Source organism: Exiguobacterium sp. TNDT2 (assembly GCF_003331145.1).
Taxonomy (GTDB): domain Bacteria; phylum Bacillota; class Bacilli; order Exiguobacteriales; family Exiguobacteriaceae; genus Exiguobacterium.
The window spans coordinates 56757-113116 of the sequence record NZ_QLVE01000011.1; the positions used below are offsets into that span (position 1 = coordinate 56757).

60 protein-coding genes, 1 other RNA gene and 4 riboswitches (2 of these 65 cut by a window edge) are annotated in these 56360 nt (G+C 53.4%); of the genes, 22 read left to right on the forward strand and 39 right to left on the reverse strand.

All coding sequences use genetic code 11. The features are described 5' to 3' along the window. Positions 1-128: the beginning of a MalY/PatB family protein gene (locus DPV68_RS07800; RefSeq protein WP_114166203.1), read on the reverse strand. The gene continues 1045 nt to the left of window position 1, outside the view; 128 of the gene's 1173 nt are visible here — the first part of the coding sequence; it begins with the start codon at positions 126-128; the stop codon falls past the left edge of the window. Between the two features lie 116 nt (positions 129-244). Between DPV68_RS07800 and DPV68_RS07805 the strand changes: the two genes are divergently transcribed. Next, on the forward strand, positions 245-901 hold the full coding sequence (locus tag DPV68_RS07805) for a M48 family metallopeptidase (protein ID WP_114166204.1): 657 nt from the start codon (positions 245-247) through the stop codon (positions 899-901). A 37-nt stretch (positions 902-938) separates the two neighbouring features. On the opposite strand, the gene DPV68_RS07810 is transcribed toward DPV68_RS07805, so the two are convergent. The 4 genes from DPV68_RS07810 to DPV68_RS07825 all read right to left on the reverse strand — a co-directional run bounded on the left by DPV68_RS07810 (position 939) and on the right by DPV68_RS07825 (position 5351). Further along, on the reverse strand, positions 939-1844 hold the full coding sequence (locus DPV68_RS07810) for a methyl-accepting chemotaxis protein (RefSeq protein WP_114166205.1): 906 nt from the start codon (positions 1842-1844) through the stop codon (positions 939-941). A 455-nt stretch (positions 1845-2299) separates the two neighbouring features. Next, positions 2300-3508 (reverse strand): hypothetical protein, encoded by a 1209-nt coding sequence (locus DPV68_RS07815; RefSeq protein WP_114166206.1) that lies wholly within the window; start codon positions 3506-3508, stop codon positions 2300-2302. Positions 3509-3559: 51 nt separating this feature from the next. Continuing rightward, the gene (locus DPV68_RS07820) at positions 3560-4861 is read right to left on the reverse strand and encodes a hypothetical protein (protein WP_114166207.1); all 1302 of its coding nucleotides are present in this window, start codon (positions 4859-4861) and stop codon (positions 3560-3562) included. Positions 4862-4967: 106 nt separating this feature from the next. Beyond that, positions 4968-5351, reverse strand: a complete 384-nt coding sequence (locus tag DPV68_RS07825) for a DUF302 domain-containing protein (RefSeq protein ID WP_114166208.1) — start codon at positions 5349-5351, stop codon at positions 4968-4970. Positions 5352-5522: 171 nt separating this feature from the next. On the opposite strand from DPV68_RS07825, the gene DPV68_RS07830 reads away from it, so the two are divergent. After that, on the forward strand, positions 5523-5918 hold the full coding sequence (locus DPV68_RS07830) for a Spx/MgsR family RNA polymerase-binding regulatory protein (protein ID WP_021067479.1): 396 nt from the start codon (positions 5523-5525) through the stop codon (positions 5916-5918). 29 nt (positions 5919-5947) lie between these two features. On the opposite strand, the gene DPV68_RS07835 is transcribed toward DPV68_RS07830, so the two are convergent. The 5 genes from DPV68_RS07835 to DPV68_RS07855 all read right to left on the reverse strand — a co-directional run bounded on the left by DPV68_RS07835 (position 5948) and on the right by DPV68_RS07855 (position 10854). Next, entirely contained in the window at positions 5948-6610 is a 663-nt protein-coding gene (locus tag DPV68_RS07835; protein WP_114166209.1) for a methionine ABC transporter permease, read from the reverse strand. Further along, on the reverse strand, positions 6582-7616 hold the full coding sequence (locus DPV68_RS07840) for a methionine ABC transporter ATP-binding protein (protein WP_114166210.1): 1035 nt from the start codon (positions 7614-7616) through the stop codon (positions 6582-6584). The genes DPV68_RS07835 and DPV68_RS07840 overlap by 29 nt, the downstream gene beginning before the upstream one ends. 9 nt (positions 7617-7625) lie before the next feature. Next, positions 7626-8447, reverse strand: coding sequence for a MetQ/NlpA family ABC transporter substrate-binding protein (locus tag DPV68_RS07845; protein ID WP_114166211.1), 822 nt, complete (start codon positions 8445-8447; stop codon positions 7626-7628). Positions 8448-8520: 73 nt separating this feature from the next. After that, positions 8521-8625, reverse strand: a riboswitch (SAM riboswitch). Positions 8626-8665: 40 nt separating this feature from the next. Further along, on the reverse strand, positions 8666-9682 hold the full coding sequence (locus DPV68_RS07850) for an iron-containing alcohol dehydrogenase family protein (protein WP_114166212.1): 1017 nt from the start codon (positions 9680-9682) through the stop codon (positions 8666-8668). After that, positions 9679-10854 carry an aminotransferase class I/II-fold pyridoxal phosphate-dependent enzyme gene (locus tag DPV68_RS07855; RefSeq protein WP_114166213.1) on the reverse strand — a complete coding sequence of 392 codons (1176 nt, stop codon included), beginning with the start codon at positions 10852-10854 and terminating at the stop codon, positions 9679-9681. Before DPV68_RS07855 ends, DPV68_RS07850 begins: the two co-directional genes overlap by 4 nt. A 77-nt stretch (positions 10855-10931) precedes the next feature. After that, a riboswitch (SAM riboswitch) is annotated at positions 10932-11032 on the reverse strand. A 174-nt stretch (positions 11033-11206) separates the two neighbouring features. Here DPV68_RS07855 and DPV68_RS07860 point away from each other — a divergent pair. From DPV68_RS07860 to DPV68_RS07870, 3 genes are all read left to right on the forward strand, one after another. Next, positions 11207-12307 (forward strand): AI-2E family transporter, encoded by a 1101-nt coding sequence (locus DPV68_RS07860; RefSeq protein ID WP_114166214.1) that lies wholly within the window; start codon positions 11207-11209, stop codon positions 12305-12307. A 265-nt stretch (positions 12308-12572) separates the two neighbouring features. Next, positions 12573-13817 (forward strand): MDR family MFS transporter, encoded by a 1245-nt coding sequence (locus DPV68_RS07865; RefSeq protein ID WP_114166215.1) that lies wholly within the window; start codon positions 12573-12575, stop codon positions 13815-13817. A 143-nt stretch (positions 13818-13960) separates the two neighbouring features. Then, positions 13961-15454 carry a peptide MFS transporter gene (locus DPV68_RS07870; RefSeq protein ID WP_114166216.1) on the forward strand — a complete coding sequence of 498 codons (1494 nt, stop codon included), beginning with the start codon at positions 13961-13963 and terminating at the stop codon, positions 15452-15454. 49 nt (positions 15455-15503) lie between these two features. On the opposite strand, the gene DPV68_RS07875 is transcribed toward DPV68_RS07870, so the two are convergent. Further along, the gene (locus DPV68_RS07875) at positions 15504-16799 is read right to left on the reverse strand and encodes a glutamine synthetase family protein (RefSeq protein WP_114166217.1); all 1296 of its coding nucleotides are present in this window, start codon (positions 16797-16799) and stop codon (positions 15504-15506) included. 192 nt (positions 16800-16991) lie between these two features. Between DPV68_RS07875 and DPV68_RS07880 the strand changes: the two genes are divergently transcribed. Next, the gene (locus tag DPV68_RS07880) at positions 16992-18029 is read left to right on the forward strand and encodes an SDR family oxidoreductase (RefSeq protein ID WP_114166218.1); all 1038 of its coding nucleotides are present in this window, start codon (positions 16992-16994) and stop codon (positions 18027-18029) included. A 38-nt stretch (positions 18030-18067) separates the two neighbouring features. Here the strand turns inward: DPV68_RS07880 and DPV68_RS07885 are convergent, their stop codons facing one another. Then, positions 18068-18391 carry a YflT domain-containing protein gene (locus tag DPV68_RS07885; RefSeq protein WP_232819557.1) on the reverse strand — a complete coding sequence of 108 codons (324 nt, stop codon included), beginning with the start codon at positions 18389-18391 and terminating at the stop codon, positions 18068-18070. A gap of 104 nt (positions 18392-18495) precedes the next feature. After that, positions 18496-18723 (reverse strand): hypothetical protein, encoded by a 228-nt coding sequence (locus DPV68_RS07890; protein ID WP_157964157.1) that lies wholly within the window; start codon positions 18721-18723, stop codon positions 18496-18498. Between the two features lie 112 nt (positions 18724-18835). Here DPV68_RS07890 and DPV68_RS07895 point away from each other — a divergent pair, with 112 nt between their 5' ends. Further along, on the forward strand, positions 18836-19894 hold the full coding sequence (locus DPV68_RS07895; RefSeq protein WP_198662273.1) for a GTP pyrophosphokinase: 1059 nt from the start codon (positions 18836-18838) through the stop codon (positions 19892-19894). Positions 19895-19985: 91 nt separating this feature from the next. Further along, positions 19986-20423, forward strand: coding sequence for a MarR family winged helix-turn-helix transcriptional regulator (locus tag DPV68_RS07900; protein WP_114166220.1), 438 nt, complete (start codon positions 19986-19988; stop codon positions 20421-20423). Between the two features lie 105 nt (positions 20424-20528). Here the strand turns inward: DPV68_RS07900 and DPV68_RS07905 are convergent, their stop codons facing one another. The 4 genes from DPV68_RS07905 to DPV68_RS07920 all read right to left on the reverse strand — a co-directional run bounded on the left by DPV68_RS07905 (position 20529) and on the right by DPV68_RS07920 (position 24356). Then, positions 20529-21167: a class F sortase gene (locus DPV68_RS07905; protein WP_232819558.1), complete on the reverse strand. Its 639-nt coding sequence runs from the start codon at positions 21165-21167 to the stop codon at positions 20529-20531. Then, positions 21115-21912 carry a DUF4397 domain-containing protein gene (locus tag DPV68_RS07910; RefSeq protein WP_114166222.1) on the reverse strand — a complete coding sequence of 266 codons (798 nt, stop codon included), beginning with the start codon at positions 21910-21912 and terminating at the stop codon, positions 21115-21117. Before DPV68_RS07910 ends, DPV68_RS07905 begins: the two co-directional genes overlap by 53 nt. A gap of 252 nt (positions 21913-22164) precedes the next feature. Next, the gene (locus DPV68_RS07915) at positions 22165-22851 is read right to left on the reverse strand and encodes a glycerophosphodiester phosphodiesterase (protein WP_232819559.1); all 687 of its coding nucleotides are present in this window, start codon (positions 22849-22851) and stop codon (positions 22165-22167) included. Positions 22852-22889: 38 nt separating this feature from the next. Continuing rightward, positions 22890-24356: a carboxypeptidase M32 gene (locus DPV68_RS07920; protein ID WP_114166224.1), complete on the reverse strand. Its 1467-nt coding sequence runs from the start codon at positions 24354-24356 to the stop codon at positions 22890-22892. A 322-nt stretch (positions 24357-24678) separates the two neighbouring features. On the opposite strand from DPV68_RS07920, the gene DPV68_RS07925 reads away from it, so the two are divergent. Together DPV68_RS07925 and putP are read left to right on the forward strand one after the other, a co-directional pair. Continuing rightward, positions 24679-25710, forward strand: a complete 1032-nt coding sequence (locus DPV68_RS07925) for a D-alanyl-D-alanine carboxypeptidase family protein (protein ID WP_232819560.1) — start codon at positions 24679-24681, stop codon at positions 25708-25710. Positions 25711-26065: 355 nt separating this feature from the next. Then, positions 26066-27547 (forward strand): sodium/proline symporter PutP, encoded by a 1482-nt coding sequence (putP, locus tag DPV68_RS07930; protein ID WP_114166225.1) that lies wholly within the window; start codon positions 26066-26068, stop codon positions 27545-27547. A gap of 168 nt (positions 27548-27715) precedes the next feature. Here the strand turns inward: putP and DPV68_RS07935 are convergent, their stop codons facing one another. The 6 genes from DPV68_RS07935 to DPV68_RS07960 all read right to left on the reverse strand — a co-directional run bounded on the left by DPV68_RS07935 (position 27716) and on the right by DPV68_RS07960 (position 32221). Beyond that, positions 27716-28009, reverse strand: a complete 294-nt coding sequence (locus DPV68_RS07935; RefSeq protein WP_232819561.1) for a hypothetical protein — start codon at positions 28007-28009, stop codon at positions 27716-27718. Positions 28010-28023: 14 nt separating this feature from the next. After that, positions 28024-28578, reverse strand: a complete 555-nt coding sequence (locus DPV68_RS07940) for a hypothetical protein (RefSeq protein ID WP_114166226.1) — start codon at positions 28576-28578, stop codon at positions 28024-28026. A 79-nt stretch (positions 28579-28657) separates the two neighbouring features. Further along, complete coding sequence (locus DPV68_RS07945) at positions 28658-29479, reverse strand: YihY/virulence factor BrkB family protein (protein ID WP_114166227.1); 822 nt, start codon at positions 29477-29479, stop codon at positions 28658-28660. 107 nt (positions 29480-29586) lie between these two features. Continuing rightward, positions 29587-31005, reverse strand: a complete 1419-nt coding sequence (locus DPV68_RS07950; RefSeq protein WP_198662274.1) for an alanine/glycine:cation symporter family protein — start codon at positions 31003-31005, stop codon at positions 29587-29589. 59 nt (positions 31006-31064) lie between these two features. Continuing rightward, a complete protein-coding gene (locus DPV68_RS07955; protein WP_114166229.1) occupies positions 31065-31970 on the reverse strand; it encodes a Gfo/Idh/MocA family protein in 906 nt (301 codons plus the stop codon). Positions 31971-32038: 68 nt separating this feature from the next. After that, positions 32039-32221 (reverse strand): hypothetical protein, encoded by a 183-nt coding sequence (locus DPV68_RS07960; protein ID WP_114166230.1) that lies wholly within the window; start codon positions 32219-32221, stop codon positions 32039-32041. 290 nt (positions 32222-32511) lie between these two features. Between DPV68_RS07960 and DPV68_RS07965 the strand changes: the two genes are divergently transcribed. After that, positions 32512-33387 carry a DNA/RNA non-specific endonuclease gene (locus DPV68_RS07965; RefSeq protein WP_114166231.1) on the forward strand — a complete coding sequence of 292 codons (876 nt, stop codon included), beginning with the start codon at positions 32512-32514 and terminating at the stop codon, positions 33385-33387. A gap of 181 nt (positions 33388-33568) precedes the next feature. Here DPV68_RS07965 and DPV68_RS07970 read toward each other — a convergent pair whose 3' ends face one another. Further along, positions 33569-34732 (reverse strand): THUMP domain-containing class I SAM-dependent RNA methyltransferase, encoded by a 1164-nt coding sequence (locus DPV68_RS07970; protein WP_114166232.1) that lies wholly within the window; start codon positions 34730-34732, stop codon positions 33569-33571. Between the two features lie 106 nt (positions 34733-34838). Continuing rightward, positions 34839-35206: RNase P RNA component class B (gene rnpB, locus DPV68_RS07975), an RNA gene on the reverse strand. Between the two features lie 121 nt (positions 35207-35327). Here rnpB and DPV68_RS07980 point away from each other — a divergent pair. Next, positions 35328-35732 carry a hypothetical protein gene (locus DPV68_RS07980; RefSeq protein ID WP_114166233.1) on the forward strand — a complete coding sequence of 135 codons (405 nt, stop codon included), beginning with the start codon at positions 35328-35330 and terminating at the stop codon, positions 35730-35732. A gap of 38 nt (positions 35733-35770) precedes the next feature. Here the strand turns inward: DPV68_RS07980 and DPV68_RS07985 are convergent, their stop codons facing one another. Together DPV68_RS07985 and DPV68_RS07990 are read right to left on the reverse strand one after the other, a co-directional pair. Beyond that, positions 35771-37225, reverse strand: a complete 1455-nt coding sequence (locus DPV68_RS07985; protein WP_198662275.1) for a S8 family peptidase — start codon at positions 37223-37225, stop codon at positions 35771-35773. Between the two features lie 105 nt (positions 37226-37330). Then, positions 37331-37738: a hypothetical protein gene (locus DPV68_RS07990; protein WP_114166234.1), complete on the reverse strand. Its 408-nt coding sequence runs from the start codon at positions 37736-37738 to the stop codon at positions 37331-37333. A 168-nt stretch (positions 37739-37906) separates the two neighbouring features. On the opposite strand from DPV68_RS07990, the gene DPV68_RS07995 reads away from it, so the two are divergent. The 5 genes from DPV68_RS07995 (at position 37907) to DPV68_RS08015 (ending at position 42608) form a co-directional block, all read left to right on the forward strand. Next, positions 37907-38797, forward strand: coding sequence for a hypothetical protein (locus DPV68_RS07995; protein ID WP_114166235.1), 891 nt, complete (start codon positions 37907-37909; stop codon positions 38795-38797). Between the two features lie 61 nt (positions 38798-38858). Beyond that, positions 38859-39524 (forward strand): response regulator transcription factor, encoded by a 666-nt coding sequence (locus DPV68_RS08000; protein ID WP_114166236.1) that lies wholly within the window; start codon positions 38859-38861, stop codon positions 39522-39524. Then, positions 39521-40867, forward strand: a complete 1347-nt coding sequence (locus tag DPV68_RS08005; protein ID WP_114166237.1) for a sensor histidine kinase — start codon at positions 39521-39523, stop codon at positions 40865-40867. Before DPV68_RS08000 ends, DPV68_RS08005 begins: the two co-directional genes overlap by 4 nt. A 68-nt stretch (positions 40868-40935) precedes the next feature. After that, complete coding sequence (locus DPV68_RS08010) at positions 40936-41943, forward strand: ABC transporter permease (RefSeq protein ID WP_114166238.1); 1008 nt, start codon at positions 40936-40938, stop codon at positions 41941-41943. Further along, positions 41940-42608: an ABC transporter ATP-binding protein gene (locus DPV68_RS08015; RefSeq protein ID WP_114166239.1), complete on the forward strand. Its 669-nt coding sequence runs from the start codon at positions 41940-41942 to the stop codon at positions 42606-42608. The genes DPV68_RS08010 and DPV68_RS08015 overlap by 4 nt, the downstream gene beginning before the upstream one ends. Before the next feature lie 21 nt (positions 42609-42629). Here the strand turns inward: DPV68_RS08015 and DPV68_RS08020 are convergent, their stop codons facing one another. After that, positions 42630-43058 (reverse strand): hypothetical protein, encoded by a 429-nt coding sequence (locus DPV68_RS08020; protein WP_114166240.1) that lies wholly within the window; start codon positions 43056-43058, stop codon positions 42630-42632. Positions 43059-43247: 189 nt separating this feature from the next. Between DPV68_RS08020 and DPV68_RS08025 the strand changes: the two genes are divergently transcribed. Then, positions 43248-44147 (forward strand): alpha/beta hydrolase, encoded by a 900-nt coding sequence (locus tag DPV68_RS08025; protein ID WP_021067521.1) that lies wholly within the window; start codon positions 43248-43250, stop codon positions 44145-44147. On the opposite strand, the gene DPV68_RS08030 is transcribed toward DPV68_RS08025, so the two are convergent. Next, positions 44104-44802, reverse strand: a complete 699-nt coding sequence (locus DPV68_RS08030; RefSeq protein ID WP_114166241.1) for a CPBP family intramembrane glutamic endopeptidase — start codon at positions 44800-44802, stop codon at positions 44104-44106. The two genes, DPV68_RS08025 and DPV68_RS08030, sit on opposite strands and share 44 nt — an antisense overlap. A 78-nt stretch (positions 44803-44880) precedes the next feature. Here DPV68_RS08030 and DPV68_RS08035 point away from each other — a divergent pair, with 78 nt between their 5' ends. Both DPV68_RS08035 and DPV68_RS08040 read left to right on the forward strand, forming a co-directional pair. After that, the gene (locus DPV68_RS08035; protein ID WP_021067523.1) at positions 44881-45573 is read left to right on the forward strand and encodes a lytic transglycosylase domain-containing protein; all 693 of its coding nucleotides are present in this window, start codon (positions 44881-44883) and stop codon (positions 45571-45573) included. 34 nt (positions 45574-45607) lie between these two features. Further along, positions 45608-46195: a hypothetical protein gene (locus DPV68_RS08040; RefSeq protein WP_114166242.1), complete on the forward strand. Its 588-nt coding sequence runs from the start codon at positions 45608-45610 to the stop codon at positions 46193-46195. Between the two features lie 15 nt (positions 46196-46210). Here DPV68_RS08040 and DPV68_RS08045 read toward each other — a convergent pair whose 3' ends face one another. The 9 genes from DPV68_RS08045 to DPV68_RS08085 form a co-directional block, all read right to left on the reverse strand. Beyond that, a complete protein-coding gene (locus DPV68_RS08045; protein WP_114166243.1) occupies positions 46211-46945 on the reverse strand; it encodes an energy-coupling factor transporter transmembrane component T family protein in 735 nt (244 codons plus the stop codon). Continuing rightward, the gene (locus DPV68_RS08050; protein WP_198662276.1) at positions 46945-48273 is read right to left on the reverse strand and encodes an ABC transporter ATP-binding protein; all 1329 of its coding nucleotides are present in this window, start codon (positions 48271-48273) and stop codon (positions 46945-46947) included. The genes DPV68_RS08045 and DPV68_RS08050 overlap by 1 nt, the downstream gene beginning before the upstream one ends. Continuing rightward, a complete protein-coding gene (locus DPV68_RS08055) occupies positions 48266-48841 on the reverse strand; it encodes an ECF transporter S component (RefSeq protein WP_114166245.1) in 576 nt (191 codons plus the stop codon). The genes DPV68_RS08050 and DPV68_RS08055 overlap by 8 nt, the downstream gene beginning before the upstream one ends. Next, positions 48834-49427 (reverse strand): YkoF family thiamine/hydroxymethylpyrimidine-binding protein, encoded by a 594-nt coding sequence (locus DPV68_RS08060; RefSeq protein ID WP_114166246.1) that lies wholly within the window; start codon positions 49425-49427, stop codon positions 48834-48836. Before DPV68_RS08060 ends, DPV68_RS08055 begins: the two co-directional genes overlap by 8 nt. A gap of 81 nt (positions 49428-49508) precedes the next feature. Continuing rightward, positions 49509-49609, reverse strand: a riboswitch (TPP riboswitch). A 61-nt stretch (positions 49610-49670) separates the two neighbouring features. Then, positions 49671-50864 (reverse strand): GTP-binding protein, encoded by a 1194-nt coding sequence (locus DPV68_RS08065; protein ID WP_114166247.1) that lies wholly within the window; start codon positions 50862-50864, stop codon positions 49671-49673. Between the two features lie 104 nt (positions 50865-50968). Then, positions 50969-51232 carry a hypothetical protein gene (locus DPV68_RS08070; protein WP_114166248.1) on the reverse strand — a complete coding sequence of 88 codons (264 nt, stop codon included), beginning with the start codon at positions 51230-51232 and terminating at the stop codon, positions 50969-50971. A 12-nt stretch (positions 51233-51244) separates the two neighbouring features. Continuing rightward, positions 51245-52126 (reverse strand): SMP-30/gluconolactonase/LRE family protein, encoded by an 882-nt coding sequence (locus DPV68_RS08075; RefSeq protein ID WP_114166249.1) that lies wholly within the window; start codon positions 52124-52126, stop codon positions 51245-51247. 172 nt (positions 52127-52298) lie between these two features. Then, positions 52299-53360 carry a dual-specificity RNA methyltransferase RlmN gene (gene rlmN, locus DPV68_RS08080; protein WP_114166250.1) on the reverse strand — a complete coding sequence of 354 codons (1062 nt, stop codon included), beginning with the start codon at positions 53358-53360 and terminating at the stop codon, positions 52299-52301. Positions 53361-53429: 69 nt separating this feature from the next. After that, positions 53430-54833 (reverse strand): amidase family protein, encoded by a 1404-nt coding sequence (locus DPV68_RS08085; RefSeq protein ID WP_114166251.1) that lies wholly within the window; start codon positions 54831-54833, stop codon positions 53430-53432. Between the two features lie 111 nt (positions 54834-54944). Between DPV68_RS08085 and DPV68_RS14975 the strand changes: the two genes are divergently transcribed. Both DPV68_RS14975 and msrA read left to right on the forward strand, forming a co-directional pair. After that, positions 54945-55106, forward strand: a complete 162-nt coding sequence (locus tag DPV68_RS14975) for a hypothetical protein (RefSeq protein ID WP_198662277.1) — start codon at positions 54945-54947, stop codon at positions 55104-55106. Between the two features lie 44 nt (positions 55107-55150). Then, positions 55151-55251, forward strand: a riboswitch (SAM riboswitch). A gap of 62 nt (positions 55252-55313) precedes the next feature. Then, a complete protein-coding gene (gene msrA / locus DPV68_RS08090; protein WP_114166252.1) occupies positions 55314-55826 on the forward strand; it encodes a peptide-methionine (S)-S-oxide reductase MsrA in 513 nt (170 codons plus the stop codon). 28 nt (positions 55827-55854) lie between these two features. Here the strand turns inward: msrA and DPV68_RS08095 are convergent, their stop codons facing one another. Next, positions 55855-56360 carry the 3' portion of a GRP family sugar transporter gene (locus tag DPV68_RS08095; RefSeq protein ID WP_114166253.1) on the reverse strand. Its footprint extends 358 nt past the window's final position, so 506 of the gene's 864 nt are visible here — the last part of the coding sequence; the start codon falls outside the window, past its right edge; it ends in the stop codon at positions 55855-55857.

Consider the following 56360-nt stretch of genomic DNA (forward strand, 5'->3'; position numbering starts at 1 on the left):
CGGATATCGATGTCCGCCACCCAAAGCGGCAAGACGTCATCTTTCAAATGGAACCAGCGGTCGAGCCCGTCCCATTTCACCGAATCCGTTCCGGTCCGGTCAAGCGATTGATGTAAGATTGATTTCATGTTCATCCCTCCTACTCCTACTGTAACAAAAAATGAACGGCCGAGTCCGCAAAACGATGGCGGATTCGGGGCACGTCGGCTATAATCGACCGAGATACTACAAGGAGGTGAATCTGATGGACGTGACCGTCATCCGCCATAAACGTCGGAAACGGGCGGCTTTCTTCGTGACACCGGACGGAATCGAGCTACGGATTCCAGCTAGGCTCCCGAACCGGGTCGTTGAGACGATTTTAACGGAGCATGCCGGCTGGATCGAAGATCGCCTCGCCGCATTGCCGAAGCGTGACATCTTACCAGCTGACAGGCTGCTTTTGCACGGGGAGACGTTCCCGCTCGTCAAACGTGATACCGAGACAAAGTTCCGTTTCGACGGCGAAAACTTTCACTGTCCCGCTGCATGGGACGAGTCATCGCTTCGGAAAGCGCACGAGGCTTGGCTCCGCGAGCGGGCTCTCGCCTACGTCACGAAGCGGGCGCCCCACTATGAACGTCAGCTCGGTGTGAAGGCGAGCCGAATCCGCATCGGCCACCAAAAGACGCGTTGGGGGTCGTGCAGCTCGACCGGGACAATCTCGATCAACGTCCGGCTCATGCTTGCTCCAAAAGAAGTAATGGATTACGTCATCGCCCACGAATGGGCCCATCTCGTACATTTCGACCATTCGAAAGCGTTCTGGTCGACATTGGCGTCGGTCTATCCGGACGTCGCGGGCGCGATGGTCTGGTTGAAACAGCATGGCCATACGCTGCAAATCAAAAAAACCAATTGAACGTGTCCCTTGTCAGGAGGCATGTCCGATTGGTTTTTTAGATGGCGGAGGTGAACCGCTCGGCTGTCCCGTTCAGCGATTCGGCCGACTGTTCGATATGCTCGAACCGCTCGAGTGTCTGTTCCATGATGCGCACACTCTCTTGAATGTCTGCACTGGAGCGGGATACGCCGTCGACGATCGAGACGAGTTCTTTGTTCATCCCGTCCGTGTTTGCGCGCACTTCGATGACGGCGCGTTCGACGAGACGTGACAAGTTCCGGACCTCGGTCGCGACGACGTTGAAGCCGAGACCGTGCTCACCTGCCCGTGCGGCCTCGATGGCGGCGTTGAGCGACAATAGGTTCGTCTGGGCGGCGATTTCTTTGATCGTACTGGCGATCTTCGTGATTTCGGCAGCCTGCTCTTGCAGGTTCGCGAGCATCTTCAAATTCTGATTCGAGTCCGCATCGAGCCGTTCGATCGTCTGCTTCAACTGTTGACTCTCGTCCATGCCGCGACGGGCCCTGTCATCAAGATTTTCTGCCATGACACGGAACGAGCGGGCGAATTCCTCAATCGTCTGTTGGCGACTCGTGATGTCGGAGGCGATTTTGACGACGCCGACGACTTCGTCCTGTTCATAGATCGGCATATACGTCGCCTCGAGCCAAATCGAATCGCCACGGGCGTCGATGCGCTCGATTTTGTCGGCCGAACTGAAGCCGTCGAACAGCTTATTCCAAAACGCTTGATAGTCCGGACTGCTGACGAAACTTGGCGTGCAGAACAAGTGATGGTGCATCCCGATCATTTCGTCACGCTTATATTTCATTGCCTTGGCGAAGAGGTCGTTCACATCGACGACACGTCGTTGGCGGTCGAATCGGATCATCGCCACGTTGGCCTCGAGGGCGCGGAGCACGTCAGGGGATGAGAGGCTAGCGGTCTTTATCAATTCCATTCCGATGATTCCTACCTTCTTTTCTCGATTTCCTTTTTAGTGATTTATTCCTGGAATGTAGCGGAATTCTAGTGTACCCTGTGCGAAATGTCCTGAATAGCGCCGGTTTTTGAAATCGAGTCAATATCTTGAATTTGAAGTGTTTTCCAGTTCTTTTCACAGCTGGTGGCACTAGAAAAAAACCCACGCTCTGCTCGGGCCCATAATCATTCGTATTCATCAAATATTTCTTGGAACAGTGCGACTTGTTCGGCCGTGAGTTCGCCCCGGCTGTCCTTCGGCTCGATGATGTTACGAATCCGCCCGCAGTCGCCATCGGCATCTAACCAGTGCGAGACGGATCCACGTCTTCCTCGCTACTGGCACAACCTCCAAGCAACAGTCCCGCGCAGATAATATATCCAGCTAATATGCGTTTCAACAGCGCATCCCTCTCTGATTCACGTCCAATCTGTTCATTCGAACGCTTGCGGGAACAGTTCTTGGAACGTCTCCGCCCCGACGCTCGACAGTTTAAACACGTTCCCGGTCTCCATGTCTTTCACGAAAACATCGATTTTTTTCGAGCGTTTGTGGTAGCTCAGTTCAAATTTTTGACCACGATTTCCTTTCATTAGCGTTAAGTACCTGTACTCTCCCACTTCTCCATTCTTGGTCGAAGACGTCCCGGTCTCAAGCGCCTCGATCAATTGTTCATAGCCTTGCCCCTCGATACTAACCGCATCCGGATGGTTAAACGAGACACCGGGATGGTACGGGTATTTATGGACGTAACCAATCGAGATCGCATCGGTATCGGTCGGCTTCATAATAAATGGATTCGGTTTGAACCGGATCGAGATCGTCTTCGTCATCTTTTGACCGTTTGACTCGTAAGTTAATTCGTATAACGGAAACGGTTCGAGCGGTTTAAGCGTATCGCCTTCAAGGAGCGTCCGAACATTTAAGTTGTCGACTCCGTCCCTTACTTCGTCATCGTTCAACGAATACTGTCCATAGTGAATCCCGTCACTCGACATTAACATGTATGGCTTCTTCGTCTTCATGCCATATCCTAGCGCCACATGAGTGTCATCCCTGACCACGTAAGGAGCAAAATTTAAATACGATGTGAAGACCCCGTCGTCCTCGATTCCAAACTCGATGGACCCATTGAATCCGCTCGAGATCGTATAAAGACTGTCCAAGAACGGACGAATGGTGAGGTCTTGCCCGTAAGGACGAATCGCGTCTTCGCTGGACAACTTTTCCTGAATGGCTTCTGTCCCGCTTACTACGCTAGGTAGCAATGGAATCTGGCGCGCGGTCTCATCTTTCAAAAACTCTGGTCTTGCTTCCAGCTTGACCGCTCGATATTCTTCGAGGGGTTCCGACTTACATATTACATAAACGGCATCACCTTCGACGAACGTCAACTCGTTGAAGGAGTATGTCTCAGTATCGGGCTCAGTGAACGGCATTCGGCTTGCAAACGTCACGCCAAGCAAAGACAGATGGTCTTCTTCGATGTCGTTGAGTAACTCGCCTTGTTCACAATAGTTCAAAACGTCCTTAGCCTTGATTGCCCGCACTTCAAGTTCAGGTGTGATGTGCTCTGCCTTCCAATGTGGCTCAACGATATCATATCGAACTATTTCTTGGTCACGCCCGCATCCTGTAGCCAAAATGATTAGTGATAGACCGATTCCTATTCCAAACTTCCTCATCAGTTCACCTCAATTCTTCGGTTTCTTCTTCAAATCAGGGAAGTAGGACAAGAACGTCTCGGCCCCTTCGCTCGTCAGTTTATATGTCTCTTCGGTTGATCGGTCGGTCACGTAGATATCCAGCTTCTTCGATCGCTGTTTATACGTCACCTCGAACTCTTGACCTTTGAGTCCGTCCACGATCGTGAGATAAGGATAGTCCCCTTGATCACCCATGCGCTTCGTTGGCTCAGCAGAGTCGATTGCCCGTATGAGATCATCCATCTCGTTGCCGGCCGCACGTAACACGGTCGGATACGTCAAGATCGATTCGTTGTTGAACAGTTTCTCGTGGAGGTAAATCAATGGACCGCTCACAGTCGGCATATACTGCTCGTCCGGTTTGTCCTTGAGCGCCTTTTGTTCAGAAGTCGTTAACAGCTCAAAGGCACGATATGTAAGGGTCGCAATCTCGGTCACAGCTTTCCCGTCACGGTTATAATTGAACTCATACAATGGATAGGATTTGTCGGGCAACAGTTCCGAACGAAGAGGCAGGCGTTTGACTGTCAACTCTTCATACGTCAGCTCTCCTATCAACGGGTCGACGATCTCATCTAACGGACTCATCGAGAAATAGAGGTCCGCGAGCATCATTAAAATATAGGGCTTCTTTTCTTCGGGATGATATCCGATTGCGACTTTGATTTCATCTATTTGAGCCATCATCGGGTCGAACATCAGCACTGGGAATGCGACCGGTCGATCTCCAATGGTCAATTCCATCTCGCCGTGGAAAGCCGGTAGGAACGTGACGATGGTATCAGGAAAAGGTTTGACAGCTTTACTCGGCTCCAACAATCCATCCGCATCGAGGAATGTTGCTTGAGTGGCTTCGTCGGCAGGTTCGATGAACGGGTTTCGTTGAATTCGCTTTCCTTTCTGTGTATCAACGAATTGGGGGAACGACCCGATGACCTCGGCTTGAAAGCGTTCAGAGAGCATATCGCGACAAATTGCATAATGCTCATCGCCTTTGATGTACGTCACCGATTTATATGCATTTTCATCTCCCGTATCGGTCATCTGATGGCGATTCGCGATGACCGTATCGTAAACCGTCAAGTCTCCCTTCAATTCAGTCGTTAATTCCCCGGTACAGGCCTGTAACGTCTCATCGACCGATTCGAGGGCTTCCGGTTGCTCTAAGGAATACTTGTTAACGGTCCAATGCGCATCGACATACGACAAGTTCACGACGTCTGGCTTTTCCCCACCGCAACTGGCCAATAAGCCCATGGATAATACGAGTGCACTGGCTAACTTTTTCAAATCATCCGCCCCTTAAAATCTATTTGTACCAATTTTACCATTATATGACTTTAAGGAGGAACAGGAAAAAACCCGTCCACTCTCATGGACGGGTTCGCTCATTCAATTATACGGCTTGATCAATCGCACGCGTCAGTCGCGTCTCGACGTCGTGGGCGATCGATTGAAGCAACTCATCCTCGATCAGTTCGATCAGTTTCGTCGGCTTCGGCATCCCGACATGGGTCGACCCATCTTTCGTGAAGACAGCGAGCTTACAAGGCAGGAAATAGCCGCCTTCCCGATGTGCCGTGATGACTTTCTTCGCTTCTTTCGGATTACATACTTCAAGGATGCGATAGTCCCCGTCGATCGCTTGGCCTTTCTCTTCGAGCGTCTCGCTCAAATCAAAGTCCCAGAGCACTCCGAACTCTTCTTCCTTGAGCGTCGCTTTCAGCTTCTCGACGACCGCTTCGACCGTCTGGTCCGTCTTGACCGTGTAATCAAACATGTAAATCCCTCCTCGGTTATGGTCTCTTTCGTCATGTACTCGAACTGACTGACGACAAATCGTCCGATGGCGATAAAAAGTATATGTGATTTGAAACATATTTCGCGTTCGAAACGTATGAATGAGAGAAAATAGAGAAGTCCAACCTTACGTAAAGGAGAAGTGGTTGCCGTGACGGTCACCGTATTTACACATACAAGCTGCAGTTCTTCCCGTAAGACGATCGATTGGTTACGCGAACAGAACATCCCGTTCATCGAGAAGAAATTGACCGACCAAGGGATGTCGTTCACCGAGTTCAAAGACATGCTTCGCCTCACGGAGAACGGGACGACGGACCTGTTGTCCGTCCAAAAGAGTGTGTACAAACAAGCGGCGGATCAACTTGACGAGATGTCGCTCCGTGAACTGTACAGCTTCGTGGCGTCGCACCCCCAGATCTTGAAGAGTCCCATCGTCGTCGACGACAATCGAATTCAAATCGGGTTCAGCGAGAAAGAGATTCGGACGTTCATCCCGCGCCATGACCGCATCGCCGAATTGAAACGATTGCTCGACAACAAGTAAGAGCCCTGCCGAAGCAGAGCTCTTTTTTGTTATGCCTTCTTAAGTCGGGCCGCCAAGCGGTTGCCGAACGATTGAATCGATTGTACGAGCAGGATCAAGACGAAGATGGTCACGTACATGACTTCCGGCTCAAATCGAAGATGCCCGTACTGATAGGCGATATCGCCTAGTCCACCGGCCCCGACGAGCCCGGCCATCGCGGTCGCCCCGATGAGCCCGATCGTCGCAATCGTCAGACCGAGCACGATTGAGGAGCGGGCCTCCCGGATCAACACGTACCAGATGATCTTGCGGGTCGAGATGCCCATCGCCTCGTACGCCTCGACGACCCCACGGTCGACCTCGAGCAGCGCCGACTCCATGAGCCGCGCGATATACGGTGCCGTGAACACGATGAGCGGCAACAGCACGCCTTGGACGCCGATCGTCGTCCCCATAATGAAGCGGGTGAACGGGAGGATGAAGAACAAGAGGATGATGAACGGGATGGAACGGACGACGTTGATGACGCTCGACAAGATGCCGTAGAAATAACGGTTGGCGAGTCGGCCGTTCGGTCGCGTCAAGACGAGGAGCGTCCCGAGCGGCAGTCCGATCATCGTCGAGATGACGAGCGCGATGCCGGTCATCGTGAGCGTCTGGATCGTCCCCGTCCAAATCAAATCACCCCAATTTTCCCAAAACTGAAGCATGGTTCGTCACCTCCTTCACTTTCACACCGCTCGCCTCTAAGAAGCGGACGGCTTGATCGGTCTGGGCCTTATCGCCGTCCAAATGGACGAGCAGATTGCCGACGAGACCGCCTTTTAGCTTTTTGATGCCGCCCCCGATGATGTTCGGCAGCAAGCCGAACCGTTTCGTCAACTGGGCGAGCACGGCCTGTTCACTTTGATGGCCGATGAACGACAAGTTGACGAGCATCCCGTGCGTGCTCAATTCTTCGACGACCTCTTTCGGCACGTCGAGGTTCGTCTTCAAGAACTTGCGTGTCGTGCCGTGCTGCGGGTCCGCGAACACGTCGAGCACGTTTCCTTCCTCGATGATTCGCCCTGCCTCGATGACGGCGACCCGGTCACAGATTCTTTCGATGACTTCCATCTCGTGCGTGATCAAAAAGATCGTCAGTCCGAGTTCACGATTGATGTCGAGCAAGAGGTCGAGGATCGACTCGGTCGTCTCCGGGTCGAGCGCGCTCGTCGCCTCGTCGCTGAGGAGGATATCCGGCTCGTGCGCTAGGGCCCGGGCGATGGCGACACGTTGCTTCTGTCCGCCCGATAGTTGTTCCGGGTAGTGTTTTCGATGCGCCGTCAATCCGACGATGTCAAGGTACTTATCCACTCGTTCACGGATCGTGCGCTTATCAAGTCCTTCGAGACGGAGCGGGATGGCGACGTTCTCTTCGACGGTCGCCGTCTTGAGCAAGTTGTAATGTTGGAAGATCATCCCGATCCGATGACGGAGTTTCGAGAGCCCTCGTTTATCGAGCTTCGTGATGTCCTGTCCCTCGATCTCGACCTGGCCCGACGTCGGGCGCTCAAGCAGATTGATCATGCGGATGAGCGTGCTCTTGCCGGCGCCACTGCGACCGATGATGCCGAAAATCTCACCTTTCTTAATCGTGAGCGAGACGTCGTCGAGTGCGGTCACAGTCCCTTTGTTCACCGTGAACGTCTTCGTGATTCCATTAAGTGCAATCATAGGCTCTCCTTAAAACGCCGGGACGATCGAGCCGTTGAACGTCTCTTCGATGAACGTCCGGACCTCGTCCGAGTGATAGTACGATTTGAGCGTCGCGACGACTTCGTCATCTTTATTTTCGGTGCGGACGACGACGTAGTTCGGATATGGGTTGTCGACCGTGTCCTCGTGGAACAAGGCATCCTCGTTGATCGACAGACCGGCACCCATCGCGAAGTTCGTGTTGATGGCCGCGAGGGCGACTTCCGGGAGCTGGGTCGGGAGCTGCGATGCCTCAAGTTCGATGAATTCAAGGTTGAGCGGGTTCTCGGCGATATCACGTTTCGTCGCCTTGTCCGTCAAGCCTTCCTTCAGCGTGATGAGACCCGCTGTCTCATAGAGACGAAGCGCCCGTAGTTCGTTCGCCGGGTCGTTCGGGACGGCGACCTTGTCGCCTTCTTTCAAGTCATCGATGTCGGTCAATTTCTCTGAGTAGAGACCCATCGGGAACGCGACGGTCTTGAACACGTCGTCGATCTTATAGCCTTTGTCTGATTTTTGCAGTTCAAGGAATGAGAGCGTCTGATAACTGTTCACGTCGAGGCTGCCCTCGGCGAGCGCCGTGTTCGGCGTATTATAGTCGTTGAACACTTTGATATCGAGTTCGAGCCCGTCTTCGGCAGCGAGTTCTTTCACTTTCTCGGCGATCTGTTGGTGCGGCCCGCCCGTAACGCCGATCGTGAGCGACTCCGTGCTGAGCGCCTCGCTCGCGTCTGATTGACCGCACGCCGAGAGTGCGATGGCGGCGAGTAGTGATGTTCCTACGAGTACTGTTTTCTGTTTGATGTTCATGTGTTTTTCCTCCTCCAAAATGAAAGCCCGCTACTCATGAAGAGTGGCGGGCACGACAAGACGAAGTCGGACACGCTCATCTCCCAGACGATTTCGTCTGTTGGAATTAGCACCATGATCATAATGATCTGGTTGCCGGGTTTCATAGGGCCAGTCCCTCCACCACTCTTGATAAGCAATCGGTCTATTTAATTGTTATCATCTTACTTTTAATTCTATTAATTGTAAAGAAGTAATTGTAAATTTTCAAAAATTATTTTCAGATTTTTTTTATTGAGCGGTGCTGGCAATTGTTGCAGCTCGGTCTCTATCATGACGGCGTCGACGAGAACCGGGATATGCTCAGGTCCGACCCCGAATGCCTTGAGCGTCGTCGGGGCACCGAACCGTTTCAACCAAGCCTCCAAATACGGGGCATCGGCCGAGCGGCGCAACCGCTCTTGGACGATCAGTCCGAAGCCGACCTTGTCACCATGCAAGAAAGAGTGGCTCGATTCGAAGCGGCTGAGCGCGTTATGGACCGCATGGCCCACGGCGACCCGGGTACCGGCGTCACCAAACCCTCCGACGGCGCCGCCGATGGCGATCACATGATCGACCGCGAAGCGGACTTCGTCACTATATGACTCAAAGGCCTCTTCACTCAAATCGAGTTCGACGAGACGACCACACTGCTCGGCCAAGGCAAGCCCGGTGTTGACGCCGGCGTCAATCGAGCTGTCCCCGCTCAAATAGCGCGCCTCGTAATACTTCGCGACCGTGTCGATGACACCGGCCCGGAAGTACTCATATGGGGAACGTCTGATGACGCGTGAGTCGACGATGACCCGCTCGATGACGACGCGTAACAAGTCGTAGCGGTCGTAGCTGCCGTCTTCCTGGTAGACAACGCTGAGCGGCGTGAACGCGGCACAGTTCGAGGCGAGCGTCGGGATGACGATGAGCGAGACGTTCCGTTGATAGGCAACGAGTTTGGCCGTGTCGACGAGCTTCCCGCCCCCGATGGCGATCAACACATCGGCGTCAAACGGTTTGAGCCGCTCGACTTCCGAGTCCGTGCACTCTCCGCTGAACTTTGTCGCCGGATAGTCCGCGATCGCCGGAAAGATGGCTCGGACGACATCATATCCGTTCTGACCGTGCAGGACATGGACCCGACGACCGTCAATCAAGTCGTCGAGACGGTCGAGCGCGTCATCGGAGTGGTCGTACTCGAGCACTGCTTGACGAATCATGCCCGCACCTCCTCATAGGCGGCAAACAACCGCTCGATTCGTTCGACAGCCTCGTCAATTTTCGGTTCCGGTGATACGAGACCGAAGCGGACGTGACCGTTCCCTTCCGAGCCGAAGAAATAGCCCGGGGTGACGGCGACACCGGCCTCGTGTAACAGTTTCCGCGAGAATGATTTGGCATCGCCCTCGGGCACTTTCGCCCAGACGAAGAACGAACCTTCCGGCGGTTCGACGGCCCAGCCGGCCCGGTTCAACCCGTCGATCAGGCGATCTCGCCGTGCCTTGTACAGTCGTGCCAAGTCATCGCGAATGGTACGGGGCGCCTCGAGCGCGGCGACGGCCGCCACTTGGATGGCCGAGAAGACACTGACGTGGACGTGGTCCTGATACGTGTTGATCGCCTCGATGATGTCTTTGTTCCCGACGGCGAAGGCGACGCGCCATCCGGACATGTTGAACGCCTTCGACATCGTGTACACCTCGATGCCGACGTCTTTCGCGCCTTCTGCCTGCAGGAAGCTCGGCGGGACATGGCCATCGAACCCGATGCTGCCGTATGCGAAGTCGTGGACGACCATCAAGTCCCGCTCCCGGGCGAACCGAACGGTGTCGTCAAAGAAGGCTGGTGTGGCGACGGCCCCAGTCGGATTGCTCGGATAGTTCAAATACATGAGCCGCGCGCCTTCCGTGTCGAGCGTCTCGTAGTCAGGAAGGAAACCGTTCTCCTCGCGTAAGACGAGGTCGTGGACGACGGCACCGGCGAGCCGGGCACCAGAGATATAGTCAGGATAGCCCGGGTTCGGCAGCAAAATCCCGTCGCCAGGTTCAAGCACGCATTGCGGCAAGGTGATGAGCCCGGACTTGGAGCCGATGAGAATCGCGACTTCCGTCTCGGCGTCGAGCTCAACCCCGTACTCGTTCAAATAGAATGTCGCCACCGCTTGTTTCAGACGGGCCTGACCGCGGAACGGACCGTATTGATGGGTCGAGACGTCTTGGAGCGCCGTCTGGAGCGCGTCGCAGATCGGTTCGGGCGTCGGCAGGTCGGGCGTCCCTTGTCCGAGTCGAATAATGTCACGACCGGAACGTTCGAGCTCGGCCACCTCGTTCGCGAGTCCGACAAAATGTTGGGGTGGTAAAGTCTTCAGTAAGTTTGAGCGTCTGTCTGTCATGAATAGTCCTCCTATGCAAAAAACACCCCTTTCCGCGGAAAGGGGTGTCGAGATACGGACGTATTCGAACAACCACCTTTCCATCTCTCAAGGTCACCTTGCTGGAATTAGCACAGTATTGGAACAATCTGTTGCTGAAGCTTCATCGGGCCAGTCCCTCCGCTTCTCTTGATAGAAAGTGTTTTTTTATGCGATTTGTGTTTATGTAATATGCCACTTAGTTAACCAAACGTTCCCAACCTTGTCAATCCTTTTTTGAAAATGGGGGCGACCTATTGAATCCTGCTAAAAAAACAGTCATAGTAAAAATGAACACTATATCACAAAATTTTAAGCATGAGGGGATGGACCATTGGAATTAAATCGTCAATTGATTTGGAAGTTGAGCGTGATCGGCCTGATTTTGCTCGTCCTCTGGAAGGTCATCAGTGAGCCGGACACCGTTTCTCGGATGATGCATTACGCGTTTCAGTTGCTGACGCCGATCATCATGGGGATTGCCATCGCGCTGCTCCTGAATACCGTCCTGTCCTATATAGAAGAACGGTTTCAATTAAAACGTCATCAAGGTTTGTTGATCGTCTATCTCGTCTTCATCGGGATTCTTGTCATCTCAGCGGTGACCCTGGTCCCGCGCATCTATTCGAGTCTCGTTTCACTCATCGAGGAGCTCCCGTTCTACATCCGCCAAATCGACGGTTTCCTCGCCCAGCTGAACACGTACTTGAAAGAATACAATGCGACGATCGCCCAGGCCATTGACTTTAGCCGCTTCGAGGAGCGCTATTCCGGGTGGGTCGAGACCGCCGTTTTGTCTTCGGTCAGTTATGTGTCGAGCTTTACGATGACGCTCATCAACTTCTTGATCGGAATCGTCATCTCGATTTATCTGTTGAAAGACAAAGAGGTCTTCGCCCGCATGTTCACGAGGCTGTTGTATGCGATGCTCCCCGTCGCGTCGGCCAAGACGACAATCGACATCTTCCAAGAGATGGACTATATCTTTAAGCGTTATATCATCGGAAAGTCGCTCGATTGCCTGATTATCGGGGTGATGGCCGTCATCGGGCTATTGATTATCGGGGCGCCTTATGCGCTTCTCCTCGGTGTCATCGTCGGGGTCCTCAACTTCATCCCGTATGTCGGCCCGCTGCTCGGGATGATTCCAGCGTTCATCATCACCTATTTTTACGACCCGTTCACGGCGCTCATCGTCCTGTTGTTCATCTTCTTGCTACAACAATTCGACGGGCTCTGGCTCGGACCGAAGATTCTCGGTGACAGCGTCGGCATCACGCCGTTCTGGGTCATCACGTCGATCATCATCGGGGGTAGCCTGTTCGGACTTGTCGGGATGTTCATCAGTGTACCGGTGACGGCAATGATTCAAGTCGTGTTGTCGCGCTTGATCGACTACCGGCTCAGCCGCAAGAATTTGAATGAATTGTTATGACACATTGACGATTAAGGTTGACACATTTCACAGAAATATCATAATCTTGAAGAGAAGACAGTCCAATGCAGAAAGGAGAGGTACCGATGTCAGTCATTCAACGTTCGCTCATCCAAGTCCATATTGACCGGCAGGCGCCTCTCCGTGATTTGAATTCGTAATGTGCGCCTGCCTTCCGAGGCATGTCTAAGATCGTAGGGACGCGTATGCCTTTGTGCATATTGCGTCCCTTTTTTCATTACATTAATTGAAGCAGGTGAACCTTATGATTCAATCACTCAAACGACTCGACCGTAATATTTGGATTCGCTTCCTCGGGGAGACAATCACCGGCGTCATGATGTTCATGATCGCGCCGTTCCTCGTCCTCTATTACAGCGATAAGCTCGACAGTTACATTCAGGTCGGCGTCATCATGGCGACAGGCCCGATCATGGCCCTCATCGGATCGGTCGTCGGCGGACGGCTCGCGGACCTGTATGGCCGTAAACCGATCATGATGGCCGCGATTCTCGGCGACGCACTCGCCCTTGTCGGTTTCGCCTTCGCCGAGACGTTCTGGCCGCTCCTGCTCTTGAACGCCATGCTCGGCTTGACGAACTCGTTGTTCCATCCGGCCGCCAGTGCGATGGTGGCGGACGTGACCGAACCCGAACAGATGAACGAGGCGTTCGGCCTGTTGCGGATGGGCCACAATATCGGGGCGGCGTTCGGCCCGCTTCTCGGCAGTGCCGTCCTGTTTATCGATCGCCAGTATATCTTCTACTCGGCCGCACTTGTCTTCGTTTTGTACGCGCTCGTCCTCGGTCGTTTCATCCGGGAATCGCTTCCGGAGACGTCAGACGCCGACACGCCGTCGAACCGGGACGTGCTGCGGGTGTTCTACAACGACAAGGTGTTCCTCGTGTTCATCTTCGCCGGCGTTTTCATCTCGATGGGCTTCTCGCTCATCGAGAGCATGCTGCCGCTGTTTTTAAGGGAGTCGATGCCGTCGTTCACCGACCGTGAGAATCCGTTCGCCTACATGCTCGCCTTAAACGGCGTCATGGTCGTGTTGTTCCAGTTCCCGATCGCCTCGAAACTCGGCTGCAAGCCGTTCGGAAACGTCATGCTCGCCGGGGCGACCATCTTCGGTGTCGGCATGATTCTGATCGCTGTCATGCCGCGTCTCCTCTATTCCCTCGGGACGCCATACCTCGTCCTCGTCAGCGTCTTGCTCGCGGTGTACGCGTTCTATACGCTCGGCGAGATGATCATGTCGCCGGTCCAACAGACGTTCATCGCCTTGATCGCACCGGAGAATATGCGCGGCGCCTACAACGGGGCCGCCAGCATCCAATGGTTGATCGGCGGGGTGACCGCACCGATCATGGCGAGCCTATTCTTTGATCAACGCGCCGGACATATCGCGTTGATTCTCGTCGGGGCGGCCAGCTGTGTGTCGGGACTCATCTATTGGCAACTCGGACGTCGCGTCAGTGCGGCCGAGGCGAAACAGAAAACGGCTTAATCCATAAACCACACTGAACCTAGTCGTTTAGTGTGGTTTTTGATTTCGTTTTAATATCGTTAAATTTTGAATTTTGCATTCATTTATTCTTTACAAACATAATGATTCTTTTTTATGATGATACGGTTAAGGAGGGATCTTTCATGGAAAGGATCGATAAACAGAAAATTGTGGACAGCGTACCGCAAAAAGGATTTTTCGGACAGCCGAAGGGCTTGTTCACGCTATTCTTCACTGAGTTTTGGGAACGGTTCTCGTATTATGGGATGCGTGCCATCCTCGTGTTCTACATGTACTATGAGGTGTCAGAAGGCGGTCTCGGTCTCGACCAGAACGTCGCCTTGTCAATCATGTCGGTGTACGGCGCACTCGTCTACATGTCGGGGGTCATTGGGGGATGGCTCGCCGACCGTGTGTTCGGGACGTCGCGTGCCGTCTTCTTCGGCGGTGTGTTCATCATGCTCGGGCATATCGTCTTGTCGATTCCGGGCAGCCTGACGTTCTTGTTCATCTCGATGGCATTGATCGTCATCGGGACCGGTCTTTTGAAACCGAACGTCTCGAGCATCGTCGGTGACCTGTATCACGAGACGGACCGTCGTCGTGACGCCGGATTCAGCATCTTCTATATGGGGATCAACCTCGGTGCCTTCATTTCACCGTTGATCGTCGGTGGGGTCCAAAAGAGCTACGGCTTCCATTGGGGCTTCGCACTCGCCGCGGTCGGGATGTTCATCGGTCTCGTCGTGTTCATGGTCACGAAGAAAAAAAATCTCGGTCTCGCCGGTTCATACGTGCCGAATCCGTTGACACCGTCTGAGAAGAAAAACGCGATCAAGTATACGGCGATCGCGGTCGTCCTCATCGGTGGCCTGTTGGCTGTGTTGATTCCACAAGGATTGTTCACGATCAACACGTTCATCGGTCTCGTCGGTGTGTTCGGGATCGCCATTCCGACGATTTATTTTATCGTCATGTATCGTAGCCCGAAGACGACGGAAATCGAGCGGTCACGGATCATCGCCTATATCCCGCTCTTCATCGCCTCGGTCATGTTCTGGGCGATTCAAGAGCAAGGGGCGACGATTTTGGCCAGCTATGCCGACAAGCGGACCGACCTTGAATTTTTAGGGATCACGCTGTCACCGGCCTGGTTCCAGTCGCTCAACCCGCTGTTCATCATCATGCTCGCACCGGTGTTCGCATGGCTTTGGGTTCGACTCGGTGACCGTGAGCCGAGTATCCCGACGAAGTTCGCCTTCGGGATCTTGTTCGCGGGCCTCAGTTTCTTGGTGATTTTGCTCCCGGCCTATTTCGGCGGCCCAGACACGCTCGTCAACCCGCTCTGGCTCGTCCTTAGCTATTTCATTGTCGTGCTCGGTGAGCTCAGCCTGTCGCCGGTCGGTCTGTCGGCGACGACGAAACTCGCTCCGGCCGCCTTCTCGGCCCAGACGATGTCGCTCTGGTTCTTATCGAACGCGGCGGCGCAAGGGATCAACGCTCAGCTCGTCCGTTTCTATTCACCGGAGAACGAGATGCTCTACTTCGGGATTATCGGTGGGGCGGCCATCGTGCTCAGTCTGATCTTGTTTGCACTCGCCCCGGTCATCAAAAAGTATATGCGCGGCATTCATTAAGCGTAAAAGCCCATTCCTCGGCCGAGGAATGGGCTTTTGTATGCTTTGCTTATTTACGGACTTGGATGAGCGACAAGTAGCGGTCGATCAAGTCATGGTTGAAGTAATCGTGGAACCGGTCCGACTTGAGCGATTGGATCGACTCATGGAACGTCGCCGGGAGTGACGAGATACCTTGGCTCTCGATTTGTTTGGCCGAGTACTCAAACAAGTCGTCCTCGTTCGGTGATGACGGCTCAAGCTGTTGCTCGATCCCTTCGAGTCCAGCGTAAATCAGGGCCGCGAGGGCGAGATATGGGTTGGCGCTCGGGTCTGGGTTACGGACTTCGACGCGTGTCGCACTGCCGCGTGACGCCGGGATCCGAATCATCGAGCTACGGTTCGACGGGCTCCAACAGATATTCACCGGTGCCTCGAAGCCTGGCACGAGACGCTCATATGATTCCGGGAGCGGGTTCGTGAAGATGGCCGTCGCACGGGCATGCTTCAAGATGCCTTCGATGAAGTGACGGGCTGTGAGCGACAGTCCGTAGTCCGACTCTGGCTCTTCGAATGCATTGACCGTCGGCTTGCCATCCTTGTCGTTCTTCCATACCGAGATGTTCAGGTGCATCCCAGAACCGTTGACGTCGCGGAGCGGTTTCGGCAAGAACGACACTTTCGCATTTTTCTCTTGGGCCGCCAATGTGACGATTTCTTTAAAGAATTGGATGTTGTCGGCCGTATGCAACGCGTCATCATACTTGATACCGATCTCGTGCTGGGCCGGTGCGACTTCATGGTGGACCGCCTCGATGTTGAAGCCGACATCGCTCAACCGGTTGGCGATATGTTGACGTACCTCATAACCTTTGTCTTCCGAACGTGTCGAGAAGTATCCGGCCTCGTCGTAGAATTCGCCTTTCTCGTCGAAGATGAAGAATTCCGGCTCGGCGCCGACGAAGATCGAGTATCCGTCGCCTGCAGCGCGCTCGAGGGCATCTTTCAAGACGTTGCGCGGGTCAAACTCATACCGTTCCCCGTCTGGCGTGCAGACGTCACAGAAGAAGGCTAGGATGCTCTCGTCCCCGTCCTGTTCGTAGCGTGGACGATCTAAATCCGGTCTCAAGAATAGGTCTGAGTTTTTGATGGAAGAAAAACCGGCGATGGATGAACCGTCAAACATCGTCTTCCCTTCAAAAACTTCCGGCAACAATTTTGCAGAGAGAGTCAATAGCTTCAAGTCTCCAAGCACGTCGGAGAAGTACATATGGATTTGAGTGATCCCTTTCTCCTGAACCGTTTTTTCAATCTCTTCTTGCCTCTTCCTGTTGCCATCCTTGTCAGTTCCGAATAGATTAGCCATGATTCTAAAAAACCTCACTTAAGTTATTTGACAGATCAACACTGTCATGACGTACCTTGCGTACGCTTCTCCTTAAGTCATAACCCACTTTAAAAAATGTTAAACCCCTAATTTGAAACATCAGGCTGAAAGTGGCTCATTCCGCCGTCGCTTGTTATGATGGGGAGAGACTGAAAAGAGAGGAAGAACGCTGTGAACATTTTTATGACCGGTGCGACCGGATTTTTAGGGGGACGGCTTGCCCGCGAGTTGATCCATCGAGGCCATCAACTGTGCGTCCTTGCCCGTACGCCTGAAAAAGTGGCGGCGATGTTCTCGAAGGAAGAACGCCGCTCGATTACAGTGCTGTCCGGGGATTTGACGGCCCCGTTCCTTGGAGCGGACGAGGATTTTATCACAAACCATGACCGGAGCTTCGACCTGGTGCTCCACATGGCCGCGCTCGTCAAATTCGATGAGGAACTCCGCGATGAGCTGTTCGAGACGAACTTGACGGGGACGCAGCAAGCGCTTAACCTCGCGAAAGCTTTGCACTGCCCCCGCTTCTTCCACGTCAGTACGGCCTATACGCTCGGGGCACGCGAGATCGGAGATGAGACGCTGTATGCGACCGATCAGACATTCCATAACCCGTACGAGGAGAGCAAGGCCCATGCCGAACAAGCCGTTTGGGAAGCCCGGCATGACCTGGCCGTCTCCATTTTCCGGCCCGCCATCATCGTCGGTGACTCGAAGACCGGCGAAGCCGATTCGAAGTTCACGATGTACGGCTATATGCGGGCCCTGGAAGTGTTCAAGCGTCGACTCGAACGGAGAGGCGCCCCTGTCGGCCCGATCCGGCTTCTCGGGTCCGAGACGGGCACGTCGAACCTCGTCCCGGTCGATTATGTGGCCGACGTGCTGCTCGCGGCCATCGAGCACGCACGTCCGAATACGATTTATAACGTGACGAACGATGCCCCGCCGCGCAACGAGACGATGCTCGAATATATGAAGCAGGCGCTCGAGTTCCCACATTTGAAAATCACCGAGACGGCGACGTCCTCGTTGAGCAACGTCGAGCAGACGTTCAACGAGATGGTAAAAGTGTTCAACCCGTACTTGAACCGCAACATCTCATTCCAGGATGCGAACACGAAACGCCTGTTGCAGGACGCCGGGTTCAAACCGCTCGATTTGAACGAGCGCTCGCTGCGCCGGATCGTGAACGCCTATTACGAGACGAAATGACAACAGCCGGGACTGATCCGTATCAGTTCCGGCTGTTTTTATGATTTGTCGCAAACAAGGACGATCTTCCCGGCTTGGATTTCACCTTCGAGGGACTCGACCATCTCTTTCGTCAGACCGAGGCTCTCAAGCTGATCGATGCGGTCATCCGAGTTTTTCGTGAACTTCGACATGAGCGATTCCCACAATCCTTTTTCAGTGATGCGGTATGGTTGTACACCTGCTTCTGCGGCAAGACGCACCGTCAATTCTTCATCTTTGGCAAATAAGTAAATGTTCTCGTTGACACATCCGCCTGACACCATTCCATTCACTTCATGGTCGACCGAGGTCATATCCCGCACGATTCTTGTTTCTAACATATTCATCCTCCTAAACGTCCGCTGTTCTAAAATCGAATAATATACTATTCCCGAAAAATGAGTCGTAAAACCCATTTTCCGTCAGCGATTTGAAAAAGAGGGACTCAAGAAAACGTGGCGGTCCAGTCATCGATTCCAAAATGATCGACGATGCCTTGGATTCGTGCCCGTTCCTCCGGTTCAGACGAGACCCCTTCACGGCTGAGACGGACGATATTGACCCCGGTCTGCCAATCGATCTTCCCCGCCCGATAACCGGCCTGTTGCAACAGGCCGGCGACGATCTCGAGCTTCTCGCGCTCCATCGATTTCAATGTATGGCTCACTCTCACATGCGACACTCCTTCCCGTTCCAAGCCGTATTGTATCATAGTGACGGCAGACAGGTGCGACAGCGATTTCAATGATGCTATACTAACTATAATGAGACAAGGAGTGATCTAGATGCCGAGACAGGATATGAATACGATCATGCTCGACTATATGAATGAGAAAGAGGATTACGAGGCGTTCGCCGCCAAACTGAAGTCGCTCCTCAGCGAGCTATTGAATGACGCCGGGATTCAGTTCCACTCGATCGTCGCCCGGGCCAAGGAAGCGGAGAGTCTGTATGCCAAACTGTCCCGCAAACCGTATCAATACCGGTCATTGCGCGACGTCCAAGACTTGGCGGGGATTCGGATCGTGACCTATTTCCATGACGACGTCCGGGCCGTGGCCCAAATCCTTGAGGACGAGTTCCGAATCGACCGTGAACAGTCGATTGATAAATCCACGTTGCTTGATTCAAACGAGTTCGGCTACCTCTCGGTCCATTATGTGGTCGGTTTGAGTGACAAGCGGCTCGGTCTCGGCGAGTATCGTCGTTTCGAGGAAAAAGAGGCCGAGATTCAAGTCCGGTCCATCTTGCAACACGCTTGGGCCGAAATCGAGCACGACCTCGGCTATAAAAATCCGAATGCCGTCCCGCCGGAGATCAAACGCAGTTTCAGCCGTGTCGCCGGGCTCCTCGAGATTGCCGACTCCGAGTTCGTCAACATCCGTAAACAGTTGCGGACGTTCGAACAAGAGACGGTGGAGCGAATCGTCGAGTCCCCTGACAAGGTGAGCATCACTCGGGACAACCTGAACTATTACATCGCCAACGATGTCACCGTCGAGAAGCTCGACAACGCCATCTTCCAGAGCGACTGGTTGCTCGACACCGACTTGTCGACGATCATCGAGCTGACACGCATGTTCCACTACGCCGAGATTCGCACGTTCCAGGACTTGAGTGACACCCTCGACCGTTACTTTGAGCGGGCCATCCAATCTGCGACGCTCTTACCGTCGTCATTACTGCCCCGGCAAGGGATGGGAGTCGTCTATGCCGTCCTCGCTAAACTGCTCGCCGAAGGAGATGATCAGCAAATTGAGTTCTTTTTCCGCCGCTTCTATCCGGACTTGAAACATTACGACGAGGTCATCCAAGAACTTCGTACCCGCGAAGAGCCATCATAACTTTACAGACTTCATGTTTTTGTTGTAGAATGTTTCTATGTTCTGAAATATATGCAAAATAATGATATTTATGTAGGAGGTACGCTTGAGGATGACTTCACCTATACACACAGCATCCCGCCGTCAGCTCGTCGCTGATGCTGAGCGAGGGATTCGCATGAACTATCGCGGAGTGAAAAAAAACCTCCGATCGATGTTCTCTCAATACTTGACGCGAAACGAATTCTTCATCCTTCGTTCGCTCTGTCAACATAGTCCTCAAATCGCCTCGGCCCTGTCAAATGAGTTTCAGTTCTCGGCCTCGATGATCACGGCACTCGCAGATGAGCTCACGAAAAAAGGGTTGATTTCACGCGAACGCAGCGAACGTGACCGTCGCGTCGTTGAGTTGCAAGCGACCGAGGAAGGTCGTGCCTTGTTCGAGACGTTAGAAGACATGAAAATCGAGTACTTGATGGACGTGTTCGAAGACTTCTCAGATGACGAGTTGATTCTTCTGTCAAGACTGCTTGACCGGATGGACGCATAAAACGACTGGGCCCGATTCATTTCGGCCCCAGTCGTTTTTCTTATATCTTGCCACATAGTTAAAAACCCTCGGTCAAGGCAGTTGCCTTGTTCGAGGGTTTTTCGTTCATACTTTGGCGATTGCCGTGACGACGATCCGGTCACGGTATCCGTGTTCCGGGTCGTACGGACCTGCACATGTGATGAGCTGAAGCCGTGTCGCTTGGGTCGCCGCAAAGATCGAGGCTAGCGGAACGTCTTCGAGTCGGTACCGTTCGACGGAGACGACTTCATATTCGATCACCTTTTTACTACGCTGGAGCGTCACCGATTCTCCGAGGCGCAGTTCGCCAAGGTTTGCGAAGATGGCCGGTCCGCGAAGGTCATCGAGATGACCGGATAGTACGACGTTACCCGTCGCACCCGCTTTGGCGCCGTAACGATACCATCCGACCTCATCAGCGTCTGTCGGCGTATCCATCCGGTCGAGTCGGTCTTTCCCGACCGGTTGGATGACGGCATCGACATCAATTGACGGAATCTTTAGTCGTTTCGGGACGAACGTATCTGTGTGAAAAGATTGACGGTCGATTTCGGTCGCTGACAGGACGAGCGGGTCGGCGAAACCGACGGTCGTCAGTTTCGAGTCCGCGTCCGGTGCGTCCGCGCCCGGTGCGATCATAAGGAACGATAACGTTCCGATTAAGAGAAGCTTAAGCGTCTTGCTTCTGACGACGAAAGACGTAGAAGCCAGCTGCTGCTGCACCAAGGACTGCTGCTGCGAGCAACCAGTTCATTGATGCTGTCTGAGCGAGGCCACCTTGTCCTGTTTCAGGAGCTCCGGCCATCTCACCGCCGTCTGCTGCTAAGAGGACTTCAAACGCTGGTTCGCCTTCAAGGAGTCCAATGGCGAACGCCGTATAGTTTTTACCGCCCTCTAGGGCTACCCCGTCAAGCGCCTTCACGACATCAGTCGCGCCGGCCGGGCGAACTTCGAGGTCATACGTGCCAGCGTCGAGCGTACCATAGTCGCTGACTGCTTTGAACTCAAGGTTCGAGAAGAGCGGGTCGCCACCTTTAGGGGCTACATCGACTGCCGGTGCGTCAGGAGAGAAGTGGGCGACGCGGACCTTCGATTTTCCGTCTTCAAAGTTCGCATCGTCTTCCATTGCTGCGATCTCAATGTTTGCAAGTTGACCGATTGCTGCCGCTGTATAGAACTTGCCTGCTTCGATTGAGAGGTCTGTCGCAACGACGACCGTCTCGGCATCACCAGCTGGTTTGATCTCGACATTGTAATCTCCAGCCGGGAGTGTCAGATAGTCGGTGAGCGCTTTAAACTCTGCGCCTTCGACCGCGACTTCACCGTTGACGTACACATCTACTGCCGGTGCGTCAGGTGAAGCATGGAGTACACGGACCATGGCATTCTCGTGTCCATCCGCACTGACCGGTACGATGAGCGCGAAAGCCAAGGCGAGTGTACCAAGTAAAGACATCAATTTCTTCATGTGAAATTTCCTCCTTTTTCTGCTTGGGTTGACCGATTGACTGGGTACGACAAGTTTGATGCATGCTGCAAAATGTGCTACATCTGATTGCTATGTAGCTGGTGACATCTTAAATTTAAGACAACGGAGCAACGGCGTAAAGGTGACGGTGTGCTCTGAATATGCCGCTGGGCACATCGAGAAGAAACCGCTTTCTTTACATTACCCGCACTTCCCCTTCACCTTAATGTAAAAACCCCGCAACGCGTAACGTTACGGGGTTGAATGTGCTTTGGCCCAGTCGATGTCGTTTACGAACACCGCATCGACCCCGAGCCGGCGAAACCGTTCGAGGTCATGCACCGTCTTGACGGTATAGGGACGCACGGCGAGCCCTTTTGCTTGCAGCTGTAGGATTTCCTCATCGGTCATCGTCCGGACGTTCGGATGCACGGCGGTCGCCCCGACCTTCGCACAGTACGCCACAAGGTCATAGAGAGGTTGGGCCAAGAGCACCGCACACTCGATATCTGGCGCCAACCGTTTCAAACGTTTGAGCGTCGCATGATTGAATGAAGAGAACACGACTTGTTCAACAGGGACACGTCGGTTACGGATCGTGTCGACCAGGCGCTGCTCAATCCCGGGATACCGTTCGATATCGGTCTTGACCTCGAGGTTCAGTACCACCGACGTCCCTTGACACAAATCGAACAGTTCATCTAACGTCGGAATCTGCTCGTGGACCGCGAACGTGACGCCCGCGTTGACCGCTCGCAGTTCTAATAGCGTCATATCGGCGATCCGCCCTTGACCATCTGTCGTCCGATTGATCGTCTCGTCATGGATGAGGACGAGACGTCCATCTTTCGTCATATGAACGTCCGCTTCAATCCCATCTGCCCCGGCCTCGAGTGCAGCCCGGAACGCTGTCATCGTATTTTCGGGATGGCGGGCCATCACTCCTCGATGCGCGAAGAATCTCATCTGTATTCGCCTCAGTTCGTTTTATATTTGCTCGTCAAGTAGCGGACGAGCGGACGTACCGAGATGTCTTCCCCGGTCACTTGTTTGATCAATTCGTTCGGGGTGAGCGCCTTCCCATGACGATGGACATTGTCTTCGAGCCACTGTTTGATCGGGCCGAACTCGCCACTGCTGACGAGCGATTCAAACTCTGGATGGGCATCACGGAGCGCCTCTGTCAATTGGGCGGCATAGACCAAGCCGAGTGCATAGCTTGGGAAGTAACCGAATGAACCGCCGGCCCAGTGCACGTCTTGCAGGACGCCTTTCGCATCACTCGGGACATCGACACCGAGATATTCCTTATACAGCGCGTTCCATGCGTCTGGTAATTCCTCGACCGAAAGATCGCCTTGGATCAGTTTCTTTTCGAGCTCATAGCGGATGATGATGTGCAGACTATACGTCAACTCGTCCGCTTCGATTCGAATGAGAGAGGGTTTTGCCTCGTTCACCCCGGCATAAAACGTCTCGAAAGAAACGTCCTGAAGCGCAGGGTGTTCTGTTTGAAGACGCGGATAGACGCTCTTCAGGAACGCTTCGCTTCGCCCGACAAAATTCTCGAAGAAGAGCGACTGTGATTCATGGATTCCCATCGAGGACCCGCCTCCTAGCCCGAGCTCGTCAAGTTCCGAGTCAATTTGTTGCTCATACGTGGCATGGCCCGCTTCGTGCATCGTCCCGAACAAGGCGTTGCGGAAGTCGGCCTCGTCATATTTTGTCGTAATGCGCACGTCGCGCCGGTTGATCGTAATCTCGAACGGATGGACCGTCGCGTCGAGTCGGCCCCGTGTCAAATCGTAGTCGACGACACGCATCCAATCCTCGCACAACCGCTGTTGGACCGACTTGTCCATCGCCCAGTCGAGTCCTTGTACAGGTTCCGGCAATTCACGGATGAGCGGGACGAGTTCGTCCCGGAGCGTCCGGAACAACTCATCGAGCAAGTCGACCGTCATCCCGGGTTCATAATCGTATAAGAGGGCATCGTATGGATGCGACTCGTAGCCGAAATAGTCGGCGAACTTGCGCTGAAACTCGATGATTCTTTTGAGATAAGGGGCGAACATGAGCCAGTCGTTCTGGTCTTTCGCCTTCTCCCAAGCCGTTTCAGCCTCGGAGACGAGCGTCACGTATTCTTGATACTCCGATGACGGGATTTTGGCGTTCCGCTCATATTGCGTCTTGGCGACCGCGACCGAACGTAACTCGATCGGTGTCAAGTCCTCCGTCTCCGTCATCTCCGCAAGTAACGCTTTGAAAGATTCGCTCGTCTGGCGCTTGAATGCCTCGGTCGACAGATAACCGATCGTCTCGGCCCGTAGCGGTGCCGATTGCTCCGGCATCTGGGTGCGCATGTCCCAGTACAGTAATGAAATCGCCTCGTCGAAGGCACGCAATTGTTTAAAATGGTCACGCCATTGTTTTTTTAGTTCCATTTTGATTTCCCACCCCTATGACAGTGATATCGTTACTTCTTTACTTTAATATAGTCGAGACAGGTTGCCTATCCTTTCGACACATCCGAATCGAATAATGGATGAGCGCCTTTAAGATGACAATGAGGCGCAACTTGAGATTTATTTACCGTGTCGATGATAACAGTCTATATCTTTCCACTCTTTGTTCGCCACATGAAGCCTGCACATTTTGACTCACATCAAATATGAGAATTATTGACCTGATTCTTTATTTTGACAACGCTTCCTACCGCCTCATCCATTATGGTAAAAAAGTAAACTGTGAAGGAGCGATTGCATAATGAAACGAAACCGCAGGCATCGAAGACAGACGTACATCATGAGGAGACTGACCGTTGGGCTCGCCATGGTCGGTCTACTCGCCATTATCCCTACTCTAATCGGATTTAAACAAGACGTAGAGCCAAAAGCAAAGTCCCCTGTTACAGCGACTCCCGCTTCGACAGCCGTCTCCGTTAAAGCCGTACCGACTTTTCCAGAGATTGTCATGAAAGAATGGACGCATCAACCGATTACAACGGCAGAGACACCCGAACTGCTCGTTGAATCGCTGGCTTTCGTTAATTTGACGGATGGTCAGATTTTAGTGGACAAGAATGCATCGGAGCGCGTCTTTCCCGCCAGTACGACTAAATTGATGACGGCTCTCCTCGCCTATGAGGCAGCGGTCGACAAGAACGAGCTCGACAAAAACGTCGTCATCGTGAAACAGTCGACGCTCGATATCCCATGGGACAGCCACATCGTCCATCTCGCGGTCGGAGATCGGCTCACCGTCAGACAAGCACTTTATGCGACTTTGCTCGAGTCAGGGAATGATGCTGCTAACAGCCTCGCCGAATATGTGAGCGGTTCGACATCTGAGTTTGTCGACTTGATGAACGCCCGTTCGAAAGTACTCGGATTGACCGGGACCCAATTTAGGAATGCGCATGGTTATTCCGACCCGGAACACTTCACGACCGCGCTCGACATGGCAAGGATCACCCACGCATTCGGCACGTATCCAGAACTCGTCGAAATCGCCGGCACGTATGAGTATGAGGCGAAGTTTGAAGATGCTGACGGAAATCAAAAGCGACGCTGGTGGTATCATCTCGGTTCGGCCGTTAATGAGCGGAGCATTCATTATTCTGAGCTTGTCACAGCGACAAAGACTGGCTATACGGATGAATCGGGTTACACGATGGTGTTTTTGATGAAGCACGATGGCAAACTATATGCATTAGTGACGATGCAAGCCAAGTCTGGCCAGACGTTCCCAACGATGCGTTCGATTGAACAGATTGCTTTTGGCATCACCCAAGAATAGATCGACATTAACCGCCTGCTCTTCCTTGCATTGGGAAGAGCGGGCGGTTGTGGTAAGACAGAAGAAATTCACGAGTTATATGACAAGTAGATGACACATCGATAACATGAATATGACAAATGTTCAGAATATTTAAACTTTATGAGCGAAAATTATCGCCCTTACCCGTTGATACAATGCGCTCTAGAGCCATTATTATGAAAAGATGACAGTTTGCAATGATTAAGGAGGTCCGTTATTGTTAGTCACAAGTTCGTCAAGTCATTCAAGTTTGACTCATTTGTGTGAGTCTCACACATGATTGAATCTGAATTGATTGAACGACAACAATGAATCACGTACAGGAGGTAATCAAATGTTATGGCAAGAATGGGTGTCCATCGCGCTTTATCTCGTGATGATGCTCCTCATCGGTTACATCGCCTATAAGCGAACGACCGATTCATCCGATTATATGTTAGGTGGCCGCAAGATGGGGCCAGGTGTTACCGCCATGTCAGCCGGAGCTTCGGATATGAGTGGTTGGATGTTAATGGGACTTCCGGGCGCAATGTACGCCACGGGATTATCAGCAATTTGGTTAGCCGTTGGATTGGTCATCGGAGCTTACTTGAACTACTTGTTAGTCGCTCCCCGTCTACGTGTCTTCACGGAGATGGCAAATGATTCGATTACGATTCCTGACTTTTTAGAGAATCGGTTCCGAGATCACTCGAACTGGCTACGGATCCTGTCTGCATCCGTCATCATCATCTTCTTCACGTTCTACACGTCAGCCGGACTTGTATCTGGTGGGAAGTTGTTCGTAAGTTCGTTCGGGCTTGACTATCAGACAGGTGTCATTGTGACGATCAGCGTCGTCATTCTGTACACGCTCTTCGGTGGCTTCACAGCCGTCAGCTGGACGGACTTCGCGCAAGGCGTCATCATGTTCCTCGCGCTCGTCCTCGTCCCAATCGTCGCCTTGACGGACGTCGGTGGTGTTTCAAACGCTGTCAACACGGCCACGACGCTCAACACCGATTTGTTCGACCTCTTCAAAGGGACGTCGACGCTCGGGATTATCGGTCTCCTCGCTTGGGGACTTGGTTACTTCGGTCAACCGCACATCATCGTCCGCTTTATGGCGATTCGTGATGTGAAATCATTGAAGACGGCACGCCGCATTGGCATGGGTTGGATGACGGTCTCGATTATCGGTGCCGTTATGACCGGTCTCGTCGGAATCGCCTACTTCCGTGGTCAAGGGAACGCCCTGGCTGACCCGGAGACGGTGTTCATCCGCTTCTCAGAAGTCTTGTTCCACCCGTTCATCACCGGTTTCTTGCTCGCTGCGATCCTCGCAGCGGTCATGTCGACCGTATCGTCACAGCTTCTTGTGACGTCATCAGCGTTAACAGAAGACTTCTATCGCAAGTTCTTCAATAAAGAAGCAAATGAGAAAACGATGGTGCTCGCCGGTCGAATCGGTGTCTTGACAGTCGGTGTCGTTGCGACCCTCATGTCGCTCAGCCCGTCGAACACGATTCTGACGCTCGTCGGCTATGCGTGGGCCGGATTCGGCTCAGCATTCGGTCCAGCGATCCTCTTGTCGCTCTATTGGACGAAAATGACACGACAGGGTGCCCTCGCCGGAATCCTTGTCGGTGCCATCACGGTCATTCTTTGGATCGTGACTGGACTCTCGAGCGTGATCTATGAGATGGTGCCAGGCTTCTTCCTCAGTATGCTTGCCATCGTTCTCGTCAGCACGTTCACGAGCCAACGTGAGCAAAAACGGATCAACCGTGAATTCAGTGAAATGGAAGCTGAACTCGCCGTTGCGAAAAAAGAATAAAACTATTCGAAAAACGCGGGCCACTGGCTCGCGTTTTTTGTTGCGCCATGTCACGTTATAGTAGGTTGATTGGCCACACCTTATTTTATGTAGTGAGTGCAATCAACGGCATTTACTATCTCTCTAAACAGCAAAAACCGCAGACAAGTTATCTGCGGTCTGACTAAATTACATCGCTCTCGCCATGAACCAGAGTTGGATGAAGAATGGTACCAAGACAAGGACGAGCATCGCATTGCGCATCCAACGATTGCGATTCCAGTAATACGCCATCAAGACGAACGGATGGAGTGCAGTCAGCTGGTACGGGTTGAACCAGAACCAGGTGAGGATCAATGCGATGAAGAAATATAATACAGAACGTTGTTTCGTGGTGCGCCATTCGCGCCACATATCAAACGCCCCTTTAAAGAATACGATAAACGTCACAATCCAAAATACCATCACAATGACACTATTCACTAACTAAACCACCTTCATGAGACATGTTCGATATAGAATCCGCTCCAGTATATATGCCGGTACGTGAACTCTTTCCCGCTCTCTGCCGTGATAATGATCTCATCTTCTGTCAAGACGAGCACGTGAACTGGAATCTCACCTTTCCGTAACATCGGGCTGAACAATTGGAACTGCTTGTTCAACCATTTTCGTTCCGTGAAGCTACGATAATGATGCAATGCAAGTGACGGATGAACTAAAAACACGCCAATTACCATAGCGATGGCTCCAGGAGAAGCAGAGATTTCAAACAGTAAGGAGAGGACGAGCACGAGCGATAGAACCGCATACCCGAATTCAAGGAGCTCCATCAAAGAGGCTCGGCCGGCAATCACGTACTGCATGACGCGGAAAGCCACGTACAGCAAGAGACTGACCATCACATACTGGGTGAACGGAGCACTACTCATCGAAACGTCCAAATAAAACAAGACCGGTAGTAACATGACCCACTTCCATAATTGTAAGGCGAGGTAAAACAATGTTTGATCGATGAAACGACGATTGTGTACGAGCCGTTGCATATCCATGTTTCCCACCTCCGATTAAAAGATGTGATCTTAACCGTATCATTCCCTGAATCAAAGATTGATAACAACGATTTACACGTCAACCGGAAATTTCTTTTTGTTCGATGAGCGTGGCGTTCAACAGTCCTCCGAGAAGGATGACCGAAGCCGCCAAATAGAACCAGATCAGCAAGATGATAAAGGCACCGAGCTGACCATAAAACTGTTCATAGTTTGCATACTGTGAATAGTAGCTGAATACGTTCGAAACTGTCAAGATGCCGATTGTAGCGAAAACTGCCCCGGCCCAGCTGTCCCGGAATGTGCCATGATGGCTCGGCAACCATTTATAGACGAGCAGGAAGACACTGAACAAGATAATCGTCCCAATCACCCAACGGAAATAAAACCAAATCTGGGCATAGCGAGCAACGATATCATCAATGAAGATGATATGGGTCGCCAGTTCTCGTAACGCCGTCTCGATGACCGGGACGAGCAACGAGAACGGCAACACGAACATGAGCGCGAGCGTGACGGCGATGTCTTGTAGCACCCCGCGCCAAAACGCTTTATTTCGGATTAGTCGATAGGCGTCGTTCAATGACCGGACGAGCGACTGGACAGCCATCGAAGAGATCCACAGCGCCGGCAAGATGCTGAGCGAGGCCAAGCGCAGTCTCGAATCATCAAAAATGGCTTCGATGTTTCCTTGCAACAGCCGATAACTCGCCTCCGGCATGACCAATGACAATGCCGAGATGACGTCACCGCTCGAGAATGGGAGCCATCCGACGATGCCGAGGACGAACAACAAAAACGGGAACGTGGACAAGATGAAATAATACGCCAGCATCGCGGCCTGGTCGAAGAATCGTTCGGCAAAAAACCGTTTGAATGTTTGAAGGAATGGTTGTATCATTTTATTACTCTTTTCTTTATTTTTTTATATAAATTCGGTATTTGAAATAAATTAATTCAAAAAGGAAAGCCAGGATCGGCGCTTTGCGTCAATCCTTGGCTTTACGCTCAACTAATATTCTCTCGTTTCGTTTCCCAGGCTTCGACGTGTTCTTTACCTGGTAATTCGACATCATCCCGATTGAACACCGGATCGCGCCCCCCTCGTTTCTGCGCCATGTAATCGTCGAGCAACAGCTTCGCGACTTTACTGAGGCGGAAGATGGCGTACATGTTGACGAGTGCCATCAGGCCCATGAAGATGTCGGCAATCGACCAGACTAACCCTGCCGAACGGACCGAACCGAACAATATCATCCCGACGACGGCAATCCGGTAAATGACGAGATACACTTTCCGTTCCGAGATGAACTCGATATTCGTCTCCCCGTAATAGTAGTTCGCCAAAATCGAGCTGAAGGCGAACAATAAGATCGCAATCGTCATGAGTGATGTCGCGACCGGCCCGATCTCGGTGAGGAGCGCCTCTTGGGCAAGTTCGATGCCTTGGAAATCCTCAGAACCCGGCACGCCAGAAATGAGGACAATCATCGCCGTCGCCGTACAGATAAAGAGCGTATCGACGAACACGCTGAGTGACTGAATGAGACCTTGCTTGACCGGGTGACTGACCTCGGCGGTCGCAGCCGCGTTCGGGGCCGACCCCATCCCCGCCTCGTTCGAGAACAAGCCTCGGCGAATCCCTTGCAAGACGGCCGCACCGACCGCTCCGCCAAGCAGTTGTCGGAACCCGAGCACACCTTCTGAGAAAATGGCTGAGAATACGGCCGGGACGACCTCCAAATTCGTCAAGACGACCCACAGGGCGAGCAAGATATAACCGCCAGCCATGATTGGGACGATAATCCCTGACAGTGTCGAGATGGAACGGATCCCGCCGAAGATGACAATTCCTGTCACCACCGCCAAAATGAGCCCGATCCATAGCCTGTCGATTTCAAAAACGTTGTTGACCGACAAGGCGATCGTATTGGCCTGTACCGAGTTGAATGCAAATCCAAAGGCGAACGTGATCAAAATGGCGAACACGATGCCTAGCCATCGCTGTCCGAGCGCCCGTTCGATATAATAGGCCGGTCCGCCGCGCCACGCCTTGCCGTCATGTACTTTGTACACTTGGGCGAGCGTGCTCTCAACGAACGCTGACGCCGAACCGATCAACGCGATAAGCCACATCCAAAACACGGCACCCGGTCCTCCGAGCGCAATCGCGGTCGAGACCCCGGCGATATTCCCGGTCCCGACCCGTGCCGCCGTCCCGATGGCGAACGCCTGGAACGATGACACTTGTCCTTTCTCATGTTTGAGCCCTTTGACGAACAACAGCTTGAACATCTCAGGCAACATCCGGAACTGAACAAACCCCATCCGTATCGTGAAATAGATCCCTCCGGCAATCAGAACGAAAATGAGTACGTACGTCCATAACAAATCATTCGCCTGCATGACGAGCTCACGAATATCCATGCGCATCCCCTCCTTTTATGGAGTTCTTACCCGGTCGCGGAATCTTGGAAACGATACGCTTATCTCGATGCTTCCTCTAGTATGCGTTCACAGAGCGCGTGCGTCGTCAGACTATCGGCAGCGAGCACTGATTCGTTCGGTTCGCCGTTTAGTAGCTTGATGAATGCATCGATCATCGTCGTGAAGCCGCGACGCACGAGGTTCGACTCCCATGGGCTCAGGGCCCGCTCAAGCATGCCGTCACGTGTAAAGTCATACACGCGCTCGACGTCGCGTGACACCCGTTTCAGACGAGGTGACATCACTTCCATCACTTCTTCCGTACAGCCGTTGTCCCGGTTCATCATCCCGACCGCTTCGATCCCGCCGGCTGTAAACTGAATCTGCAGCTGCTTCAGCGTCTCCCCTTCATAGCGCGTCCGCACCGACAAATTTTCGACCGGTGCGAGCCCCGTCAAGTAACGGAGCGTGTCGACGACGTGGACGAAATCCTCGATGATGAACTCTCGGAGCGTCGCCGGTTGATACGTGCGGTTCTTTTGAATGAGGACGAGGTTTTGGTCCGTGACTTCTTTCAAGGCTGCCGTCGCCGTCGCGAAACGACGATTGAAGCCGGTGACGAGCTCGACCCCATTGTCTGCCGCGAGCCGCACGAGCCGCTCCGTCTCGTCGAGCGAGAACGTGACCGGCTTATCGATGAACACATGAACGCCCCGCTCGAGCACGTAGCCAACCTGGTCAGTATGTACCGATGTCGTCGAGTGAATCAACGCGCCGTCCATCGTCTCGAACGGGACGTCTTCGAGCGATTCATACTGACCGGCAAAACGATACTTTTTGACGAGCTGACTCGCTTTCGCCTCATCTCTCGACACGAGATAGACGTCCACCCCTTCTAATCCGGCATAGACCGGTAAATACGCTTTTTTCGCCACATCCCCTAACCCAACAACCACAATCTTCATTTCAACATCTCTCCTCTTCGCTGGACTGAACAAAACCCCGAGGCGTGCGCCCGGGGTCGATAATTCACTTAATGGACGGCAAGAATCTCAAAACTCGTGATCGGCTTGCGAATCGCTTCCGACACGATTTGATATAGGTCGGCGAGTTGCTCATTATCCTTTAAATCTGGCGTCCGATCGAGCTCGACTTCACACGTTCGTGTCGTCCGTTCCTTATCTTGAAACGCATATTCAATCGTATATGTCTGCATGACACGTCTCCTCTCAAGCGATGTATACGTATGTATAACCTGAAACGAAACGATTGAAACGCCTCGGGTGTGCGACATGAATCGCTCGAGAGCCCCCTGCTTGAGCCGCGGTCTACCCGCCTTACCCTATTGTACCATTCGTCCCTCGGGCGACGCTTTCTCCATTTGTGACAAAATCTGGCTAATTGTTCGCAAGCGCGGTCGAAATCGCTTCCAATCCGTTTGCTTGTAAATGCTATGGAAGATTCCTAGAATGGACAAGTATACATCAATGATCGAGGAGCTAAACGATGACTAACAAGCTGACTTATCTGACCTTACCCTTGGCCCTTCTACTTTTGGCCGGTTGCACGAACGAGACAGAACCGAATCCCGAGTCGAAGACGGAACCTCAGGAACAGGTTACCGTTGAGACGGAGCCCCCTGACCAGACCGAAACGAACGATCACTTCACAGGCTACGACTTGATTGAAGTCGAGGGTGGAGATCTGTCAGGCGACCGCGAGAATAATGTCGTCGTCGATATCGGATATGGCGACCGCGAATATTGGGCGTTCACGAATGAACACGGACAACTCGTGAAAGTGATCGCCGACGAGATCGTCCTGCAAGATAATGAGCTCGAGGACGTCACGTCTTCCGGTCGCTATTATTCAGACGAGGCGAAAGTGCCTGGCGTCGAGCATCCCGACCTCGATGAAGGGCATGTCATCGCCGATTCGCTCGGCGGCGTCTCGAACGCCTTCAACATCACCCCGCAAGACAGCACGCTCAACCGCCACGGGGACCAGGCGTACATGGAGAGCGTGATCCGAAGCGCAGGCGGGGCCACCGACTTCGAGGCCATTATCACCTATCCGGATACGGAGACACAAATTCCCTCCAGCTATCAATATACGTACACGCTGAAAGGAAACGTCATCATCGACCAGTTCGACAACGTGAACCCGGACGAAGTGAACGAAGAACTCGGGCTGACCGAGCGTGCGACTGAAGCCGAGACCGCGTCTGAAGACGATGATGTCGCGCGCATCGATGTGAACGGGAACGGCCAAGTGACGATCCAAGAAGCGAAAGATGCCGGGTTCAGCATGCCAATCACGAGCGACCATTGGCTCTATCCTTACATGCACGACAACGATGGAGACGGGATGGTCGGGGAATGATCGATTTGCATGAACCGCAACGATATGAAAGAATCATCGACGTCACGCTCTTCCTGACAAAAGGGAGAGCGTTTTTTGGCGAGTCGATATGAGCTCGAATGGTCGGTCCATCGATGTTGAAAAATATAAAATCAAGCAAAAAAGGACCATAGACGAGTGTCTACGGTCCTTCTGCCAATTGTTATTTTGAGTCAGTCGACTCAACCGGACGTCTCGGCGGACGTTTCCCGAAGAATTGGTAATATTGCGTCTCAATATTTCCGTTGTATAGTTTGCGGCGTTTCGTCGCCGGACGGCCGTACGCCTTCTCGAAGTCCTCATAGCTCGTCAACATATAGACGCTGTAGCCCGGATACTTGGCAAACTGTTGCCCGATTCGCTCGTACAGGTCGATAATCTCTTCCTCGGTCTGCAACCGTTCGCCGTATGGCGGGTTGCCGATGATGACACCATACTCTTCTTTCGGCTTCAAGGCAGCCGCGTCACTGTGGACGAACGTGATGGCGTCACGGACGTCAGCGAGCTCCGCGTTGTCCTTGGCGAGCTTGACCATGCGCGGGTCGAGGTCGATGCCGTAGATTTTGAGCGGTTTGTCCCACTCCGCTTTCTCGTTCGCTTCATTGATTGCCTCATACCAAGCCTTCTTCGGTACACATGGCCAGTCTTGTGAACAGAACTCACGGTTGAGACCCGGCGCGATGTTGCGACCGATGAGCGCCGCCTCGATGGCGAGCGTCCCAGAACCGGTGAAGACGTCATAGAACGGCATGTCCGGCTTCCAGTTCGTCAACTGGATCATCGCCGCGGCCATCGTCTCTTTGAGCGGTGCCTGTGAGTGGAGCTCACGGTAGCCGCGACGGTGAAGCGCGTCACCTGACGTGTCGATCGTGATTGTCGCCACATCTTTCAACAAGGCGACTTCGATCGGATAGTAGGCGCCCGTCTTCGGAAGCCACTCGCCCGGCTTGTCGTATCCGCGTTGCATCGCATCGACAATCGCCTTCTCCGTGATCTTCTGACAGTCGCGGATCGAGAACAGCTTCGACTTGACCGAGCGGCCGTCGACAATGAAGCGGGCGTCCCACGGCATGAGATCCGTCCACGGCAATTCGACGACACCGTCGAACAGCTCCGTGAACGTCGTCGCTTTGAACTCGGCGACGACGAGCTTGACGCGGTCTGCCGTCCGGAGCCATAGGTTCAATCGTGGAATGTCTTCCATCTCTGCGTCGATATAGACGCGTCCGTTCTCGACCTCACACGTGTAACCGAGGTCGCGCACTTCTTTGGCGACGAGCGCTTCGATGCCCATCGCCGCGGTGGCAATCAGTTTTCGTTTTGCCATACTATCCCTACTTTCTATAAGTGTTACTCCTAAAATGGTCATGTAAAAAGGAGCTCAAGTAGGATTGCTTGAACTCCTGGTCAATGTTAAATGAGAGACTATGCTGCCCTGTAAGCCATGTTCTGTACTCCGGTGCTCATAACGGTCTCCCTGGCACGATGGAGTGACAATCATCTATCTGCGCCGATTGGCGCCTTCCGTCCCGTTCGGTTCCAGTCAGGAAGTTCCCCTACCATAGTTTGGGTTTCTCGCTCGTGGGGTTTACCTCGTTCCACTCTGAACGTTTCCGATCAGACTCCGTCACTGTGGCACTTTCAAGAAGCTTGCACCGTATCCAAAGACTTAGGTGCTTCTTCTGCCGTCAACTTGCGTTGCCTACACTTATCGTTTCGTGTAGCACGATCACTACAGCCATCACAGGCTGTGCGAGCATGGACTTTCCTCAAGACTTGCGTCCCGCGATTGCCCAGGCCTCATAGTCACTTTACTCATTGTAGCGGATAAGCTGCAAAATGACAACCGAGAACCTGAACTTGATTTTCATGGGCGTCAGCGCTAAAATAAGGCGTGTTCCATTGAACAAGGAGGGATTTTGATGCGTCAAGATGCAAAAAAAGGTTGGATTCAACGACTGACCTATGTGATTGAAATCGATGACATTAAAGCGCTCCACCCGAACAATGGCGTGTTCGCCTTCTACCGGAATAATCGACTCGTTCGAGGATTCGAGCCGTTTGACATCAAAGCACCGAATGAACTGTCCAAACGTCCGTATCATTTCGACCATCATAACTTGGCCCACTTACAGGAACGTTTTCCTGAATCGATCCCGACGTTCGACGCTTCGACGCAGACACGTCGCGGCTGGAGCAATGACGTCCGCGTCGGTCTCTACGAGATCATCGTCGACGGGAAACTAAGTTTTGAACATATCGACGATAACGGCAACGTCTTAGAAGCGAATATCCGTTGGAGTGGTGAAGCCATCACGAAAGCATAAATCAACACCCGGAGCCAGCGCTGGCTCCGGGTGTTTTTTCATGTCGATTCTGCCGAGGAATCTACCTCAGCTTGGACAGGTTGAGGCACATATTTGACCGTCACCACTTTTTCAGAGATGTCGGTCGGTTTCAATACGACCGTGTAAGCAGCGCTCGTGTCGCTTCGGACCGGGAATTTGCCCGGTACATGAAGCGCCTCGTAGACGACTTTTTTGTTGGCGTCGAGCACGGTGACAACGCCTTTACGGGAAGTCGCCAACTCGAACGTTCCGGAATCCGCCGCTTTGATTGTCACCAACGGCTTGACGGGATTTACGTATGTGAACGTCCGGCTGACCGAGCGCTTATATTTGCCGTCGGTGACGAGGGCGTTCAGACGATACGTTCCACTCGGCAACCAATCCCCTCCGGCGTACATCGTGAACGACGAATTAGCCGGCGAAAGGGTTTTCACTTTACGCGTACCTTGATATAGCGAAAACGTCGTCTTCAAATTTGGTTTGTTCATAACGGCCAGTTTTGCCTCAGTGACATACCGGTTTTTAAGCGTCGACGGCGCCGTGAGAACCACCGGGCGCGGCGTCGCATCGATTAGTCGTTTCGTATTGAGTTCGGTATATGTTTTCCCGCTCGCGCGCGGCATCTTCTGAATCAAGACGTCGATGTCGGCCGGTGTCAAGAACGGGTTGACTGATTTGACGAGCGCAATCCCAGACGATACCATCGGCGCTGCCATCGACGTCCCATCCATATAAATAAAGCTGTTTTTCATACCGAGTGACAAGATGTTCACACCAGGTGCCACGATTTTGACTTGGCCGTCCATATTGCTGAAACTGGCGATACGCCGGTTCGCATCAATCGCCCCGACGGCAATTACTTCTTTCATATTGGCCGGGAATGACACTTTGTTCTGCCCGTCATTTCCTGAGGAAGCGACGATGACGACGCCTTTAGCACGAGCGCGGCGAATCGAATCGGCAAGGACACGGTCGTAATCTTGACCACCAAGCGACAAGTTGATGATGTTCGCGCCTTTCAATACCGCTGTATCAATGGCTTTTGCGACTGTCCACGAATCTGTAAATTCCGAGTTTTTGCCATAAAAGACATTATAAAAATGGTAACGTACGTTCGGGGCGAGTCCTGCCATCCCAAACTTGTTGTGACGGCCAGACATGATACCGGCCGTATGCGTACCATGATAATCGACACTATACGGGCCTTTCATCGAGTTGACGACTCGGGGGACGTTAAACAGCTCTTTATGGTTCCGGTCGGCCGATGAATCAATTAAGGCGATGACAATGTCGGATGCACCGCGTGTTGTATTCCACGTCAAGTCAGTGCCGGTTTGTTTTATATAGTATTGGTGCCCGACCCTTGGTTCGGCCACGACATATCCATGCTTCTCCAATAGCACCGGTTTTGCCGCCCCTACTGACGTCGGTACAAGCAACGCAAGCGCCGCCGCAATCATAATTTTTTTCATCGCCTTCCGCTCCAATCCACACTTCATAAGATGATCCCATTATCTCAAATCACGCGGTTAATTTCCCTTTTTTTCAAAAAATAGATTGTGACATATTTGCGACGCTTACCAATAATCCCGCTGGTCAGGGTCGTGCATCTCGTATTCAATGATTTTTCCGATCGTCAAATACGTGTAATAGCGCGCCAGCTCCGTCCGATACGGGTCAGGTGTGAATCCGTCCAAGTCCTCGCCAAGCGGTGAGCCGTCGATCGTCTCGAACTGTTGACAGAAGAACGATTCCGTCTCCTTGTCCCAGACGATATTGTCGCCGATATAGCCGCTCCCGAACCGGATATAATCGATGATGGAAGGCACGATCACCTCGGCCGGAAGCCGCTCACTCATGCGGCCGACCAATTCATAGCGGTCCCGATCGGCATACTCGGCTTGGTCGAGGGACGTACATTTCAAGACCTCTTTATTGATTTCGATCAAGACGACATAGTCCCCCGGATCAATCGATAGCTTCATCTCATCACCTCATCTCAACTTCCACATAGCTCTATCTTAACAAATATTCGGAACGAAACCGCGAAATCCTGTATGCCTGTAAAATTTTCCATCTGGTCGATTCATACAACATGACGAAATCTGTTTTTGGTATACTGAATGAGATGACATGAAGAGAGGAAGTGCAGTATGGCCAAACGCCCTTTGACCCCTCGCGAGAGTGAATTGATCGCCACGGCCTTGTTCGTCGTCGGGAACGTCCCGTACGCCGGGCACATCGACCGGCTCGAGTCGATCACGCTCCGGGATATCGCAGACGACTATTTGAGTGGAAAAAATTCCGTCGGCGACGCCGTCGAGGCGCTCGACCAATACATCTATGTCCGACGACACCGTTTCAAAAACGTCACACCGAACAACCTTTGGACGCTTGACGATCGGACCGAGCAGGAGGCACTCCGCTATATCGTGCGCCGGCCTGAGCTGAAGAAAGGCGAGACGCTCAGCAAAAAGGATCAACCGTTCACTGTGGGCCAAGATATCGAGTTCAAGGTCGATAAACAGCTCGATCGCGGTCAGTTCCGGATTTACATCGGTAAACTGAACGGCTACACGGTGAAAGCCCAGTCGAAAGATAAAGAAAAACTCAAATCGGTCAAAGGATGGATCACCCACCTCGACCGGAAAGACCGACTCGTCTTTGTCAACATTTCCGAGTTCGGGCGCGAACCGATCGACTCGGACGCCAAAGTCCGGCTCGAGGCGATGAGCGCCGCGCTGCTCGGCTGGTTCGCCACCGCCACGTTACCAACCGAGGATGAAGCGATGACGGCCAAACAGATGATTGCCACGCTCCAACGCCGTGACCAACCGTACTGGTTCACGTTGACTGTCGCGATGAACCATCCGAAGCCCGAGCACGTCAAGCGGTGGGGCACAGTCGTCAACCTGCTCGTCAAGGCGAGCGCCGGCGACGCTTCTGCTCTTGAGACACTCGAGGCGCAAGAAGACAAGTATTTCAAAGATGCCTTCTTGCGGGCGCTTCGAGCCTTGCATAAAGAACTGACCAAAACGACATAACATGCAGGTGACCTGCCACGGGTCACCTGTTTTCGGTGTCGTGATAGAAAGGAAGAGAGCGATGCACGTACTGATTGTAGAGGACGATTTGGCTATCCTTCACCTCGTTGAGACCACGCTACAGCGAGCCGGACATACGGTGACAGCTGTCATGGATGGGGCCGACGCCGAGCGACTGTTTATGGCGAACCCTGCCGATGCCGCGATCATCGACATCTTGCTGCCCGGCCTCGACGGACGGACGCTCTGCTCACGTCTGAAGCAAATGACGGACATTCCCGTCATTTTATTGACCGCTCTCGGGGAATGGGAAGAAAAACGAAGCGGCTTCGAACACGGGGCCGATGATTATATGACAAAACCGTTCATCCCGGAAGAGCTGCTGTTCCGCCTTCAAGCCGTCGCAAAACGTTACGCCAAAAATGCGGCCACACTCGTCACAGTCGGACCGCTCAAGCTCGACTTGCGCGATTATCGCCTTGAACTGAACAGTGAGACGATCCACCTGCCGAAAAAGGAGTTCGAGCTGCTCTATCAGCTGGCGGCGTTCCCGGGCCGGGTGTTCACCCGGGATGAACTGATCGAACAAGTATGGGGCCTTGACTTTGAGGGCGATGACCGGACCATCGATGTGCACATCAAACGGCTCCGAGGCCGCTTGCATGACGACACGATCACGATTCGAACGGTTCGGGGCGTCGGCTATACGCTCGAGGTCTCGCCATGAAGACGCTCTATACCCGGATCGTCCTGACCGTGTTCATGATTTTGCTCTTGTCCGGCGCCATCGCCCTTCTCGTCAGCAATGTCGCCTATTACGTCTGGTGGCAACCGTCATACAGCGAAAAGACCGAACAGACGGCTCAAGCCGCCCTCGACTACTTCGAGACGCATACGGACGGAGAGACGTCGGCCTTTTATCGCCTGCTCGCTCAGACGGGCTACCAACTTATCGTCGTGCGGCCCGACGGCGAGATCGACCGTTATGGAGGTTCATTCCGGGACGAGTCGCTTGACGCCGACATCATTGCCTCGGTCCGGTCCGGCGAACGCTACGACGGGATGCGCGCTTATCCGTTCCACTTGTTTTGGCTCGGTTTGTTCGACAATGAAGTCGTCAACACGTATGGCTTCAGCCTTGACGGGGAAGATGCCGTCTTCATCCGCCCCGACCTTGGCGCCCAAATCCGAGAATTGCACTTGTTCGTCGGCTTGTTCTTTGCACTCCTGACCGGGCTCGCTTTCGTCTTGATCGCCCTATCGGCAAGTCTGATCGTCCGACCGGTGCGCACATTGACGGATGCGACCCGCTCCGTCGCATCCGGGGCCCGTCCGCTCGATCTCCCGACCGAGCGCAACGATGAGATTGGTACCCTCGCGCGTCGTTTTTCTGATATGGTCGACTCACTGGAGAAATCCGAAGGGGAACGGCGCCGCTTCGTCTCGAGCGTCTCGCACGAGTTCCAAACACCGCTCACCTCAATCAAAGGCTACGCCTCGGAACTGGCCGCCCGAACCGAAGGGGACGCCTGGATGTATGCCGAGATCATTCGTGACGAGACGGATCGCCTTTCGGATTTGACAAAACAGTTGCTCCTGCTCGCCCGGCTCGACGAGTCGAACGTGTCGCTCTCCGAACAAGTCGATGTGAGTGCCTCGATCGAGGACGTCATCCGTCGCCACGCGTTCCAGCTCGATGAGAAAGGGATCGCCGTCGCTACAGAGCTTGACACATCGCTCGTCGTGACCGGCGACCCGCTCTTATTGGCCCAAGTTTGGACCAACTTGTTGACGAACGCGATTCACGCCTCTCATGACGGGGGGCTGATCGCCATTAAAGCGTATGCGTCCGACCGTCCGACCGTCTCGATTCAAGATGTCGGCGTCGGAATGGACGAGGCGACGCAAGCCCGGCTGTTCGAACGGTTCTATAAAGGAGATGTCTCTCGGACCGGCCGGGGTACGGGTCTCGGACTTGCGATCGCCCAAGACATCGTCCGACTGCATGGCGGTGAGATGACGGTCGAATCCCGTCTCGGGACAGGGAGCACCTTTTATGTCCGGTTTTAGTCCTGTTCATATTCTGTTCATATCCGTCAGTTATGCTTTCTTCATCGCTATGAAGGAGGCTTTTTTGTATGAAGTTAGCATTTAAAGAGATGTGGCGGCAAAAACGAAAATTTTCATTGATTTTTGTCATTACCCTACTCATCATCTTATTATCGACGTTGATCACCGGGCTCGCGGACGGGCTCGCCTACGACAACGGGGCCAGTCTGCGTGAACTCGACATTGAGACGTTCCAGTTGGCCGAGGATGCGGACGGGCAATTGACCCGCTCGTTCATCGAGTTGCCGACGCCAGAAACACTTACACCGCTCGGGGTCAAACCGTTGACGCTCGTCGATGGTACCGTTAAACAAGACGCCACACTATTCGCCTTACCGCGGGATTCTGACATTGGACCCGCCCTCGACCTCGCTGTCGGTGAAGTCCTCGTCGACCCGAGCTTTCTCGGTGACCTTAAACTCGGGGACACGATTCAAGAATTCACGACCGGCTACCCATTCACCATCGCGGGGACGACGGACGGACGTTACAGTCATGGACCCGTCGTGTGGGCATCGATGGAGACGTGGGAGGCGTTCCAGGCAGACAGCGGACAACCCGAATACGTCTCGGCCTGGCTCGGGGAAGCTGAGACGTCGCTCGCAACGCTCTCCAAACAAGACGTCGTCGAGGCCGTACCGGGCTATACGGCCGAACAAGGCACGTTCACGATGATGCGCGGCTTCTTGCTGTTCATCGGCGCCTTCATTTTGACCGCATTCTTTTATATGTTGACGCTCCAGAAACTGCCAGAACTCGGGATTTTGAAAGCGATTGGGATTCGCCCTCGTGTGATCGGCACGGCACTCCTCACGCAAGTCATGACGACGGTGCTCGTTGCGAGCCTGTCGGCAGCCGCCTTGACGGCCCTCGTCGCCTCGTTCGTCCCAACTGATATCCCATTCCGTTTCGATGCGGCACATGTACTGCTCTACAGTGTCATCATGTTCGGGCTCTCACTCATCGGGACGTTGTTACCGCTTTGGAAATTGCGTAACCTTGACGCAGCAGATGCTTTAGGAGGGACATTACAATGAAACTGATGAACATCAGCCACGCCTATGACGGACAACCTGTGTTGCGAGACATCGATTTACAGGTCGAATCCGGCGAATGTATCGGTATCATCGGGCCAAGTGGTAGCGGCAAAAGCACGCTGCTCCAAATTCTCGGACTGTTAAAACGGCCGGCATCGGGAAAAATTGAACTCGAAGGGCATGACTTGCTCGCTGCGAGTGAAGAAGAACGGCGCTTGCTTCGCTTGAATGAAATCGGCTTCGTGTTCCAACAGGCCCACCTCGTCCCGTATTTGACGGTTCGGGAACAACTCGAGCTCGTTCAGGTCGACAGCGAATCGAAACAAGATCCGACTCGGCTGCTCGACGCGCTCGGTTTGGGGCATCGTCTCGACCAGTTGCCAAACCAATTGTCTGGAGGGGAGCGGCAACGTGTCGCGGTCGCCCGGGCCTTGGTGAATCGCCCCCGATTGATTTTGGCCGATGAGCCGACGGCGAGCCTCGATTATGAGAACGGCCGACGGGTCATGGAGTTGCTCGTCACTGAGGCACGGATGAATGCGCGACGGGTCATCGTTATCACCCATGACGAACGGATGCTCGACGTCTGCGACCGGGTCCTCTTGCTACAAGATGGACTGCTCCAACTTTCGCCCCGGCATCAAAATAAGGAAGGCCGCGTTTGACGCGGCCTTCCTTATCGTTTGTCATATGACGTGCGCATGAAGTGGCTCCTCAATCGATGCACTTACGAGTTTTCCTAAATGATGCGTCAACCAGGCGTTGAAACCGATGATGAGTGTCATTTTCCCATGCTCGTCGATTCCGGCCGAATCGACCCGGATTAGTCTTTCCTCGATATGTTGTGAGACGAGAGTGATGCGGGCGAGCGCTAGGACTGATTGGAAGACCTCGTCCGCCGATGACCCAATCGCTTGCGCCACGTCCGACACGGACAGTTCAATCGGTCGTGCCGGCTCAAGCACATAGCGGTCAATCAGCACATCGAGTACCATCGCATGCTGACGATGCCCGTTGACCGGGGCACGATAGAAGGTCACCCCTTCGGCGGTCTTGTAATCCACCTGCCCCGTCAAGCACGCTTGCAGCAACTGATCCATCACCTCTCGCCCCATCGCTTCGTCTCCTCCCGCTTCACCTTGATGATTGTCTGGTTCCATCATAGCAAGACGATACTGCTCAAACGAACGGGACAATCATCGGTAAGTCCCTTGCTTAACGGCATGAACCCGCCGTCAAACCGACACTGCGCGTGAACTATCGTCACGTTTTCGGGTACAATAATGAAGAAAGGAGCGGTTCATATGCAGAAGAGATGGAAGGTTGGACTCGCAACATTATTCACTGGCTATTATGCCATCAGCTACTATGCGTTCAAACGCATGACACGAGGGAAACGCAAGACGCCCGAGATGCTGTTGGCCCCCTACACGAAGGAAGATCAATCCTTTTATCACGACGTGCCGTTTGAGCACGTCTCGCTCCGCTCGCAAGACGGATATCGCCTCTATGGGCGTGTCTACCGAAACGAAGGCTCATCGAAGTGGATCGTCTTCGTGCACGGCTATACGGCGTCCCACAGCTTCATGGCCCCGCATTTGGCGATGTTCCATCGCCTCGGCTACAATCTGCTCGCCGTCGATTTGCGGTCCCACGGCGAATCCGAGGGCGTGTACGCCTCGTACGGCTATCATGAGAAACATGACATCGTGGATTGGGTCGACTGGTTGCGGGTTAATGAATCCGTCTCCGAGGTCGGGCTGCATGGCGTGTCGATGGGCGCCGCCTCGATTTTACAGGCCGGTCCATTGACAGATGTCGATTTTTTGATTGCCGAGTGCCCGTTCGATGACATGAGACAACTCATGCGCCATCAGTTGAACGTCTTACACCGACTGCCTGGTGATTTGTTGTTGCCGGGAATCAATTACTTCCTTTGGACGCGAGCCGGATTCCGGATGCACCAAGTCCGACCGAAACGAGCGCTCGCGGCAATCGATGTGCCGGTCTTGTTCATCCATGGGACAGAGGACGATTTCGTCCCGACCTGGATGTCCGTCGAGATGAATGCGCTCAACCGCAAAAATGAGATCGCCCTCATCCACGGCGCGGAACATACGAACTGTATTTTGAAAGACCAGCCCGCGTATGAGGCGGCCGTCAGTCAGTTTCTGAATCGACGACGTGAATCGGTCCAGCAATAAGATCGAGCAAGGCATGAACGACCATCACCGGCCAGAGGATACCCATCGCCACATATAAATAACCGAGTCCCCACCCGACGAGACCGGTCACGAGGATGCCTCGGACACCTTGATAAGCGTGGGCCAACCCGAATAACGCTCCGCCGATCAAGGCGAGCATCGGGGGCGAGACGTCCATCCACAATGTGACCGTGTAGAGCAGCACGCCACGGAAGATGAACTCTTCGGTCACTCCAGCCGTCCAAGACACGGCGCCCCACGCTCTCGCCTCCTGAATCGTCTGAGGCAACAGCAACCGTTCAATCTCGAGCTCATAATATGGCCGTAACCGGCGCCGCAAACCCGGGGACGTTTTCACGAGCAGATAGAACGCGATCAATGCGGAGATGAGGACGCTCGTCAAAAAGAAGAACTGCCAGGCGCGCAAATTCCCCTCGGCCGGGGCGAAGCCGAGCCCGACCGCTTCAGGCGGGACCTGGAACAAAAAGACGAGGGCGAGCAATAGCAGGCAGAGCCCCCATGCCGATTTGATGGTCTGATCGTACACGCGGCTTCGTCCGAGCGTTTCAATCATCGGTTTCATCAACCGCGCGTTGAACAATTGGACAATCAATAAATACACGAGAATGATGGTAAAGACGGCCTGTTCGAGCATGGATATCCACTCCTGTCCTTCCTGTTAGCTATATGCTACACTATTCGGGTATTGTCTAGAAAGCTAGGAGGCGGAATCTTGAAACGATTGATTTTGCGACTGACCGGTCTCTTGCTTGTGATCGTGCTGTGCCTCGGCGCAATCGGCTGGTTTGGTCAACATGATAAAGTGAACAACGCCCTTTACCGGGCCTATTACGGGGATCATGGCATCCCCGCCGTCCATCGTGACGTTTATGAGGATGCGGCGGCGACCTATGACGTCGATTGGCGACTCCTCGCCGCGGTCCATCGCGTCGAGACGATTTTCTCCCATAGCTCATCGATGCGTTCATCGGTCGGGGCGATCGGTCCGTTCCAATTCATGCCGCGGACGTGGCTTGGTTGGCAGTACGACACCGACGACCAAAAAGGAGATGTCCCCGAGGATGAAGTCGATTTGACAGACCTCGCCCTCATCGAACAGTATGGCGGTCTCGGACGGGACGGCAACAACGACGGTCAGGCCGACCCGCACAGTCTCGTCGATTCGGCCCATGCAGCCGCTTATTATTTAAGCGAGCACGGTGGGACGACGGCAGACTCGACGGATTCGATTCGGAACGCCATCTTCGAGTACAACCGAAGTGAGCAGTATGTCAACGATGTGATGTCGTTTTATGAGTCATATCAAACTGACGTGTCTTATTTACCAGATGACAAGGCGTCGGCGACGCAACAAGTCGCCCGCTATACAATCCGCTATTTGGAATGGTTCGCCGGCTGGGTCTGACCTGGCACTATTTGAGCAAAAGTGAGGAAACATTATGAACACCCATATCGAGGAAGTGACGATTCGCGTCAAGTCGGTCTTCAATGAGGACAAGACGAAACGATATATGCGAACGTACGAATTCACAGATGTCGTCGACGGCGTCATCTGTGCCGTCATCATCTACTCACCCCGGATGAGCGATGCCTTCTTGTCTGGCACGACCACACAGCGGGCGTATATGCTCATGCGGAACCATCTCGCACAACCGATTCGTGAGATGCGCGTCATCAGTCTCGTCCCGACACTCGCCATCAATGACAATCTGCCTTACGTCGAGTCACAGCTTGACGAGGTCAACTTTCATTACGTGGAGGAAACGCTCGACGAGGTCGAGGCGACCGGCGGGATGGCAATCGTCGGCTGGGGCTCTCCAGGGCGCTTGATGCACCATGCGACTCCGTATAAGACGCTGTTCGCCGACCACGAGGCTCATATGTTCTGTATCGGTACGACGTCCAAAGGCGAGCCGCAACAGATTCGTATGGCCAACGAGAACACTGTGCTCGAGGCGTTCAATAACGAATCGGTCAAACCGAAGTTTAGAATCGTGAAAGAAACGAAACAAGACGACTCCGAGTGAGTCGTCTTGTTTCGTTTATATGCCAATCCATACGCTCACTCCGAACAATACAATCAAGAGCGACGCCAACAAAAAGTCGTTCCGAGTGATGGCGACGACTTCATACGTCGCTCGTGGTTCGCCCGTGAACCCGCGTGCCTCCATCGAGAACGCGATGCGTTCCGCTTGTCGGATTGATCCGGCCAGAAGCGGGATGATTAAATTCGGAACGTGCCGAATGTGATCGAGTCGCGTCTCTAAACGAACGCCTCGCAAAGCATGCGTTTCATACAGTTGCATCAGTTCATGCTTCAAAATCGGAAAGAAACGAAAGCCGACGAAGACACTGTAAGCGATTTTAGGTGACAACTTCCCTTGTTGCATCAAGCTGTAGACGAACCGTTTGGGATCCGTCGTCAGTGTGAACAGGAGCGACAACGCGGTGAATGCTAATACACGTAAGGAGAGCGTCGCTGCTAGTATCACATTCTCGACGGTGACGTCGTTGCCGAACAGCGTGAACATGACCTCCCCGCTCGTCTCTTTTCCAAAGACGAGCGTCGTCCACAATGTCCCGAGCGCGGTGAATAAAAACGGAACCATGAATAGCCCCCACCGCTTCCAGTTCACGTTAGAAAAAAGAATTTGAAGTATAAGCGTCCCGATGAATACCGCAAGCGGCGTCCATGGATTGTACATAAAGGCGAGACCGAACATGAGCAACGTGACGGTCATAAATTTGATCGTCGGGTTCATCTCTTGAAACGTCATCACGATTCCTCCAGCAATAAACCGTGAGCTTGTAGTAGCTCTGTCTCATTCCAGAGCGATGCATCATATGGCCCACTCAAGTAACCTTCATGCATCAAGTAATAGGTGTTCGCGATTCGGGCGAAACTAAGGTCGTGTGTCACAAACAGAACCGTCTGGCCGGCCCGGATTCGTTCAACCATCAATTCATAAAGCGCACGAAGCGATACCTCATCTTGTCCAGCAGTCGGTTCATCGAACGCGATGAGCCGTTTATTCGAGAGCATCATCACGCCGATGGCGAGCCTTCGTTTTTGCCCGTGACTAAGCGAGAGTGGGTGGTCGTTACGAAACGGTCCAAGCCCGAGCCGGTTCATGATGTCCCCAATCGGACGATTATGGCCATATGCGAGCTCACGTGACACATCACTCGTGATAAACAGATGAGCCGGAGATTGTGGGACGAGTCCGACTTCTTGATGTTCGCGGGCAAGGCTCTTGAGCCAAGTCGATTTGCCACTGCCGTTTCGACCGAGTACGGCAATGAGATCACCCTCGGCGACGGTCAGCTTGCTCGATGCTAAATTGAATGTTTTTTTGTTTAATTGCGGTACGTGAAATAAAAAAACATTTCCTTTTGTCACCTCAACCGGAGAGAACGTATAATCCGGGCGGGCAACGAACGGTCCGTCATAGTTGATGCGTCCGTTCACGAGTTCCACTTCTCTGTCGAAGAACCCGCCCCATAGGAAGGGTCGATGTTCGATGATGACAACGTTTACCGTCTGTGCGACGTTGTCGAGCCACTGAACGAAACGGGTTGATGTTTCGGGATCAAGGTGCGCGAGCGGCTCATCGAGCAGTAGCCATTCTGGCTTCCCGATCAAGGCGCAGGCGACAGCGATTTGTTGCTTTTCTCCACCTGAAAGGTCATGAATGACTCGGTCACGATAATCGGTCAACTGCAATTCCGCTAAAATCGTGGCCACACGCGTCATCATCTCGTCCCTCGCCACGGCAAAATTTTCGAGTGTGAAAATCAATTCCTCCTCGACCGTCTGCATGACGAACTGACTGTCAGGATCTTGAAACACCGTTCCGACACGACGATTCACCTCACCAGCTGCATAAGTATCATAAGAGCGGTCAAACAAATATAGTTTGCCCGTCACGATTCCATCGCAGTTCTCTGGATACAGACGATTCAACAAAGAGAACAATGTCGATTTCCCCGACCCGCTCGCCCCTGTAATGAGAGTCCTCCCAGCCGTTAATTGAAGCGTGATGTCCGTCAATACTTTGCTCTGTTTTTCCGGATAGCGGAATGACAGCTGTTCTGCCTCAACCATGCACACGTCCCTGACGCGCGATGGCATACCCTTCGAGCGCACCCGTCCGAAGCAACAAGTCGCTTAAAATCTTACCTCCCAGACCGGCAATGATCATCCCGCTCGTCGCTCGTAACGCGAACATCGTCGCCACGTATGTCGGACTGAGGGCAGCAAGTCCACCCATGACGTACGTATACGCAAAACTAGTCGCAGCTGCACCAAATCCGGCCAGCATGAGCACCCAAAGGTCATATCGCTTGTAGCTCGTGACCGCAAACGCCGCTTCAGCACCAAGTCCTTGAATGATCCCGACTAAAATAATACGAGGTCCAATCGCGTTACCAATCATCATCTCAATCGTCGCCGCAAGCACTTCGGACAAGAATGCGGCGCCAGGTCGGCGGATGATATAAGCCGCAATAATCGAGACGATGAACCAAATCCCAAAAATCCATTCGTACGCGATCGGTCCAATCAAGCCAGCCCATAGATTCCCGACATGTACGAACGCCAAATAGACGACAGCGAACACGACCGATAAAATGGCCAACAAGACGATTTCTTTTAACTTCCACGACTTAAGCATCGTTACGTCCCTCGTGTGACGGGCTGTTCACGCTGAACGTCACCGTCATGACGACGTGGCTCGTCTTCGCACGGAACCGGTCGAACGTCGCCTCGTAAAATGAAAACACCGGTTCGATGTCGCCGTGAATGCCCGAGGCGTAATGCATCGAGTCATTGAAGACGCCACGCTCTTTCGCAAACGCAATTTCTTCGTAGATGATGTCCATATACTTCGCGTCCCCGAGCGGATAGAGGGCGAACTGAGAAGAGACGTACTGGGTCGATACAGGACCGTTCACAGGATCAGTCGTCACGTCGAGCAGATTGTCTCCTGCCGTGTCGCCTGGGCACCCGACCGAGAACGTCCCGCTCATCGACACATGTTCCCCGGTCTTCGTTGCATGTGACAAGACGGCTTTGGCCACGTCGAACACATGCTGACTGCGTCCCCGGATGACCGTCGAGACGTCATCGGTATGCCGCCAAACGTTTTGCAAGTTCGTCTCTTTCAATGCCCCTTTGATGACACTCACAAAATCAGATGTCATTGGGCTCAGCGTAAAGCGGAATCCGACAATCGGACTCGTACCACATTGGTTGTTCATGTTCTATTCCCCCTTATTGTATGTACACAAAAAAGCCGCATCCATGAGAATGCGGCCACTCGTTCAATGTAAAAATCCATTAGAAAAAGTGCCACACTTCCTCACGCCGGTATTACCCGGATCGAGTCATAAGGGATTGGAGCCATGCTCACATCTCAGCCGAAGCACCCCTAGTGTAGTCCAATGTATGCGGTTATCTATGCAACGAGAAGTATAGACGACCGCTCCGAATTTGTAAACGGTTTATGTGAAAGTCACGATACCGTTCCCCGGAAGCGTGTCCTGCAATGTCGTCCAATCGAGCGCCATCTCCTCATCCGTCAATAGACACGCGTCGAGTCCGGCCTCGATGACCGAACGCTCCATCTGCTGCCCGATCAAGACGAGCTCCGTCTGACGGTCCCCGTACGGCTCGACGAAGTCGGCGGCGAGCTCAGGTTCTGCCGCGAACATGAGATGGCGTTCCTCCTCCGGCAACGTCGCGAGCCAGCGTCCGGCATGTTCGAGCGTCGATGCGTACCCCGCTTGCGAGAATAGGCAAGCGATGTCGTTTCGGGAGGCGATCCATAAGAAACCTTTGGCACGAACGACTTGTTCCGGGAACGCCTCGATCCAGGCATGGAGCCGCTCCGGGTGGAATGGTCGACGCCGACGATAGACGAACGAGCTGATACCGTACTCTTCTGTCTCCGGTGTATGTTCTTCCGCCTCAAGCTCTTGAATCCAGCCGGCGGCGTGCATCGCCTGTTCGAAATCGAACAGATTGACGTCGAGCAGCTCGGTCAATTCCACGGTCGCGTGGACCGACGTCAATAGCTTCGCGGTCGGGTTGAGCGCCTTTAACAGCCCGGCCATCTCGTCAAGTTCCGTCTTGGTCACGCGGTCCACCTTGTTCAAGACGATGATGTCCGCAAACTCGATTTGGTCGACGAGCAAGTCGACGACTTCGCGGACGTCCGTCGCGTCAATCGCCTGCTTGCGCTCATGGAGCGACTCGCCCGAGTTGAAGTCTTTCAAAAACCGATATGCATCGACGACGGTCACCATCGCATCGATATAGACCCGGCTCGTCAAATCGATACCGAGGGCTTCATCGGCATATGTAAACGTTTGGGCGACAGGAATCGGTTCTGAGATGCCGGACGACTCGATGATGATGCCGTCGAGTTCCCGGTCGTTCGCAAGCTCTGCTACCGCCTCGAGCAAATCCTCGCGGAGCGTGCAACAGATGCAGCCGTTCGATAGCTCGACCAATTTTTCGTCCGTCCGCGAGAAACCGTTCTGCTCAATCAATCGCTCGTCGATGTTCAACTCGCTCATGTCGTTGACGATGACCGCATACTTCTTGCCGGACCGATTGTTCAACAGATGATTCATCAACGTCGTCTTGCCGCTCCCTAGATAACCCGACAGCACCGTGATTGGAATTCGTTTCATGTTTCCCCACTCCTAAATCGTAATCATTACTTTTTAGATAATGACGTCTCGCCTTTGTCTTGTCAAGAAAAAAACACGCCCGTTTCCGGACGTGCTCACTTCCCCTATTCCTCTAACGCCTTACGTTCCGCCTCGGAGCGGGGGTACGCGTTCGCCTGCCATTCGGCCCGGTAAATCGAGTCGAGCTGCGTTAGACCGACCTCGCCCATGTCCTTGTCCGCATCGACACTCGGCGTCTCATCCCAACGTGGATTCAAATACGTGTGGTCATCCTCCCGGTTCGCATCCATTAATTTTTGGATGCCGATCCGGGCCACTGCCGCGAGTGCCAAACCGATGCCTGCACGAACGAGCAATCGCTTTACCATCTTCGTACCTCCTTATCGTCCAAACCGATAGAGCGGCATCCCTTTCACGTCTGTATCGATTTTGAAGACCGACCCTGCGTCCGGATGGGCTTTGAGCGCCTCGTCATCCATCCCTTCACGCGCCGTAGTGATGGCGAGTTGTTTCAAGTCGTCGCCGACGAAACAGCACGACGTGACGTTCGGGGCAGGCACGAGCACTTCGAGCACTTTTTCACCAGTTCCCGGATCCCAGCGCGAGACGCGGCCGCCGGCAAAGTGGGCGATCCATAAGAACCCTTCCTCGTCAGATGTCATACCGTCCGGGAATCCTTCCTCGTCTTTGAAATCGATGACCACTTCCCCATTCCCGAGCGTTCCCGTTTTTAAGTCGAACGGGTATTTACGGACCGTCTCGGTCGGTGTATCGATGTGATAGAACGTCGCGTGGTCCGGAGACCATGTCAATCCGTTCGATAATGTCAACTCGCTCAACATGACCTCGGTCGTGCCGTCACGGTTCAAGCGATAGAGTGTCGCCTCGTTCTCTTCATCGTTGAGATGGAGCGTCCCGGCAAAGATACGTCCATAAGGATCGGCCTTTCCGTCGTTAAAGCGAAGGTTCCTTTCCGGGTCGTCGAGTTCGACGATTTTATCGAGCTCTTTCGATGTCTCGTCCCACTCATAAATGCCGTCTTTTAAGCCGACGACGACACCGTCCGTCACTTTCGGGACCGCAAATCCGATTTGTTGTCCCATATCGAACGACGACAGCTCATCTTCTTTTTCGTCGTACCACCAAAGCGTATGTCCTTCGATATCGACCCAATAAAACCGTTTCAGTTCAGCATCCCAACACGGCCCTTCCCCAAGCGTGTTTCTGACTCGAATCCATAACGCAGCGTTTACTGTCTCCATTGAATTGCCTCCACTCTCTACATTGATTTCAACTGACTATTCCCTGAGCGGGCGAGGTCTATTCACTATTTATCAAAATCGTTTCGCAGAGTTAGGGGCGATATCCGTTTTTCCTTCGCCGGAGCGGCTCTACGAAAAAAACTCCTTGAATCATTCGATTCAAGGAGTCCAATTATTTCGCGCCTTCGACGTTCATATGTTTACTGCGCAACTGGCCGCATGCCGCATCGATGTCAGTCCCGTGTTCGAGGCGGACACCCGTGTTGATGCCCCGCTTCTTCAAGACGTCGTAAAACGCCATGATGTCCTCGGACGTACTGCGCTCATACTGGATATGCTCGTTGACCGGGTTATACGGGATCAAGTTGACGTACGACTTGTCCTTGATGTCGTCGATGAGCGCCGCCAATTCTTCGGCGTGCTCCGGCAAATCGTTCACTTTCGACAATAGAATATATTCGAATGTGATGCGTTTGTTCGTCTTCTCGACGTAATACCGGATGGCCGGCATGAGCTTGTCGAGCGGGAACGCCCGGTTGATTTTCATGATTTGCGTCCGAAGCGCATCGTTCGGCGCATGGAGCGACAGCGCCAAGTTGATGCGCAAATCGAGGTCCGCGAACTTGTAGATTTTGTCGGCGAGTCCGCTCGTCGAGACGTTGATTTTACGCGGGGCGATTGCGAGACCGCGCTCGTCTTTGACGACGCGCAGGAAGTCGACCAAATTGTCAAAGTTATCGAACGGTTCGCCGATTCCCATGACGACGATATGGCTGACCCGGGCACCTTCGCCGACTTCGTCCAAGTAATGTTGCACGGTCATGATCTGTTCGACGACTTCGCCGGCCGTCAAATCACGTGTCTTCTTCAAGAGACCGCTCGCACAGAAGCTACAGCCGATGTTGCAGCCGACCTGCGTCGTCACACAGACCGAACGTCCGTATTTGTGACGCATGAGCACGGTCTCGATGTAGTGTCCGTCGTGCAGTTTAAGTAAAAATTTGACCGTCCCGTCGCCCGCTTCTTGTTTGACGAACAGGTCTTGCGTCGAGATGACGTATTCGGCGGCGAGCGCCTCACGCACCTCGGCCCGTACCGAGATGTCCTCGATGTGCTTGACTCGGTCGATATAGAGCGAGTCCCAGATTTGTCTCGCGTGGAAAGCGCTGTATCCCCAAGAGACGCACGCTTCCGTCAGCTGATCGAATGTCAGCCCGTATATAGATGGTTTCATTGCTATCTGTCCTTTCTTCAATCCGCATACGTACCATTGTAGCGGACGTGGACGACCGGTGCAACGTTCTTATAACGGTGGGACGGGACGTGTCACGTGACGCTCGAACGCATAAGCGAGACGAATCAAGTCGCGTTCGGCATAGCTCGTCCCCGTGAACGACAAGCCGAACGGGGCCCCGCTCGCTTTCAAGCGATACGGGATTGTGATGGTCGGGTGCCCTGCTTTTGCGGCCATGTCGTAATTGTAATCATGCGGTAAGACGAGCCCATGCAACCGCTGTTCATTCAATAGACGGTCAAGGCCGTCCGTCTTAGCGTCACGCACGTCATCGAGCCGACGCGTCAAATAGGCCGCCTCGATGAGACGTCCCGACAGCTCGTCCGCCTTCTCGAACGTCTTCTGTCCGTGCGGAATCGTCTCCGGATGCTCATTGTTCCAGTCAATTAAATCCGACAGCGTCTCGTATGGGAGCGTCGTCGAGGCGAGGTACGCCTCAATCCCGAGTTTGAACTCGTGGTACAGAATATCGCCTTGGTCGAGCGTATCATGGGCGGGCAGTTCGACTTCGACAAGGTCGATTCCGCTCTGTTTCAACAGCTCGATTGCCTCCCCGTATAGCGACTGTTCTTCTTCCGATAAATCGGCCTTGACGACCCCGACACGCATTCCGACCGCTTGGCGTTCATCGAGGCACGTCCGATACGGCGGACCGGCCGGGAGGTTGAGTGTCGCCGGGTCCGTCGGGTCTTCCCCGACCATCACTTCGAGTGCCCGTACGGCGTCTTCGAGCGTACGCGCCATCGGTCCCGCTGTGTCTTGAGACCGCGAGATCGGGATGATGCCACTCCGGCTGATCAGGCCGACGGTCGGTTTGATACCGACGATGCCATTATGTACGCTCGGATGGATGATGGAACCGCTCGTCTCGCTACCGACAGCGAGCAGTGTCAAATTTGCTGCGACCGCTGATGCCGAACCGGAGCTCGAGCCTCCGACATCGAGCTTATCCCCATATGGATTGAGCGTCTGACCACCGACGCCGCTCCAGCCGTTCGGCATGCCTTCTGTCAAAAAATTGGCCCATTCCGACAAGTTTGCTTTCCCGAGGATGATGGCTCCGCTCGCGCGCAGGCTTTGGACGAGATGCGCGTCGCGGCCGGCGAAGTGATGCGCGAGAGCGACGGCCCCAGCCGTCGTTTTCATCAGTCCATCCGTCTCCACATTGTCTTTAATAAGCACTGGGATGCCGAGCAGCGGCAAGCGTACTCCGCGACGGAAGGCCCGATCGGCCGCTTCAGCCTCGAACAACGCGTCCGGATTCACTTGGATGACCGCCCTCAGCTTGTCGTTGAATTGGGCGATCCGGATCAAATAGTAGGCCGTCACGTCACGCGCCGTGAACGTCCCTTCTTTATAGCCGCGATGGGCGGTCTCGATATCGAGTTCCATAAAATCAAATGTGTCAGTCATGTTGATTCCTCCTTTGGTCACTCGATGGTATTCGCTATCGACACATGATTTCCTGTTTTTCATCGCCAACAAATCTGTAACTTGTTACACTGTTAGAAAAGGGAGGTTACCATGAACCGTTCTTATGTGCTCGTTTTACTGGCCGTCTTCGCCCTATTCTTTTTACAACTATATGCCAAAGGAGAAGCATACTCGACGCCCGTCTCGGTCGTTCTCGTCATCTTGATCATCGGTGCCACCTTGCTCCAACTTCGACGCAAGCCAAACCGTTGACGCCGCTTTAAATCTGATGGTATGATGCTGTCACCAACTACATATCGATATCTTGAGTGAACGAGAGACCTGGCTCTATGACTTCACAGCAACCTGCTACGGCAAGGTGCTACTACCAGCAAGGCGATTGCCTTGGCCGATATGACGAAGCGCTCATGTCGATGACATGGGCGCTTTTTTGGGAATGAACATGAGGGGGATTTACTAATGGAGAAAGCAACATTCGCAGGTGGGTGTTTTTGGTGCATGGTGACGCCGTTCGAGGAACAACCTGGCATCGAGTCGATCGTATCCGGCTATACGGGAGGTCACGTCGACAACCCGACGTATGAACAAGTGAAGACAGGGACGACCGGCCACTATGAGGTCGTCGAGATCACGTTCGACCCGACGCTGTTCGCTTATGAGCGCCTGCTCGAACTATATTGGATTCAGACCGACCCGACCGATGACGGCGGCCAGTTCCAAGACCGCGGCAGCCAATATGCACCAGCCATCTTCTATCATACGGAAGAACAACGCGTGAAAGCAGAACAGAGTCGCGACGCGCTCGCGGCGAGCGGACGTTTTAAGCAGCCGATCGTCACGAAGATCTTACCGGCCGACACGTTCTATCCAGCCGAAGAATATCATCAAGACTTCCATAAAAAAAATCCGGCCCACTATAAAGAGGACCGGAAAAAATCTGGGCGTGACGCATTCATCGAACAAGCCTGGTAAGCGAAAGACGGGTCGTCTGACCCGTCTTTTAGCTTTTAGCGATTCCGAGCATGAATCCGGCCACGACAATGAGGCCGATACCCATAAAGACGAAGACACGTTCTTTCGTCGTCTTCTCTTCTTTCAATAGATAAATCCCGCCGAGCGTCGCCACGACGACGTTCAATTGGGACAAGGCGAATGACGTCGCAATGCCGACCTCACCGCTCGACACGAACAGCCCGAAGTTCCCGATCCCCCAGGCGATCCCGGCCAAGATGTTTTTGAACGTCCTTGGGTCGAACTTCTTCACATCTTTCTCACGCAGGCTGAACAACAGCGCCGCGACGAACATCCCGATCGATTGCGGCAAGATGGCCGTGATCCCGTCGACCTCGAAATAGTTCGTGAGAACGGCATACGTCACGTAACCGATGCTCGACACGAGCAGGACGAGCAACCCTTTTTTCAAGGCGCCGCTGCTATCGCCATCTTTTTGTTGTTGGTATGACGTCAGTGCCGCCCCGATGATAATCAACACGAGCGCAGAAAAGC

Bases quoted from the DNA above. Each gene is read 5' to 3' on its own strand.
- DPV68_RS08065 (WP_114166247.1), bottom strand. From the start codon at position 50,864: ATGAAACGAATTCCAATCACGGTGCTGTCGGGTTATCTAGGGAGCGGC.
- DPV68_RS07950 (WP_198662274.1), bottom strand. From the start codon at position 31,005: ATGGATATTCGTGAGCTCGTCATGCAGGCGAATGATTTGTTATGGACG.
- DPV68_RS07970 (WP_114166232.1), bottom strand. From the start codon at position 34,732: ATGGCAAAACGAAAACTGATTGCCACCGCGGCGATGGGCATCGAAGCG.
- DPV68_RS07805 (WP_114166204.1), top strand. From the start codon at position 245: ATGGACGTGACCGTCATCCGCCATAAACGTCGGAAACGGGCGGCTTTC.
- msrA (WP_114166252.1), top strand. From the start codon at position 55,314: ATGGAGAAAGCAACATTCGCAGGTGGGTGTTTTTGGTGCATGGTGACG.
- DPV68_RS07915 (WP_232819559.1), bottom strand. From the start codon at position 22,851: ATGGCCCGCCATCCCGAAAATACGATGACAGCGTTCCGGGCTGCACTC.
- DPV68_RS14975 (WP_198662277.1), top strand. From the start codon at position 54,945: ATGAACCGTTCTTATGTGCTCGTTTTACTGGCCGTCTTCGCCCTATTC.
- DPV68_RS08085 (WP_114166251.1), bottom strand. From the start codon at position 54,833: ATGACTGACACATTTGATTTTATGGAACTCGATATCGAGACCGCCCAT.
- DPV68_RS07920 (WP_114166224.1), bottom strand. From the start codon at position 24,356: ATGGAACTAAAAAAACAATGGCGTGACCATTTTAAACAATTGCGTGCC.
- DPV68_RS08005 (WP_114166237.1), top strand. From the start codon at position 39,521: ATGAAGACGCTCTATACCCGGATCGTCCTGACCGTGTTCATGATTTTG.
- DPV68_RS07825 (WP_114166208.1), bottom strand. From the start codon at position 5,351: ATGTTTGATTACACGGTCAAGACGGACCAGACGGTCGAAGCGGTCGTC.
- putP (WP_114166225.1), top strand. From the start codon at position 26,066: ATGTTATGGCAAGAATGGGTGTCCATCGCGCTTTATCTCGTGATGATG.
- DPV68_RS07875 (WP_114166217.1), bottom strand. From the start codon at position 16,799: ATGGCTAATCTATTCGGAACTGACAAGGATGGCAACAGGAAGAGGCAA.
- DPV68_RS08040 (WP_114166242.1), top strand. From the start codon at position 45,608: ATGAACACCCATATCGAGGAAGTGACGATTCGCGTCAAGTCGGTCTTC.
- DPV68_RS07895 (WP_198662273.1), top strand. From the start codon at position 18,836: ATGCCGAGACAGGATATGAATACGATCATGCTCGACTATATGAATGAG.
- DPV68_RS07865 (WP_114166215.1), top strand. From the start codon at position 12,573: ATGATTCAATCACTCAAACGACTCGACCGTAATATTTGGATTCGCTTC.
- DPV68_RS08060 (WP_114166246.1), bottom strand. From the start codon at position 49,427: ATGAACAACCAATGTGGTACGAGTCCGATTGTCGGATTCCGCTTTACG.
- DPV68_RS08055 (WP_114166245.1), bottom strand. From the start codon at position 48,841: ATGCTTAAGTCGTGGAAGTTAAAAGAAATCGTCTTGTTGGCCATTTTA.
- DPV68_RS07945 (WP_114166227.1), bottom strand. From the start codon at position 29,479: ATGATACAACCATTCCTTCAAACATTCAAACGGTTTTTTGCCGAACGA.
- DPV68_RS07845 (WP_114166211.1), bottom strand. From the start codon at position 8,447: ATGAACATCAAACAGAAAACAGTACTCGTAGGAACATCACTACTCGCC.
- DPV68_RS08000 (WP_114166236.1), top strand. From the start codon at position 38,859: ATGCACGTACTGATTGTAGAGGACGATTTGGCTATCCTTCACCTCGTT.
- DPV68_RS08070 (WP_114166248.1), bottom strand. From the start codon at position 51,232: ATGGTAAAGCGATTGCTCGTTCGTGCAGGCATCGGTTTGGCACTCGCG.
- DPV68_RS07850 (WP_114166212.1), bottom strand. From the start codon at position 9,682: ATGATTCGTCAAGCAGTGCTCGAGTACGACCACTCCGATGACGCGCTC.
- DPV68_RS07960 (WP_114166230.1), bottom strand. From the start codon at position 32,221: ATGCAGACATATACGATTGAATATGCGTTTCAAGATAAGGAACGGACG.
- DPV68_RS08030 (WP_114166241.1), bottom strand. From the start codon at position 44,802: ATGCTCGAACAGGCCGTCTTTACCATCATTCTCGTGTATTTATTGATT.
- DPV68_RS08010 (WP_114166238.1), top strand. From the start codon at position 40,936: ATGAAGTTAGCATTTAAAGAGATGTGGCGGCAAAAACGAAAATTTTCA.
- DPV68_RS07980 (WP_114166233.1), top strand. From the start codon at position 35,328: ATGCGTCAAGATGCAAAAAAAGGTTGGATTCAACGACTGACCTATGTG.
- DPV68_RS07810 (WP_114166205.1), bottom strand. From the start codon at position 1,844: ATGGAATTGATAAAGACCGCTAGCCTCTCATCCCCTGACGTGCTCCGC.
- DPV68_RS07995 (WP_114166235.1), top strand. From the start codon at position 37,907: ATGGCCAAACGCCCTTTGACCCCTCGCGAGAGTGAATTGATCGCCACG.
- DPV68_RS07855 (WP_114166213.1), bottom strand. From the start codon at position 10,854: ATGACAGACAGACGCTCAAACTTACTGAAGACTTTACCACCCCAACAT.
- DPV68_RS07910 (WP_114166222.1), bottom strand. From the start codon at position 21,912: ATGAAGAAATTGATGTCTTTACTTGGTACACTCGCCTTGGCTTTCGCG.
- DPV68_RS07870 (WP_114166216.1), top strand. From the start codon at position 13,961: ATGGAAAGGATCGATAAACAGAAAATTGTGGACAGCGTACCGCAAAAA.
- DPV68_RS08015 (WP_114166239.1), top strand. From the start codon at position 41,940: ATGAAACTGATGAACATCAGCCACGCCTATGACGGACAACCTGTGTTG.
- DPV68_RS07840 (WP_114166210.1), bottom strand. From the start codon at position 7,616: ATGATTGCACTTAATGGAATCACGAAGACGTTCACGGTGAACAAAGGG.
- DPV68_RS08025 (WP_021067521.1), top strand. From the start codon at position 43,248: ATGCAGAAGAGATGGAAGGTTGGACTCGCAACATTATTCACTGGCTAT.
- rlmN (WP_114166250.1), bottom strand. From the start codon at position 53,360: ATGAAACCATCTATATACGGGCTGACATTCGATCAGCTGACGGAAGCG.
- DPV68_RS07955 (WP_114166229.1), bottom strand. From the start codon at position 31,970: ATGAAGATTGTGGTTGTTGGGTTAGGGGATGTGGCGAAAAAAGCGTAT.
- DPV68_RS07940 (WP_114166226.1), bottom strand. From the start codon at position 28,578: ATGGATATGCAACGGCTCGTACACAATCGTCGTTTCATCGATCAAACA.
- DPV68_RS07985 (WP_198662275.1), bottom strand. From the start codon at position 37,225: ATGAAAAAAATTATGATTGCGGCGGCGCTTGCGTTGCTTGTACCGACG.
- DPV68_RS07990 (WP_114166234.1), bottom strand. From the start codon at position 37,738: ATGAAGCTATCGATTGATCCGGGGGACTATGTCGTCTTGATCGAAATC.
- DPV68_RS07835 (WP_114166209.1), bottom strand. From the start codon at position 6,610: ATGCTTCAGTTTTGGGAAAATTGGGGTGATTTGATTTGGACGGGGACG.
- DPV68_RS08020 (WP_114166240.1), bottom strand. From the start codon at position 43,058: ATGGGGCGAGAGGTGATGGATCAGTTGCTGCAAGCGTGCTTGACGGGG.
- DPV68_RS08050 (WP_198662276.1), bottom strand. From the start codon at position 48,273: ATGGTTGAGGCAGAACAGCTGTCATTCCGCTATCCGGAAAAACAGAGC.
- DPV68_RS07885 (WP_232819557.1), bottom strand. From the start codon at position 18,391: ATGTTAGAAACAAGAATCGTGCGGGATATGACCTCGGTCGACCATGAA.
- DPV68_RS07965 (WP_114166231.1), top strand. From the start codon at position 32,512: ATGACTAACAAGCTGACTTATCTGACCTTACCCTTGGCCCTTCTACTT.
- DPV68_RS08045 (WP_114166243.1), bottom strand. From the start codon at position 46,945: ATGACGTTTCAAGAGATGAACCCGACGATCAAATTTATGACCGTCACG.
- DPV68_RS08075 (WP_114166249.1), bottom strand. From the start codon at position 52,126: ATGGAGACAGTAAACGCTGCGTTATGGATTCGAGTCAGAAACACGCTT.
- DPV68_RS07925 (WP_232819560.1), top strand. From the start codon at position 24,679: ATGAAACGAAACCGCAGGCATCGAAGACAGACGTACATCATGAGGAGA.
- DPV68_RS07900 (WP_114166220.1), top strand. From the start codon at position 19,986: ATGACTTCACCTATACACACAGCATCCCGCCGTCAGCTCGTCGCTGAT.